Genomic DNA, 44,245 nt, shown 5'->3' with positions numbered 1-44,245 from the left:
TTATTCAGTTTTCAAGGTGCAAATGTATATGTGAAACGGGTTCATGGTGGAATCCGTAACAACCAATTCATCAGGTACTCAATCCGCTAGTTTTCGGACAGTCTGCCCCGACAATAGCAAATGGCGGCACATCCTTCGTAACTACGGCACCGGCTGCGATAACAGCACCATCGCCAATAGTTACTCCCGTAGTAATTACTACATTGGCTCCTATCCACACATCATTTCCAATAATTACTGGTGGATTATTCCTGATCTGAGATGTAAAAGTCCAGTTATTATGATATTTTCCATATTTTATTGCGTACTCGTTTATAGGTGGCATATCACCCACCCAAAAACGCGAATCGTCGACAATCTGATGAGTCGTGACACAATCAAGTGAATGATTCTCGTAGATTCGAGCCGATCCATTAATACTGCAATAATTACCTATCGATTTTGCTAAAGAGAACGGAAGATGATCTAACAATTCATAAAATCCATAGGTATGATGACCTATCCGGCAGCCCTTATAAATTACCTCGTCTTCATAAAATAATTGATTTTCGCCTTGGCTTAGTTCTAAATCATTAAAAAAGTAAATAAACTGATCTTTTTGGAACCCAAGCTTATGTAATCTTTCTGCCGTTTTCCCTTCATCATACTGAAATAAACTAATAATGATATAATCTGTGCATGGATTCAACTCTTCATATTTGTAAACTTGATAACCATTTACTCCATTCGGAAATTTCAGATAATTTTGATCAACAAATCCCTGTAAGCGAATGTTGTTCTCCTGAAATATCCCAAGAACTATATGTCCACCACATCCGGCTCCCAGAATAAAAGCGCGGCGATGAGAGCATATTCCCTTAATTATTGATAAAAAGTCCCTTGTGATAACTCTCGACTTGACATGTTCTGCATTCATACTTTATTATATCCACCATCCTTCCTGATAACCGATGCGATATTTTCAGCCTGCTCTACGCTCATTTCAGCAGAAAATGGGAGTACAAGTACTTCCCCGGCAATTCTTCTCGCAACTTCCAGGTGCATAAATTTATATTTATTCTTAAAGCAGGCTTGATCTGCCGTTAATGGGTAAAAATATTTTCTCCCAAATATATTATTCCTTTTCAATTTTTTTTTCTTATTATCTTCGGAATCACCAATTTATCCCTATCAACATTTACCGCAACCGACATATCAAGTCCCGACGGTTTTCTGTCATTTACGAGAATTCGTTCTCCATAAGGTACGTTGAATATGATCTCGTTATATCGAATATTGTTTATCCTGAGAAAATCAATAGTCAGTTCCCGATACTCATCTGTCCTTGATGTAAGAAAAATAATCATGTCGTCGGCAGGGATGGAATCGATAAATTCCCTTGCACCAGAAAGCATTGTATCTATACCATCAATTTTATAACCATTATGTTTGACGATCGTTCCATCCAGATCCAATATCCATGTTTTAGGAAGTGTTGACATGATCATTTCTTCTGCCATTGAAAATCCTCATCTACTATATATTCTTCAAATTCAGGTATATGATACATCTCAATCGCTTTCCACCGTGTATCAGAGTAAAAGTAATCCGGATACAAAGCAATCTTTCTGCATTTCGTATATCTTAATACATCACAGAGCCCGCTTCTGATGCCTATAAATGTTCCTGCTTTTTCTGCGGTTGCGGGGAGCTCGCCGATCGGGACACTCAAACGTATTGTTCCCGGCAGAGTTGCTTCATCCCCGACGGCATTTGTGTATAAGGTATATCCCTCCGACCTGAAGTTTTCAATAATATCTCTCCATATATGTCCTGGGAGTTCTTGTACAGATTTTGCATAAGGAGACAAAATAACACTATGTACTTTTATCTCCGCAGATGCAGGAACAAAATAATACGGCTGCCACGGTTTACATTTATTAGACAATCCAAAAACGCCTTCCCGGTATATTTGTTCGAGCGGTATGCATTTCACATATAAGGCTCTGTGAAGGTTTACAAAATATGGTCTGTCCTGATGCGCAATGAACACATTTTTATCCCGTGTATAAACTGCCGCCTGGATGATTTCATCCATGTCATTTTGTGAAATGATTTCCGCACCTGTTCTATTGTACATTTTGACAACTTCTCCGCAGGCTTTTCCAATCACACATACCCTGTAACCGGTCATCGGATAAATCGTGTTATGCTTATCAGCTATGCCTTTGTTGAACAGAAAGAATGGGAGATATGACATTACAAAGGTAATATCTCCAAGCGCAGAGAAAGGACATAATATCAACAAATCGCCCTTGTATTTTCTATGCAGCTTCATCAGCTTTGTTTCGCCGCGTTTTTCCCTCTCTGACATCCGTTGTACTGTACGATCTGATAATGAATAATCCGCGAAACTGTTATAATTCACCATCTTGTGAATTGAACCATCGTAACCGAGCCGCCGAAGCTGCCTGACCATAGATTCATAAGCTCTGGCCGCAATAAGGACGGTTGATTGACTGTCATTTTTGCCGGTTTCTTTTATAAATTGATTCGGTGATATGATCGGTACATTTCTGTAATCAAGTCCGTATTTTTGATTGTTGTTATCCATGATTCCGCATACATGGCAACCGTCATTCACAAGGAGATCAATGAGCTTTTCTGTTGCCTCGCAATGCCCGAAAACATAGATTTTCATGGATCCGTCCAATGAACCCTTTACGGCTTCATATTCTTTTTTCATTTCATTGTAATGCAATGTATCCATGAAAACATCTCCCGCCATTAGCTCATCAGCAAGCAATCTGCTCCTTATGAAGTAATGTATCCATAAAAAACAGCATCTACCATTTGCTCATAGGTCAGAAGCCCGCCGGTGTAATAATTCATGAGTCCAGAAAATTGAGTCCGTTCTGACAATACGATGATTCTATCCGTAAACTCATATAAATAATAAGTTAAGAGAAGCGCTTCCATCCGGTCATCGGATATCAGCCTTACTTCCGATATTCCATCTACACTTTTACCTGCCTCTTCATCACAGGTGATCACAAGTATGGCGGGGGCGCGCTTGCCCTCCTGCTCGCTTTTACCATCGTGTTCATTTGTTATCCGATGGATGCCCTTCTGACAGAACAGTTGATAAAACGATTTCACGCTTTCCGTTCTTGTATCAAATATTACGATAAGGTCATTTTTATCGAGGTCATACTTAAGCTGTTCAATGAGGTTCATGCCCTATCCTTTTTATATTCAATGATATTTATGTATTATCCATTTCACGAAGCGTCTTTCCTATTGCGCCACCGGGATGGTTTGGCTTAAAGTCATGTTCGAGATCCAGGTGGAGTCGCCTTGACAATTCAATGGCAAGTTCCTGAAGCACAATCAGATTAAGGGTTGTCGAATTATTCGGAACAATATTCCAAAGGTCACCCTCATGTTCAAGGTGTATGACAAGCTTGTTCTGAATAATACGCGTCAGTGTACTTTCATTATGGAAGGTAAGTAACCACAGATTAACATTTCTATTCTGAAGCAATTGTGCCAAGTAAATAGATTCCTGTGTTTCTCCACTTTTGGTGAGAATGATAACAAGGTCTCCGGGATGGATCATTCCCATGTCACCATGGACCGCCGAATTGGTGTGAAGAAATCCCGCATTTAATCCGAGCGACCACATGGTCCCCACGAATTTATCGCAGATAGGAACGTTCTTTCCCAATCCAGAAGCAATGATTTTATGCCCTTCGTTTAACGTTCTCTCACAGTCGGACACAAGCTCATCCATTTGGGATTTGTCAATCGATTTCAGCGCATCGGTCATTATCTTCATATTCTTATCGAAATACTGTTCAAACGCACTTTCCATCACAGTACCTCCTCGAGATAATACAGACCATTGTAAAACGCACCACAGACGGAATCGTAATCCTGCCATACATACGTCGTCAGTGACAGCCATATTACTGCATGCAGGAGTTTAATCTCCCATGGGTCCGCTCCGGTAAATTCAAAGAACTCTTTTTCAACATCTTCCCAGTGATTGGAGGCAATCTGCAGATTCACTTCATCTTCTCCAAGACCCTCTATCTTTTTCCATTTAATGTTGTTATAAGCGGCAGCGGAGTCGGGGATGTTATGTACCAGTGAAACTTTTTGCTGTTCTTTACCGCCAATCGTTAATTTGAAGTCCTTCAGATTAAACCTGTCGTAGTTTCCAATGATTGAATAATATAATTTGGCCCAGTCATAATTTGGATCACCGTAAAGCTCTGTGAATCCGAAATAGCCTCTCGGATCAATGAATACCGGCTTTCCGTCATTTCTGAGCATCAGATTTGAAAAGGTACAGTCACCGTGAATAAAGGAAAAATGATCGCACTTTATTTTTTCAAGAGTTTTCTCGAGCTCTCTTTGATGGAAAAATACGTTGCGGCATTTTCGTCCGTTTACGGTAATATATCTGTCGCGGGCAAAGGGTACCAGATCCTCTATACCGGATAGCCTTTTTATTGTTTTGTTGTAATAAGCTTCCCGCATGCTGAAATAATCGGTTGGAACGCTTCCCTTTGCATGCAGGCTTTGAAGGGCGTCTGTCATTTGCTTCAGCACTTTTACCTTGTTCTCATGAGTGAGATTACATTCATAGATATTCTTCCCATTTATTTTTTCCATTCTCAAAGGATTTGTAGAATAAATATGCGGAAGAGCAGAGATGTGGTAATCTTTCGCCTTCTCGTACCAGGCAATTTCCCTGACGGCAAGCCTTTTTCCCTGCTCATCCACAGGCTCCTTCGTCAACACATCACCATCAACGGTGATGCGATTGAAGGGCCTAGTTTTCTCTGCGCCAAGCTTATTATATTCACTGAGCAGTCCAAACTCTTTGGTACCGGCGAGAGACCACTCGTCAAATATCATGGATTTCTGCTGCATCCATCGAACAAGTTCGCCGGATTCCGGGACGTCACAAAGGGATGATCGGTTATGGAATAAGAAGAACCCTGCGACCCCCTGTTCTGTAGATCTTTCCTCAGAAAATTTTCCATCTTTATACATCCACCTGCATGGGAAGGTTTTGGATATCCCTATGTAATCCCTAGTAGGGCAGTTTTTATCCTGATAATCGGATGGAAGTGCAAAGTCAGATTCAGATGGAAGAATAAGATCGGACCAGATGAGCATAAAAGGTACGTTGTCAGGTATCAGATCAACTGCCTGCTTTACTCCACCGACTGTACCGATACCAACCGCATCAATAACAATGTATTTAACATCGGCAAAGGAAGCCAGATATCTTCGAAGCACATCCTTATGATAGTCTGAAATAATGATGAAACGCTTGTCGGGGAATTTTCTGAAAAGGTGAAAGAGCATTGGGAGATTGTAAACAGGAACTATTGCTTTTGGTTTATTCTCTGTTAGGTATCCCAGCCGGGTGCCTTTTCCACCCGCCTGAACTATAATATAGTCCATCTGTATTCCTCCTAGATTTTTTCGTTGCCTTTATATGTTAATATCGGGTTTAGTTAAATCCAATATTGATTATGTACCATAATCTTTACATATTCCTCTTTTTTATCTTTCATAATGAGCAGACCCTTCTGAAGATCCCGCATTCGAAATCTCTGGGTAACGAGGGTTTCCGGTTGTATCACCCCTCTGCGGGCAAGCTTCAAAACGCAATGCCAGTCATCCCTGGAATCTCCAATAAATGAGGAATTCCAGGTGCCGGTAACCGTCAACTGGTTCCTCAGAATCTTCCAGTATACATCTCTCGGAATCCGCATATCTGAATAGGGATTGCCGACCAGTACAACTCGTCCCAGCGGAGCCGCTGCGTTTACGGCCTGTACGGCTGTCTCATTCCTGCCGACGCACTCGAAGACGATATCTGCCCCGATCCCCTCCGTACCGTCAAGAATACGACCCACCGTCTCAGCATCCGGATACAAAATATTCTCTGAAGGGATTCCCATCCTATGCGCAGTCTCTCTCTGAAATTGCTTTTTCCCTACAGCCAGAATCTGTCGGTATCCCACGCCGTAGAGAAGCTCTGTCAGTAGCAGACCGATCGTGCCGAGGCCGATAACGACGATCCGAAGCGTCGGATCCGGTGTAAAACCTTCTGTTCCGAAATCGGGAACTGCACGGCGAATCGCATGCATCGCCACGCTCATCGGTTCCATCATCGCGGCCGCCTCCATGGATACCGAATCCGGAATTTCCATCAGATTGGAAGCCGGTACGCGCACCAATTCCGCAAACCCTCCGTCACAGCGGGATCCCAGATAATTATAATGCCGGCAAAGCTCATAATTCTTCTGCCGGCATGGCCCGCAGACTCCGCATGGAATCAGCGGGAACACCCCGACGCGCTTCCCCAACCATTTTGTATCGACGTCTGCGCCTGTCTTCTCCACAACACCGGAAAATTCATGTCCCGGGATCAGCGGCATCACATGCGCGCCACCCTGGTATATTCGCGGAATGTCCGAACCGCAGATACCGGCGCAGGAGACTCGGACAAGAACCTCTCCTTTGCGCGGTTCGGGATCCGGAACCTCCGTATAGCGGATATCTCCAATAGCGTACAAGACATTTGCTTTCATCTCATCCCCCTGTGATATCTGGTATCACGTTCTGCCCAACCGGTCACTTGCCTGCCGGATCTTCCATTATGATCTGCCTTACCCGGTCCATATCCTCTGCAATCGTCACCTTGAAATTGCCGGGTTCTCCGGGAAGAATTGCCATATCCATGCCCGCCATCAACGCAGGCTCCGTAGACCCGTTGATTTCACGAATCCGATCCGGCAGCAGTTCCTCATTTGCTTCCAGATAAGGTCCGAACCGGAACGCCTCCGGAGCTTGTCCGGCGTAGATCTGCCCCCGCGGGATACAGCCGTCCAGCGTTCTCCCGTCCATACTCTGATACATTGTATCCGTTACCGGAAGAACCGGAATCGCCCCATCATGCCCTTCCGCCGCATCCAGCGTTCTGTTCAGCAGTTCTCCTGACATAAACGGCCGCGCAGCATCATGTATCAGAACATAGTCGTTTCGCGAAAGATTTCCCCGAAGGTCCAGCAACGCATGATAGACCGAAAGCTGGCGGTTTTCTCCCGGATCAGAAAATCCGTATCTCACGGTCCGTCTCTTTGCAGAAAGCCGCGTCATCTCCTCACTTATGCGGTCCCGCCACTCGTCTGCCGCCACGATCTGCACGCGGGAGATCCTCTCACACGAGAGAATGGTCTGCATGGAGTAGGAGATGATCATCCGTCCGTTAACCTCGATATACTGTTTCGGTATTTTCAGTCCGGCGCGCGTCCCCGTGCCGCCGGACAACAGAATTGCAGCCGTCATATCTTCTCACTTTCCGGTTTCGTCCAGTTTCCGGATATCAGCCAGAATATCCCGGTAGGGTCTGCCCTTTCCGAACAAAAGCGTCGTGCCGAGGACAAATCCCCTCACGCCGATCGGCGCGTACTCCCGGATCTTATCGCTTCCGCAGGCGCCGTCCCAGTATACCCCGAACCCCATCTGATCGCGGTATTGAAGCAGACGCTTGATCTTCTCTCCCACATACGGCAGATACATCTGCCCCGCATTCCCGGGGTTCACCGACATCACCAGGACCTTGTCTACGATCCGGAGCATCTCATATACGGTTTCAATGCTGGTTCCGGGGTTGATCGCAATTCCCGGGTGCATCCCTGCGTCTATAATCTTCTGCAGCGTCGTCGACGGATGATACTCCGCCTCCGGATGGATGTAAACCGTGTCGCCTCTGCGCAGCCTTTTGAGAAACAATTCAATATTGTTATTCGGATGCTCAATCATCAGATGGACATCCATCGGCCGGTCCGTGGCAGATGCGATGTACGAAAGGTCATTTAAGGACATAGCAAAGTTCGGTACAAAACGGCCGTCCATGATATCGATATGAAACGAATCGATCCCGCCCTCTTCCAGCTCGCGGACTTCTCTTTCCAGGCAGCTATAGTCCGCACACATCATAGAGGCGCAGTATTCTACATGATGTTTTTCCATCTTTTCTACGCCTTCCGTCCTTCCAATACCTGAATCAGCTCCGACAACTCTTCCTCCGTCTGCTCTGGAACATATCCGTACAGAAGCTTCTGATCCCAGTATTCTTCGTCAATTCCGGGCTCCTCGTCGTGATAGAATTCCATAAAGTTGCGTTTCATCTGTTCCGACTGCAGCACCGTAAAATCTGCGTAAAGCGGCCCGGGAATGTTCGCGTAAAACCGCATATCCTTCCACAGAACTGACTTCTTGTCCGAGAAGTCCTCGACATGATACCAGGGAATATAGATCAGCCTGTCCGTATATTTCCAGAGAATCCTTGTATAGAATCGGATATCCACACTTCTGGTATAATTATACTCATCGCACCCGCTCTGTACAATCATAACCTCCGGATGCCGCAACGCATATGAATAATTCTCTGCCGGCATTGCCGAGGCCTCCTCCGGCATTTCAGCCAGATCCGAATATTTTTCCTCCTCGAAAGAGGTATCCGCCTTCTTCCGGCAATAGTCGGGAACCACCACGAACACTCTCGTGTCCGGCCGGTCCTTGTACACACGCCACAGTGGCTCGACTGCCGGCCAGTGACGGGCCCGGTCGACGACGAAGACGATCTCCTTTGTACGCAGGTAATTGCGGACAGCATCGTTTACCTCGCGCCAGGATTGATGAACGGCCCCGATATCCTCTTCGCTTATCTCCCCGGAGGCCATTCCCTCATACAGATGATAGAGAGCATCGCAGTATCCCTGCAGAACCGCAAAGGCTGGATCGCTCTCCGGAAGACGGGATTCCATCAGCGAGGCGACATTGCCTGTTGTCTTCTGCATATCCGACAGCAGCGTCACCATCTGGACAGGATCCGCGCAGACCGACTCCATCGAGAGGAGATCATCAAATCGGTTCAGCACATCCCGAAACAGAGAGAGCTGCTTTTTCGGATTCTCACGACGCTCCGGGAGGTTCGGACACAGATCAGCCCGCAGGTGAAAATTGTACACGTCCCGGTCTGTATATGCCAGAATTTTTTTCTCCATCCCCTTGAAGAAAGGATATTCGTGCAATGCAGTACCTTTATAGATCACATGATAATTTCCGTAAATATTCGTCAGAAGCTCATCATAGCCTGCGGGAATCGGAAGCTCCACGTTTTCAAACGGAACATACTTCGTCTCGGCGAACCATTCCTTCCGAAAGCCCGGAAGCTTTCGCTGAAGGTGCTCCGGATACACCCGGAAATACTCTCCTTCCTCCGGCGTGAAGTAGGCAATCAGTCCGGTATAGAGCAGATCCACCTGCCCGAGCAGCGGCTGCTCCGCATCGATCGGATGATTTGTCAGCGTCCGGAGCTGTTCCAGTGCAAGGAAGATTTCGTCTGCGCTCTGATATTTCCCGCGATATCCCTCAATCTGTCGAATAGTAAGTTCCTTAGATTTGCAGCTGATTTCCTGTTCCTCCAGCTTCTTACCCAGATTTTTCAGGTATACCATGAGGTTGATGCACGCCTGAACCCCGAGATCCCGCCAGTGTTCATCCTCTTCCTTTGAGGAAGTCGCGTCCAGGACAAAGGTATCCAAGCCCGCGCAGTACTGACAGCCCTCGTTCCTGTCCAGAAATTCCTGATCGAAGCATATCCTTTTCATGTGATTGGAGAGTACCGGAATCATCTCGCTGTACTCTCCGTTTCGCGTCTCCTGGACATAAAAGGCAGGCTGATCCTCTCCGCAGTTCAGCAGCTGATAGAGCCGGTTGAAATCTTCCCGCATCATCCAGATGTCGCAGTCATCGTCCCACGGTACAAATCCGCCGTGCCGCACCGCTCCCAGAAGAGACCCGTACGCCAGGAACCAGCGAAGTTCGTGAGCCCGGCAGAACCTGTCGAATTCGTAGAGCATCCGGATCTCCGAGGCCCACACCCGTTTCATCATGCCGGAGACGAAAAAACCGTCCCTTACTTCATCTTCATCATAATCCGCAGGAAGCTTCATCTATTCCTGGCTCCTTTCTCATCCAAACCGCTTCACCAAATGCTTTCTTCCGAACAAAAATGCCTTCCGGGTACAGACCCGGAAGGCACAAAATACAGTCATTGCAGTCAGGCCACAAATCGAATCTTCACAATTAGCGAAGAAGTGACAGAACACCCTGCGGGGTCTGGTTTGCCTGTGCAAGCATGGACTGCGCAGCCTGCTGAAGAACGTTGTTCTTGGAGTACTCCGCAATCTCCTTAGCCATGTCGGTATCGCGGATACGGGACTCAGCCGCTGTAACATTCTCATTGGTAACCTTGAGGTTGTTGATGGTATGCTCCAGACGATTCTGCTTTGCGCCGAGCTTAGCGCGGTATCTGGATACGGTGTTGATGGCCTTCTTGATCTTCGTGATTGCAGAATTTGCCGCGTTAACATTGGACATATTAAGCATATTTACACTTAATGCGCTGGCAGTCATAAGCTGGCCGCTGATCGTTACAATCTCCCCGGATGTCGGTCCGATCTGAAGCTGAATCGTGGAGTTATTATTAAGCGGCTCCAGTCCATTGTACTTGGTGTTCTGGGCAATTCTCGTGATCTCGTCCCGAAGCTCGTTGATCTCATTCTGGATGTTGGATCTTGCGATCTGTCCCTCTGATTTTGTGGAATAGGTTCCGTTAGCAGCCTGTGTCGCCAGAGTTGTCATACGCTGCAGCATGCTGTGAGTCTCGGTCAGTGCGCCTTCCTCTGTCTGAATGAGGCCGATCGCATCGTTTGCGTTTGCCTCTGCCTGTGTCAGTCCATTGATCTTGGAGCGCATGGACTCGGAAATAGCAAGTCCGGCAGCGTCGTCTGCCGCGCGGTTGATACGATAACCGGAGGACAGCTTCTCAAGGTTCTTGTTCAGGTTGCTCTGGTTTGTGCTTAAGTTTCTGTAAGAGTTTGTAGCTGCGATATTGTGCTGAATAACCATAGTATATTCTCCTTTTGTCTGCTTCGCGGGGACTTCCCTGTCCCTGCTATTATTCTTCTTCAGCGGATCCGTACCTCGGAAGAACAAATGCATGATTGATATGTGATCCGGAAGCCTCATCAGCTCCCTTATGATTAATACTTCGGCTTGCTTTTCCGTCTTATAAGTGAAAATCAGTTTTTTTCAAAAATTCTTTTGAAAATACCTTTGAGATATTATCCTATGGTAATATCCGATTATTCTGCGGGTTCATCCGAGCCCCGATGGATATCCTCCCGCTGTTTGTGGAAGACAAATCCTCTGACATCAGCTTCTGCTCCCGGTGAGATATGGGCAAATCTGCAGCCGTAAAAGAAGGCTTTCTCTTTCTTCTCTTCCTGCGTTTCGTCATGCTCATCGCGCTGGTACAGGACCTTCAGTGTGAATGGCAGAATGCGTTTTCGGAAAGCGTACTGAAAGGCTACGCATTCTCCAGTCTCGAGCGATATGGGACATCTGATCAGGGCCCCTCCGGCGCTGATATTCACGATCATACCGTCAAACGGACCTGTTCTCTCACTCCGGAATTTCATCGGAAGACGGATATCCGCACGCACATCCTGATGGCGCTGCTTCGTCTCAAGCACCCTCCTGATGTCGCAGGTGCCAAGCCATTTCTCGGTTCTGTCTTCCGGATCCGCTCTTTCGAGTACCCGGATCCCGCACTCTGTCCTGACGACGCCCAGGAAACCATCGTAGAAGTCAACCCTGACACCGTTTTCCTCTCCCGTTCCGTCATATTCCACAAGATACAGCAGTATCTGTCTCTCTGTCAGCCTGACGCGGGCAGTCAGCTTCTGCCCGCCGGGCATATAGATTTCCGCTTTTTTGCAATCTTTCAGGATCGTTTTCATAACTCTGACCTCTTGATCCCATCCTGCCGGACCGTGTCCGGAATTCCCTGCAGCTTCAGATTGATATTCCGCTGCCGTCGTCCGAATATAATCCGCCGATCGACGATGCATTATCCATGAGCGTACGGATCCTGAGCATCTGGATCAGGCTGTCGAAGGTTTCCCGATCCAGAGTCACCGTGTCGCTCTCCGCGCCGGATTCGCTTCCCGCCAGGCCGGCAGGCGCATCCTCCTGTTCTGTGGTTTTCGGTGCGCTTACGATAGGTTCTTCTCCGTTCATGGACTCCATTATGCTTTTGACGTAGCTCTGTGTCTCCGAAAACGGAGGAATCCCGCCGTATTTCGCGACATTCCCTTCGCCTGCGCTGTAGGCTGCAAGAGCAAGACTGAGGCTGCCGTCATATTCCTTCAGAAGCCTGGCCAGAAGCCTTGCCCCGCCCATGATATTCTGTTCCGCGTCGTAAGGATCGGTCACACCCATGGCAGCTGCCGTTCCCGGCATGAGCTGCATGACTCCCATGGCCCCCGCATAGGAGGTCGCCGACGGGTTGAACCCAGACTCATGCTTTGCCACAGCCTTCAGAAGCTTCGAAGAAACTCCGTATGCCGCTGACGCGCGCTGAAAGATCTCCTCAAGCGATCCGGCTTCTCCCGGATCTTCTGTCATGCCGCTCTCCGAAGATATCTTCTGCCCGGATTCTGTGCTCTCCGCGGTACTTCCGGATACCATCCCGTCCGCCGCGGCTCTTCCGGATACTGTCCCGCTCTCCGCGGCACTTCTCTTCGAGGATATTCTCTCTCCCCTGTCCCGGTTATTTTCTGCTGAAGACGACACCCTTTCAAGAGCGGCTTTCCGCAGATAATTATCGAAGACAGCGTTTCCGGTCACACCGGAGGTTCCGGAAAGTCCCGTCCGAAGGATCAGACTGTTCAGGTACGCATCTGTGATTTCACTGGTTCTGCTCATTTATGTCTCCTCTCTCTGCTGCGATAGCCGGATGAGGACATGCGCTCCGGCGGCTGCGCCCGCCGCACTGACGGTTCTCTCTCCTGTGCGGTTCTGCGCGCCTCCTTATCTGTCTTTTTCACGGATGAAGCCGGCGGCTGCTGTACGTTTTTCTTCTGTGGCTCCTCCGCCTCTCTCTTTCCGTCGGCCGTGAACCCCAGAAAATATACATAAATCTCTACGATTGACCGATAGAGTTCTTCCGGAATCTCCGTTCCCAGCTTCAGTTGGGTCAGCAGAGATGCCAGAGACGTATCCTCATATACCGGAACCCCTGCCTTCATCGCAGTTTCTGTGATCTTCTCCGCGATATATCCCATGCCGGATGCCACCACCACAGGAGCGTCATGGTTCTCCGGATCATATCGGAGGGCGGCTGCCTTCTGTTTCATAATATCCTTATACCGAGACATTGACGCTCCTTTCTGAATCGCGGATTTCCGGGAAAACCTCCTGCACTCCGATATCCCGGATTCTGGGCGAAACCGTAATGTCAGCCGTCAGATCGTTTCTCCGGAAGATTCCGGTTATGGCGTTTTCTATCCTCCTGGGGCTTTCCTTTACGGTGTCCGGAACAAAGAGCTGCAGATCCGTCTTTCTGCCTTTCATGACCGCGACCATATCAAAGCTTCCCAACCCGTCGATCCGGAATTTGAGGAGCAGTCTGACCTGATGTTCCTCTTCTCCGCGTGTCCGGTTCTTCTCCTTTTGTGCGTCGGGATCCACCCACATCTCGCTCATGACGTTCTTATTGTGGTATCGAAAGGGGATCAGCATATGAAGAATCGGCATGTACGCGCTCTCATTCATCAGCAGACTGTTCAGAACCTGATAGTAACGGTCAATGCTTTCATTCCCGGTTTTCCCCTCCGTTCCTTTCAGAAGCAGACGTGAAAATGCTTCCGGAAAGCTGCCGTTTACATCCTGCTGTCTCTGCTCCGTCAGCTTCTGAACGAGACTGCTTTCAGGATTGTCTTCAAACATCAGCCGGAAGTCGCCGTTCCGGTTCAGTCTGCGGAAGGCCTTTACCAGTTCCCCCTCATCCCCTTCTTCGTATTTGATCGTGTATAGTGAGAATAGTACCGCCGTTTTGCGGATATCTCCATAATCGTGCGTTTTCGATATATATCTCGAGAGAAACGGTATGATCCGGTCATTCAGAAGACGGGTATTTGCCTCCCTGTCTCCGTTTTCCGCATTCCAATCCATCTGAGACAGCGCTTCCTCAAAATCTCCCCGGTATGCCTTTAGCATCTGGCCGGCCGCATTCTGTCCAAGGGTCCGGAGCTGATGAAGCAGATGAGAACCCGATGTATAGCTGTCATAGCTTCGAATGAACCGCATGACGGCCTCCTGATCGCCCTCGAACAGATTCTCCCTCACAACGTTTCGTATGCCGTCGAAAAAGCTTCCGGAGAATTTCGTCTGACCGCTTGTCTGTGACTGCAGATACTTCAGAAGCTCATCCGGGTTCTCCATCTCGATATCCGCGAACAGGTCTCTGAGCAGAGCGGAAATCTCCGGATCCCCCGTCTTCAGCAGAGCCTCTCCGTCGCGGAACAGAAGCTCATTCATCTGCTCCGTGATTTCCCCGCTGCTCTGCAGTCTCCGGAGGAAAGCCGCATAGTTGCTGTTGAAATCAACAGCTCTTCCGGCTGCCTCTTCCGGGTTCCCGGAAACCTGTGTCCGGTCCGCGTCCGGTCTTATGCCTCCGACCGTTCCAGAATCCCCGATCCGGCCCGCGCCCGGGTTTGTTCCTGTCCGGATCGCCTGCCCGGAATCAATATTCATGTCCGGAGATGTTACCTGTAAAATGTTCGCCATACCTTCTCCAATACTGACGCCGGAGAGATCTCCGGGCCGCAAAAGTTCTTATCTTTTTATCGGCTTTCTTTTTATCCGTATAAGACCATATCATATTTCGCACTAATATAGAAGGAAAACCTTCTTTTATCTTTGATCTTTTTCACTTTTACGGTTATAATGCCTGTATAAAAGACGATAAATAATGTGATGACAGGTATGCGTCTGTTATATTCCAGTGATGTCATCAGTTTTTCCAGAATCTGTGTCCCGTCAGCCCGGCCCCGGAGCCGGACAGAAACGGAGGTTTATATGGCAATACATTTTAACATCAACAGCAGCATTGATCCGGTCGGCAGTTATTCCCGCAGCAATAATCTGCGCCAGTCCGCCGACACAACGAATGTGCAGGAGACTCCCTCCGCAGACCGCGACAAGCTGTCTCTCCACTCGAAGGACTCTGTACCGGACGATGAGAGCTTTGCAGCACTGCTCGCAAGGAAAACAGCCGAATCCGTCCGGCAGGGTGTCAGTACGGAGAGGACAGCCGAGCTTCACGATCTGGTACAGACCGGCAGATATCGTGTCGACGCGGAACGGGCTGCGGCACATATTCTCGGATATTTCTGAGCTGTCTCTGCCGATATTGACAGAAGATAGGAAATTTCCGGATATCCCCGGGCTGCACCTGCGGATATAGAAAGATAGAAAGCGAGATAAAACACGCTACGCGAGTTTTATCTCGCTATCGCGACGCTCGCCGCACACGAATACTTCGCATTCGGCTGCGGCTCACTGTTCGCGTAAACCAGAGCGCGGACCACGGAGAGTCCGCAGCTTATCCGTATGCTGCGCCCCGCCTGCGAGGCAGGGGCGTTTTCATTTTTTCAGGAGTATGATATGAGTTATCCGCCACAGGATCTTCGTTCTTATATTGATATTATGAGTGCTCTGTCTGCCTGCGTGTCTGATCTGACACGCGCGGAGAATCAGATGACAGATGCCGCTTCCCGGAATATGCCGCAGGAGCTCGACGAAATGGTTCGCGCCATACAGCCCGATCTTCTCCGGTTCCGCGGTCTCGAACAGAAACGGGAAAAGATCGAACGGCAGCTCGGAATCTCCGGTCTGACAATTCGTGAGATCCTGAACACACTCTCTGATGACGAACGGCTCCGGGCAGAGCCTGTGCTCACGGAGCTCTCCGCGCAGCTTCGGCTGTTTGCCGAGGCCAGAGATAATGCGGACCGCATCATGCGCGTCCGGCTTATGGAGGTTCAGTCCGTCCTGAAGGACGCTCCGGAGCCGGATTTGTTTCATTCTACGCTTGCATAACACTTTGACTTTGGAGGCTATTTAATGATTCGAGCAACTTTCGCCGGCTTCAATACCGCGCTTTCTTCTCTTCGTGCAAACCAGAAAAAGCTGGATGTCACAGGCCAGAATCTGGCCAATATGACAACCGAGGGCTATACACGTCAGGAGCTCAAGACCTCCGGCGTCAATTATGAGAATCCGACATCCTTCTACATGAATGAAAATGATGTAAATGTAGGCTTCGGTGTCTCCATGGACAGTATGACGCAGATGCGCGATCAGTTCCTTGACATTCAGTACCGCGACAGCAATTCCGGTATGAGCTATAACAAAACCCTTTCTTCATCCATGAACTCCATGTCACAGTTTCTGGACGAATCAAAGCTCGACGGACTGAGAGCCTCTTTCGACAGCATACAGACAGCTCTTACCAATATGCAGGACCCTTCCAAGGTAAATGATCCGGTCTATGAGGGCGAGCTTCGCTCCCGCATGGAGGCAACGGCCACACTTTTCAATAATACTTCATCTTCTATCCAGGCCGCGATGAAGAATGAATATCAGAACATTGACGGAAGCGGAAGCTCCGAGAACGGCTACACAGACCGGATCAATCAGCTCCTCGCCGATATCGGCGGTCTGAATGTCTCGATCAAGAAGAATCAGCTGCTCGGCAATCCTGCGCTTGAGCTTCAGGATACCCGCAATCAGAAGATCGACGAGCTTTCCTCTTATATTCCCATCCAGGTCACCTATTTTACCGAGAAATATACTGTCACCAATGCGGACGGAACCACATCCGTCCGTGACCGCGGTCTGAACTACGATTCCTTCGGCAACGCGACCGGAAAGTCCGCTTTCCCGGAGGATCTGAAAATTGAGCTTGTTTACACACACACGGACGAAGACGGCAAGAATCCGGCCGAGAACTTCGTGACACTTGTAAACGGCTCGGACGTCAGCGGCGGAAAGAAAAACTACGGAAAGGCCGATATCCTGATTGACGGGAAAAGGGTTTACGATGATTCCGGGAACCGCAATACCTCCGTCCCCACCTATGACGGAAAAGCAGACCCGGACACCGGCGCGATTCAGAATGTTCAGCTCACCTTTCAAAAGGCGGAAAGCTACACAATTTCAAACGGAAAGGATTCAAACGGCAATTCCGTTTCTGCTTCTCAGAAAGAGTCGATGACTACAAACAATCACGTTACGACAGATGCATCCGGAAATGTTACCAACAGCTCGACCGACCGTCTGAAGAGCGGCTCTGTTCAGGCAAGTCTTGATATGCTCGCGGACAGCAAGAGCAGCCTGAACAACGGCAGCATCTACAGGAGCTATGACTACTATATGAAGCGGCTCGATACTCTTGCCTCCGCGTTTGCGCTTGAGATGAACCGGTACAACTACATGGGAACCAATGACGTGTATAAGAATACCGCGAATTTTAATCTCAGCGCGGAAGATCTGACTAAAAAGAATGCGGACAAAGATACCCGTCCTTTCCTGCTTCTGGTGAATTCCGGCATCGATAAGGCAGGCGATTCCCAGACAGCAAACCGGATCACCGCCTCCTCCATCAGCATCTCAAAGAACTGGGTTAACGGTACCGTACACATCGGCACCTTCGGAGATCCGGCACAGGGCAACAGCGCGACTGACACAGCTCTGCATATGCTGCAGTCTCTCTCCACGACACACCGGGAGATCGGCGATCGCTCCTACGCGGATGAGATGAACAGCATCTCCACCTACCTGGCGAACGATCTTCACAATAACGAGAATACCCTGAAAACCAATCAGGCAATTCTGAAAAGCATCGCCACCTCCAAGGACCAGATATCCGGTGTCAGTCTGGATGAGGAGGCTGCAAATATGATGACCTATGTATCCTCCTACAATGCGGCGGCGAAGCTGATGTCTTCCCTGGATCAGACCCTGCAGACGCTGATCGGAATGGTCGGCTGATTTTAATTCATCAGATCGGAGCAGATTATGAGAGTTACAAGTTCTACCTATTACAAAGATTACGCAAAGACCGTACAGGATCTGCACAGCGAGCTGAACAAGTCCATGCAGCAGGTCTCCTCCGGAGAGAAGTACAGCTCCGCGAGCGAGGATCCTCTCGCGTACTACAGCGGCAAGAAGATCGACAATCAGTACACAGATGTCATCGCCAAGAATACGGTTATTTCGGATGTCAACAACCGGCTTTATCAGCAGGAGCAGGGCGCACTGTCCATCCAGGCGGAGATGAGAACCATCAACAAGAATATTCTGGCGCTGCGAAATGACAGCGGCAACGGAGAGGTAACGACGATCGAGACCTACAACTCCGATTTCGAACAGCGCATGCAGACAATGGCAAATCTTCTGAATACTACGTATGAGAACTTCTATGTATTCGGCGGAAATGACATGACCACGGTTCCGTTTACGCTGACCGAGGATACGCAGAACCATTCCTTTACCTTGAGCTTCGCCCACAAGTTCCCCGGTGAATCCGACACGACAACTACCATGTCGATGACCTACCATCTGAACGATGACGGCAGTCTCCAGCTCGACTACTCCGGAAAACGGAAGACTGCTCAGGATGACGGCACCACGGTCACCTCCGATCTTTCTGCCGGCGATACGAAGAGTTACATTCTGAAGGCCATGGAAGAGGAAGGGCGTATGAGTCTCGGCTACGGAAGCCTTGAGAACCGCTCCACCCTCCCGGACACCTTTACGGGCGGTCTGAACATGCTGACCGGCCTTTCCGCCGACGGCCTCAAGGCTCTTGAAAAATCCTCCGGCAAAGATCGCGCTCTCTCCGAGATTGATGAACAGCTGAAGCAGACGCCGATCGCCCTGACGGCAAAGACCATCCTGACCACCGCCGCCTATATTGATGCGAAAAAGGGCACGGACCGTACCGCGGAAGCAAAGGCGCACGACAATTTCTCCCGCGATCTGGGAGATGTGATCGGAAAATGGGATGACAGCGAGCAGCGGATCAGCAGCACCTACCGCGAACTCGGCCTGAAGCAGTCGATTCTCTCCGACACGCAGGAACGCCTGAATACTGTGAAGGATACCCTGGAGAAGCAGTATAAGGACAAGCTCGGCATTGACCCCTATGATGCCATTGTCAAGATGTATTCCCAGCAGTATGCGTATCAGGCAGCCATGAAGGTAGGCTCCAATATCATGCAGTCCTCTCTCTTTGACTACGTGAGATAACCTGAGCCCTGTTCAAAATCTGATGATAATATCTTATTTAAAATCTGATTCTAATATTCTGTGAGGTATTTGATATATGCTGACTTTAAAAACAGAGGAGTACGGAACTCTGGAATACGAAAGCGACTGCTGCATTAATTTTCCGGATGGTCTGTTCGGTTTTCCGAACCTCCACGAGTACCTTCCGCTCTGCCTTAACGACGAAGAGGACAGCACTCTTCTGGTTCTCCAGTCCACAGAGGATTCTCATATCGGCTTTGTGGTAATCAATCCGTTCGCTCTTGTCGAAGAATATCAGCCGGAGCTCACACCCGAAGAATTGAGCTACCTCCACGCGGATTCTGCGGACAGCCTGACCTTCTATGTCATCTGTGTTCTGAAGAACAACTATCTCGACAATACCGTTAATCTGAAATGTCCGATTGTGGTCAATCCCGACACCAGGACGGGAATGCAGGTCATCCTCAACCATTCCGGTTACAGCTTCCGACATAAGCTGATTGAATTTTTACACCAAAACCCGAACAACACGGACGGAGAAATTACCCATGCTGATACTGAGACGAAAGAAAAATGAAAGCATTCTGATCGGAGAAAATATCCGGATTACGGTCGTTGACTGTGCCCCTGACGGGGTACGCCTGGCAATAGACGCGCCGAGACAGATGTCTATTCTCCGCGAGGAGCTCTCTCAGGCAGAAGCGGAAAATAAAAGCTCACTGGCACCCGGTTACCGCGCGATCCTGGATCTTCAGGATTCTCTGCTCGATGGGCTTTCATCCGGCAGAAGGCCACAGAATCCGGCCGATACACCTGTGCAGAATCCGGCCGATCCGGCCAGCAGCAGCGAGAAAAAATAAGTATGGAGCGGTGTCCCACACCGCTCCATACTTATCTGCATTACCTGTCTGTCAGCGGAAGGAAAAGGGCATTTCCTCCGTCTTCCAGTTCTCAAACCGTTCGAAAAGGTTGACATTCTGTCCACCCGGATCATTAACCGGCGTGATCGACGCAATGATAGATTCCCGGTTCTGATCGAGCATATCATACAGCTCCAGATCCTCTCTTTCCGGAATCGCACGGTCGAAGACAACCGTCACATGACCGTCATACTCATTGTCTGCATCCATGTGAAAGAGCTTGCCCAGATAATATCCGTTCTCTTCTCTGGACACCATTGAGGCGTTGAGACCGTCATCATAGACCTGAAAGGTAAGGAAAGGAATCCTGTCACCCCTCTGAGACCGGATCATCAGCTTTACCCGATAGGTGTACGGGTTTCTCTCCTCCGGCTGCAGATCGGAATTGCTGAAATCCTCCTTCGTCTGCTCCAACCGGACTGCCCAGTGATTTTTCCACAGATTCGGCAGTGTGAGGTCAAAATACGGCGTACCCACAAGAATACCAAAATCGACCTCGTCAACCGTCACCCTGCCGCTGATATACTTCTGTTCTCCGTTCTCTCCCGCCGAAGCCTTCTGCTCGGGATGCAACAGGCTTCGCAGAAAGCCGATTCGCTGTGCGGTTCCGACTCGCTGTGCTTCTCGTCTCTTTCTCTTCTCCCGTTCCTTTTCCTGCTTCTGCTGGTATTTCTGAATCTGCAGACAGATCTGGCCAACCTGATGAATCTCATGCTCAGGCCTTGCAAGACCGTTGGACAGAATCTGCCTCTCTATCTCGTCATATAACTCGAGTCCGTCCTTCGGCGCGTTAACCAGATCATCATCCCGGCTGCCGAACCACATCGCCGCGATATGCAGCAGTGCCTCCGCGATCTCGTCAATTCCCAATTTATGAAGCCACTCGTGTACAAGCGCCGCATCCATGTCTTCCTGATACCCTCTGAACATCAGATATGTGTCCAGAAGCCGCCTGAGTGTCAGCAGCTTTCTGCAGTACTGATATACGGTACTTGTGATGCAGTAGATAAATCCATATTCCATTGACAGTCCGCGGATATGAAAAAAATGCGGATCCGGATAGGACCCCTCCATCAGTTTTTTCATGCCGCTCTGCAGCCCCTCTGTTTCGAAGGGAATCTTCCGGAAGATGTCCACCCGGAAATCTGCGGCATTCGCCATATGCTCGCCATATCCCGGACAGCCCTCTGTCGTCTCATAACCGTTGTCGATCAGGTAATCTCTCGCCTTGTCATAATTATTCTCATCAAAAAAAAGCTGGAGCGGGGAATTCCCGGCAGCTTCGGGTATCTCATAGAATTCTCTCACGGACGAACTTGCCAGTACAATACACGGAACCTGATTTGCGTCGAGCATTCCCAGTACCCCTGATTCCGCCTTTTCGTAGATGTCTTTGTATGCGAGGGCCTGCTGATATCTGCGGAAGAAACGGTTCTTCCACTCCTCTTCCATCTCCTCAGAAGCCCCGAGCAGCCCCAGATAGACGATATTCGCCACCTTATGATAATCTGCCATCCGGTAGATCCGTTCCCAGTGAACCTTGCGGGAGTGAACCGGATACAGATGATCCTGCCGGATGATTCCCCCGACCATATTTACCAGAAATCTTCCTTCAAATAAACTATGACTCATTCCTTCCCCTTAAGACCTTTTTGCGTCCGTGACTGTCACAGATGGTGCTCTGCAGCGTAGTAAGCCGACTTCTCTCTGGCGTTGCGCAGACTGATCATCCGGTCCTCCGCCCGGGTCTCCGCAATCAGTCTGCGGACTCCCCGGCGGATATCCACGATTTTCTCTTCCAGAGGATCCACGGCCCTCACGTTTTCAGGATCCGGACGCAGAAGGCGCCGCACCAGATCCGCGCCTTCCCTGCTTTCCTCCCCGATCATCAGAAGAGCCTCCCAGTTCTGTTCACAGAGGCTGAACTGATCGGATCTCATTTTGAGGACAAGACCGGCGGACACATCGTCGCTGCGGGAAAAGGCGTCATCCAGATCATCGGTCAGCCGTTTGATCTCATGCATAATATTATATCGTCTTTGCAGCAGAATGGCCATTTTTTCCTTCAGATTTTCTTCAGACAATGACTTTTTTCTCCTCAATCACGTGAGATACCGTCGTCTTCCTGGCGGCTCCGTCAAAACCGTCTCTCAGATTCGTCATAATTGTAATCATCTCGGGAATCTCATTCGCCATGCGTTTGCGCGCCGCTACCACACGCCCTGCGTCATACTGGAGATACATATACAGTCTCCTGAGATCACGGCTGATTCTCTGCTCCATGTCAAGGGTATTGTTCAGATACCGTATGATTTTCTGAAAGTAGCTCATATCCTCTTCAAATTTGTCATACTGCTCGTCTTCAAGGGATAAAGAAGCGCGCTTCAGGTCCTTGATTGACTCGTCCAGCAGCAGCACCAGCAATTCGCCCTTGCTCATGGATTCCACGCTTTGATTTCTGTATTTCTGATAAGGATTCATTTTACGATCTCTCCTGTCTGTTCATCAAAAAGGTATAGCACGTTCTCATCCGGTAATACCGCTGAGATAAGAGTACTGCGAATTCAGTTCACTGATAGATGACTCCATCGATGAAAACTGGGTAATGTAACGGTCCTGCTCCGTCTTTAACAGCGACTTAAGGGATGTGATCTTCTCGTTCATCTCCTTTATGCTTCGGTAAATATTATTGTCCTCTTTCGTCAGGATCAGTTTTGAAGATCCGGCTTCTTCAACGAGTTTGCCGTAGGAATTGCCGTTTCTGGTGGCAAAGCGGGTTGCGTACGGCGTCAGCAGATTTTCGATAACCTGAGCCATGCCCTTGCCGGACCCGTTTCCGCCCATGATCTCCTGAACGGTTTCATTGTCGTTCTCGAGAGCGGCCTTGAACTTGCTCTCATCGAAACTGATTTTGCCGCCGTCACTGTAGTCGTCCGACATACTGATTCCGATTTTCTCCATATCGGTATAGCTGTGGCCCTGTTCCATCATCTTTGTGAAAAACGACTGAAGTGTGTCACTGAAATCCCGGATTACCGTAGAGCTGTACAGAATGCCTTCCTTGGCTTTCTTCTCCCATTCCGTGATCTCCTTTTCCGTCATTTCCTTTTCCTGATCTTCGGTAAGGGGATCATAGCCCGACGACGGTTTGTTCCGGATCTGATCATTGACCGCCGTTACGATCTCATTATAGGAATCGATGAATTTTTTTACTTTTTCCGTCACCTTGTCGGCATCTGTCTTTGATGAGAAACGAACCGCTTTTCCGGCGTCAACCGTCTCTGTGCCGTCGGCGTTTTTCACCATTCCGAAGGTTCCGCTTACCGTTATGGAAAGGCCGTCAATGCTGAACGTGTTTGTACCGCTGTGAACCCTCTGATTGATTCCGTTTCCGTAGTTATAGATCATCTCGGCATCCTGTCCGTCCTGACTGACGCCGGTGATTCCTCCATCTGCTGCCTGTGTGCCGAAAATGGTGCTTTCCGCCCCTTCTCCCAGCGTGATTGTCCTTCCGGATCCGGATTTTCCGGCAATCAGCACGAACTGATTGCTGCCTGACATGTAAGTTGCCTTCACTCCCGCGCCGCTGCTGTTGATACGGTAGAGCATATCTCTCAGTGTTGAAGACGCGGTAATTCCAGATACCTTGCTTCCGTTTATTGTGAAATCAGACAGCTGCTGGTTCAGTTCCTCTTCGGAAATCGCGGAAGCAAACCCGAGGCGCTCACGATTCTCCCAGATTGAGCTGTCCAGATTCAGTTTTGTCGAAGCATGATTGGTGATTCCCAGATTAGACAGGAGCTCACTGTCGCTGCTGCTGATGCTGAGCTGCTCACTGCTGTCCGCCGGCGCGAAGGAAATGGAACCCGCGGTGGAATCAAAGCTCACCTGGATTTTTCCGGATCCGAACGCGCTGTCCAGCTTTTTCTGATACAGCCCGGCGATCGCCTCCACCCTTTCCCCCGCATCCGCGGCAGATGATATGCCGCTCATATCCCCGGAATCAAGGGCAATGTCCGCTGAAGAGCCGCTGTATGAAAAGCTGAGCTTTCTGCCCGACAGATAATCAGACAGCGTCTCCGTCTTCTGAATGGAGCTGCTGAATTTATTCGTATTTGTACTGCTGGCGATATTGCTGTTGTACTCCTGGATCGAGATCCCCTTTGTGCTGTACTCCTTTGTAGCGTCCGCCTTCTTCAGCGCATCTACATCAATTCCCATGGCACGAAGTGCCTCGTCTCCTGCCTTGACCTGATATGTGGAGGAGGCTGTTACGTCCTTTGTCTCGGATCCGCTCTTCTGCACCACCTGCATGGAAACCTTGTCAGCCTTGCTGTCATAACGGAACCTGAGGCTCAGATCATCCCCCATACTCACCGGGTTCTGATCCAAAGCTTTATTGATCTCATCCACGAGCGCGGATTTATCCTTCATGGTGTAATCTATAGATTTGCTGACTTCTTTTCCATTTTCTGTATCCTTGTAAACCGTCGGGAATACGAATACCGATTTCGGAATAAACTTGCTGTTGGTACTGTCATAGGTGCCGAAGGTAATGGATGTCGATCCCGGACGGATCGCCGCTGTCGTTACATCACCTCTGAGATCTCCGGTAGTGACAGGACCTCCGGATCCCTTTGTGCCGGACACAATGGTTGCGGAACTCGCAAGCCGGGTAACCGCGCTTACCGCAATATTTTCCGTCAGATCAGACAGTCCCTCCGCCTTGATATACTTTGCGGAATCAGAATCTCCCTCTGCGGTCAGAAGCTTTTTCGCATAGGTATCCGGATCCTTTAATGCGCTTTCAGATGAAAATGTAAGATATTCGTCCTCCAGACTGATTACCTTATCCGAGATGTTCTGATAAGCTTCCTGCTTCCACTGTTCTTTTGTAATTGCCTGCTTCTGTTTGGTGATCTTCGAGCTCGTACCCAGGGTCAGCTGCTCGATCAGTGAATCCCTGTCGATACCGGAAACCATACCTCCGAATCCCTTCAGGCTTGTATTGCCCAGACTTGACGTTGACGAAGAACTGTCTGAAGATACTTTCATATATATTCACTCCCTGACTTTATGCAATCCTTGTTCTCTGCGCTGCGCTCTATGTGTTTCTCTGCGTTGATCTCTCGTTGATCTCTCGTTGATCTCTGTATCATATATCGTCAGAATCTGCTTTCTTCATAAGCCCTGATCTCTATGAGCTTCAGAATTTAAAGAGCCGGAAGAAATGGATCGCCCACTTCTTCCGGCTGTATGCCTGCTGTGCTGCTCAATTATTTCCGCTATCCCCGCATTATCCCGGAGAAGATCGTTTTCTCTCGCTATCGCGACGCTCGCCGCACACGAATACTTCGCATTCGGCTGCGGCTCACTGTTCGCGTAAATCATAATTCTGCGGGACTGACCTCAGCGGTTGTGCCGCGGATGATCCCTTACAGTCACGCATGCCTTCAGTATTGCGTCCCTTATCTCGCTTCTGTGTTTCTTCTCGAAGTAACTGATCTGCGGCGATGTGGAATGCCTGTACATGACACAGTATTTCGCGGGCAGGCTGGACAGCGTCAGCGCGAGAACATCCGCCTGACACCTTTCGCATGTACATACTCCGACGCTTCGCATCATTTCCAGAACATGTTCCCGCCTTAGAATTTCCGAATAAACATTTACAATGTGAAAGCCGTCCGAAATATCCGGATTGTCGGCCTGATCCCCGAAAACACTGGATTCCAGACGTTTCTCCAGATTGTCCCGGATAACATCCGATATCTGGTCCGCGACAGAGGTTTCCTCGACGACAGTAACTCTTGGCCCGGAAGTCCCTCCGACCCTGAATGCATGCGGGCCTTTTGAGGACCTCCTGTTCATATCTGTTCCGCCCTCCGACGTCATACGGTTTTCCGGGGATACCTCTATTCTGGTGTCAAATGCTTTTCTTACGGTATCCGCGATTCCATCTTCTTCATTTCTGTCAATCTCGTCTGCCATATCAACTGCCTCTTTATTCCCGTGTAATATCATTCCGGCATCGCGCCATACCTGATTATGTTTCCTGTTCTCGCCAATATCTCAGGTAAGCCCGCACCCATCATCACAGTTGCCCTGTTATCTCTGTTCGCCGGCAATCCATCATCACGGCTGCCTTATGGTCAGACCTCAGCTCTGAAAACCTTCTTTTCTGTTTTCGCGAAACCGACGGACAAGTTCATCCAGAACCTGGACCAGATGACCAATCTCCGGCTTGGAGAGCTGTTCGTCTGCGCCGACTTCCTTTCCCTTCAAAAACATCTGCTCGTTGATAAGAGAAGAGAAAATAACAACCGGAATATTTCTCAGCTGTTTGTCCGATTTGATCAGCCGCGTCAGACGATGTCCATCCATCATAGGCATCTCAAGATCCGTGATTACTACATTTACTCTGTCATACAGATCAGCGTTCCCTTTGATTCCATTCAGATAATTCCAGCACTCCTGACCATTGTTGAACATCGTAATCTCTGTGTACCCTGCCTTCTCCAGTGCGGACCGCACCATTTGCTGAAGCAGGACCGAATCTTCCGCAATCACAATCGGAGCCGAATCATTCTCACGGGGTCCCAGCTCCTCCACTTCAGAAATTTTGATTGATGTCTCAGGAGCTATTTCCGCAACAATCTTCTCGAAATCAAGGATTGTAACCAGCTCATCCTCGCATTGGGCGATACCGGTTGCAACGCTGTCGTCTCCGTTCTCGAGTGTTTTATCCGGTTTGCTGATATTTCTCCACGAGATCCGGCTGATCCCCTCAATGCTGTCCACGCGGAAGGCTACCATCATCTTGTTAAAATTCGTGATGATGAACAGATCTCTTGAATTCTCCAAATGATCCGGTTCTCTTCCTGTCAGATACTTTGCCAGATTAATTACCGTGATCAGGGATTCCCTCGGTTTAAAAAATCCCTCAACAGCAGGATGTGCATGCGGCATCGGCTTCACATGCTCACTCATCATGATTTCCTTAACCTTTGCGACATTAATTCCGTAAAGCTCTCCTGCTACCCGGAATTTCATGATTTCAATCTCATTTGTACCTGTTTCCAGAAGAATTCCTTCTTTTTCGTTCTTCTTCGCCATTCCGGCACCTCCTATAGATGTATCTGTTCTCTTCCGGCAGCCCTGACGCTGACGTCTCCATTTCTGAGATCCAGGCTCATTGTACGCGCGGATACACCCCCGACGTCTTCTGCCGCAATCCAAAGGCCCTCCCTGGCCAATGTCTGTCTCGCACTGTACACGTTGCGATCACCAATCATGCCGAGAGATAAATTTCCATCATCACCGAACATCTTCGCTCCACCTGCCATTTTGACAATGGCTCTGTTTTTGCAGAAGCCTTTCCTGGTCAGTTCCTGCAATGTCTCGTGAATTCCGCTGTCCGCATACTTCATCGGATTCACATCCCGATTTTCTCCCTTAGCCGGGAGGAGTACATGGAGGAGAGCACCAAGTTTAAGAAGGGGATCATAAAAACTGATTCCCACACAGGACCCCAGCGCATAGGTTATCAATATCTGATTTCCCTGGCCGACCTTCATATCTCCGATTTGAACCAAAACTGTATCTTCCATCAATTTCTTTATGCCACTTCTACTTTGTACGGATTCCTCTTTGTGCCGATTCTTCTTTCTTCCGGCTTTTCTTTACATATCTGTAAACGCCGATGATACCCGGCGGCCGTCAGAATCTTCAGTTATGAAGTCCGTTTATTGTTGTCATGATCTCATCAGATGCAGCAACCATGCGCAGATTATAGGAAAAGGCCCGCTGTGCCTCAATTACATTCGTCATCTCCCGGGCCATGTCTGTGCCGGAAGACTCGAGCGCTCCCTGAACCATTTGCCCGTCCTCATAAACGCTTACGGGATTGTTGCGGTCTCCCTCTCTGACACTGTAATTATTCTCTCCTGTATTCTGCAGCCGCGACGGGAACGGCACGGTAAATATACCGATTTTCCGCTCCCCCGCTATCGTTCCCTCCACAGCATCGCTGAGGTAGACCGGCTGATTCTGCATATCGAGCACCTGCTGATTCGAATCCGTCAGAAGAGCCTGTCTCCCGTCCGCCATTACTCCGGCATGGAAATGCCCGTTCCGCGTCAGGAACATCTCTCCTGTCGCCTGATCTCTGACCCGGAAAAAAGTATTATTCTCCGTAAGTGCGAAATCCAGTTTTCTGTCAGTGGAATGCAGTGCTCCGCCTCGGAAGTTTGTCGGTGCGGAGCTGAGTGCCGCCCCGGATGATGTCGCCAGATCGGTATTCTCGTTCTCCGGAGCATTCAGGTTATATTTCACCAGTTCCGTAAACGACGCATTCTTCGGTTTAAAACCGTTTGTGTTAACATTCGCCAGGTTATTCGATACTATATCCAGTTTTTTTTGTGCCGCTGACGCGCCAACCGCGCCCGTCCAAAATGACATATCCATTTTACGATCGTATCCTTCCTTCGTTATCGAAGACCAGCTGTCACAGATCAATTTTCTGCTGTCCGGTTATCGCAGACTTCCGACATCTCCCGATGCCTTCTGCAGCACAGTATCATACAGCCTGAGCATCTGTGCCGCGCTCTGCAGGGCTCTCTCTGACGACATCATTGCGGTCATCTGTCCGACCATATCGGCATTGGACTGCTCAAGATATCCGTTCATCACCTTTGTGCGGCCGCTGAGATCCCTGCCGCCCTGTCCGGAGTACATTCCGTTGTCCTCCTTGCGAAGCGCGTCCGTGTCAGGAAATCCGACAATTCGGATCTGTCCGAGCAGACGCCCGTCTGATGACCGGATCCTGCCGTAGTCATCCGCCGTAAAATTCTCATTATCAATCCGGATCGGCTGCCCGTCCGTTCCGAGAACGTCTCCGATGTTCTCAAGCCGCAGAACGCCTCCGTCCGATACGGAAAAAGAGCCGTTTCTGGTATAACGGACGCCGGACGGAGTTCTCACCGCGAAGAACCCGTTGCCGGAAATTGCGAAGTCATACCTTCCTTCTGTCTCCTTTAACGCTCCCTGAGAAAAATCCGTATACGTCCGGTCTGCCTTTACAATCGGTGTGGCAGTGTGAAGATCCGTGCTCGTCTTCCGGTCTGTTCTTCCCGTCCGCACCACCATTTCTTCCCGAAACGTAGACATCGTCATCGTATCCTTCTTAAATCCGGCGGTTTCTACATTTGCCATATTATTGCTGATTGTATTCAGATTTCTCTGCTGCGTCAGTATTCCGGATGTCAACTCATAAAATCCCTGATACATGATTACCTCCCCGTTATTGTATCAATTCTCTGCAAGCATGAATTTTCTCAGTTTTTTCACTGCCTGCGCGTGCAGCTGGGAGACTCTCGGCTGGCTGATTTCCATAACATGCGCAATCTGGCTCATATTTAAATTATCGACATAATATAACGAAATTATCATCTTTTCTTTCTCTTGAAGAGAATTAATCGCATCCGCAAGCATTCTCACGGTCTCGCCCTTCAGATAGCTCTTCTCGGGCTGTGCGCTGATATCCTCCTCCGGTACCTGCAGCACTGCTGAATCATTGTCTTCATAGGTCATATCCAGAGACAGGACATTGACCATCGTCTCCATACTCCTGATCTTCCGCAGTCTGCGGATATCGATCCCCGTAGATCCGGCTAATTCTTCATCTGTCGGGGCCCTTCCGTTCATTTCTGACAGCGAACGGTACGCGTCTTCTATTGACTTCTGATCCCTGTGAAAATTCCTCGGCATCCAGTCATTTTTTCTCATAAGATCAATCACCATGCCGCGGATGCGGCGCGATATAAACGTCTCGAATTTGATATTGCTGTCGGGCTCATAGCGTTCAATCCCCTTCATTATTTCCAGTACGCCCTCATTGATGATATCCTCCGGCTGCGTAAAACTGGCGAACATGTCTCTCATCTGAAATGCGATGGCCTTTACGATATAGAGATAACGGAGAGTGATTTCCTGTTTCAGTGCCCGCTTTTCCGTTTCATCACTTTCCCGGAAATAGAGGGCAAAGAGTTCTTCATTTGATTTGCCTTTCCATTCTTCTTTATTCACCACTCATATCCCCCCTCTGTTGGTCTGCTGTTCCTCAGGATACCTGCTTCTGATCCGATTCAAGCTTCAGACTTCCGATAGCCTGAATCTGTACATTATCCGCGACTTCATTAAAGGAAAGCACCCGTACATTCGGATAAAACTGTCCGATCATCCGCTGGAAATGAGCTCTCATAACCTGTGAAGTAAGGATCACCGGTGCCTGACCAAAGCTGCTGAATTTCTTTACCCCTTCCTGAACCTGCCGGATTACACTCTGCAGAATATCGGGCGACAGTGCCAGATAATAGCCGTTTTCGCCCTTCGCAAGAGAATCCACCATTGCCTTCTCCAGATCCGCGTCCAAAGTAAGCACGCGCATGTTGCCGTCTTCACAATACATCCTCGTGATCGTGCGTTTCAGAGCTATACGCACCTGTTCCGTTATCGAATCAATATCCCTGGCCTGCATACCGCCGTCTGAAACCGCACCTGCCATTGTCTCGACAATGGTTTCCATATCCTTGATCGCGACACCTTCCCGGAGAAGCTGAACCAATACCTTCTGCAGCATATTGTATGTAACCGTACTCCCGATCACATCGTTCACAAGCTCCGGGGCTGTTTTCTTCAGATTTTCCACAAGCCGCACCACTTCCTGCCTGGTAATGAGTTCGTAAGAGTGAAGCCGGATAACCTCTGACAGGTGGTTGACCATAACAGACATCGGGTCGATTACAGTGTAGCCATAGAGCTCTGCCCGTTCCCGGTTCTCCGGCCGGATCCATTTGCTCGGGATTCCGTATGCCGGCTCAATCGTATCTATGCCGTCTATTTCCTTTTCAACGCTGTCAGACTGAAGCGCTAGAAAATAATCCACAAGAATCTCGCCCCGGGCGACCTCTTCTCCCTTTATTTTTATGACATATTCATTCGTCCCGAGTGTTGAAGAATCTCTGAGCCGGATCGAAGGAACCACAAAGCCCATGTCCTGCGCGTATTGACGCCGGAAGATGACAATTCGGCTGATCAGTCTTCCCCCGATCGATTCGTCCGCGAGCGGTATGAGGCTGTAGCCGAAGTCGAGTTCAATCGGTTCTACCGTAAGAAGCTTGTAGATATTATTAACATCCTTGAAATAATCTTCCTCAGATACCGTCTTTTCCTCGGGTTCAGACGCCTTTGCCGCAGCAGGCGTGCCTCCTGCGGATGCCTTCACATTTCCTTCTGAAGAAGCCTTCCCCATGCCTTCCTCCGGACCCTTTCCGAACCCCTCCATGGCTCTTCCGATCCGCGGCTGCTCCCCCATTTTCTTCTCCAGTCTGTAGCCGGCAAGGATCAGCAGACCTCCTACGAGAAGCACATACGGAACAGGCATGCCCGGCACGACCACAAGCGCGCACATTACGAGACCGGAAATCAGAAATGCCCGCGGCTGCATGAGGAATTCCCGTGAGATATCCTCATTCAGAGAACCTTCCGCGACCGCACGCGTCACAATCATTCCGGTTGCCGTCGAAATCAGCAGGGACGGGATCTGTCCTACCAGACCGTCTCCGACTGTCGCGATGGAATAGGTGGACGCGACCGTTGCGAGATCACCTCCGCCCTGTACCATTCCGATGATTATTCCTCCGACAAGGTTGATCGCCGTTGTAATCAGAGACATTGTTGCGTCTCCCTTTACAATCTTGGTCGCGCCGTCCATGGATCCATAGAAGTCCGCCTCCCTCTGCACCTTAAGCCGGCGGCGGGCAGCCTCCTGCTCATCGATCAGACCTGTCCCCATATCTGAATCGATCGCCATCTGCTTTCCCGGCATCGCGTCCAGATTAAACCGGGCCGCTACCTCGGCCACACGCTCGGCGCCCTTGTTGATTACAAGGAAATTCATCAGCACAATGATGATATAAATGACAAGCCCGACAACAATGTTGCCCTGAAGCACAAAGTCTCCGAAGGCCTTGATTACCTTTCCGGAAGAACCTCCGTGTGCCAGTATGTTCCGCGTTGTTGAAACATTAATGCCAAGACGGAAAAGCGTCGTAATCAGAAGAAGGGTCGGAAAAATGGAAAATTCAAGCGGTTCATGAATAGACATGGTGATTACGATAATCATCATGGAAATCGCCATATTCAGCAAAATAAACACGTCAATCAATCCCGCCGGGATCGGAATGATCATCATCAGCACGATGACCAGCACCATGAGCGTAACGGAATTTGATAACAGTTTTTTGACCAATCTCTGCATGTGTCCGACTTCCTGTTCACATTTGCAAACTACGGGTTACACTATCTCAGCTGTTAAAGATGTCCTCTCTTTTTTCCTGCCGGTAAATATATACCAGGAGCTCCGCGACAGCGCTGTAATACTCGGCAGGAATCTCCTGATTCACTTCACATGAAGCATAGAGCCCCCGGGCAAGCACTTTGTTCTCGATCCAGGGAACCTTGTGCTGTTCCCCTGTACGGACGATTCGCAGCGCCAGATAGTCCAGTCCCTTTGCGACAACAACCGGCGCCCCGGATATGTTCGGGTCATATTTCAATGCTACCGCCACGTGTGTCGGGTTACGCACGATTACATCCGCCTCGGGAACCTGCTGCATCATTCTGCGCTGTGAAATCTCCCTCTGCTTTCTCTTGATTCTTCCCTTGATTTCCGGATTTCCTTCCTCCTGCTTGTATTCATCCTTGACCTCCTGTTTCGTCATCATCAGATCTTTTCTGTGCTGACGCTTCTGGAAAGCCCAGTCAACCGCGGCAATCACGGCAAATGCCGCGGTGATCCGGAGCATGAGTCCGAATATCATACGAAACAGCATCTTCTCCGATTCGGCAGTCGGAATATCGATCATCTGAGCGATAGCGTACGAATCGCTCCGCAGCGTCATCCAGACAAAAACCGTCAGGATGATCACCTTAGCCAGATTTTTCAAAAGCTCCATGATTCCCCTGAGCGAAAACAGCCTGCGGAAACCATTGATCGGGTTCATGCGGCTGAATTTTGGCCGCAATGCCTTTTTTGCGAAATTAAATCTCGTCTGAATCCCCGCCGAGACGATCTCGATCACCGCGACGGCCAGTGCAATCGGAAGTGCCGAAACAGCTGCTGCCCGCAGCAGAGAAATCGCGAGATGACTGGAAAGGACCGTCGACGGGTCCTGCTTCATATCCTGCAGGATCTCCATAAGGAAAGCCCGCAGTGCCGTCCTGATTCCGCCTATTCTGCCGCGCAGGACCAGCGTTGCGGCCAGCAGGACCGCAACCGTTACAATATCACGGCTCTGGAATATATTTCCCTCTTCCCGGGCTTCCCGCATTCGTTTTGGGGTAGGCTGTTCGGTTTTATCGTCATTTGCCAAAATCGATCACTTCCTTCATCCCGGATATTATACGCAGTCATGGTGTCATAAGAGATACCATTTCATGCATTCTGTCAAAAAGAGTATTCCATACCGTATCGATAACCGACGACATCGGCACAAACAGAACAAACAGCATAATCAGCCCGACAATCAGCTTTATCTGGAAGCTTACAGCAAAAATGTTGATCTGCGGAATAAAGCGCATCAGAATTCCCACCGCTGTCTCCGTCAATAATTCAATCACAACGATCGGCATTGCGAACTGCATGCCGAGTACAATGCATTCGCAAAAATATTTCAGCATGAATTCCGGCAGTGCCATCGTAACAGTCACCTGCCCGAAAGGTATCGAATAGGCCGTCTCAAAAAGTATCTGCAGGAACCGTATATGTCCGCCGTTAACCATGAAGACAAGCATCATCAGTGCATAATAGAGCTGAGATGACACGGTCATCTGTGCGTTGCTGGCCGGATCGTAGACCTGCGCCATAGATAATCCCAGCATGTAATCAATGACAGCTGTGCCGAAACGTATCACCATGACAGCCAGCTGCATGCCAAACCCCAGAACAAACCCCAGAAGCAGTTCCTTCAGGGACGCTGCCGTGAATTCCAGAACCGTCTGCGGCATGTGATCCATCCTGCCTCCGACCCATACATACAGCATCAGAGAACAGGCAAAAGTAAATGCGCCCCGCACTGCCGGCGGAATCTCATTTCTCCCGAAAAACGGATTGAAAACAAAAGCCCCGGACATCCTCATAATAATAAGTCCGAATAAGACAATCATCCTCACCCTCCCGCAATCATGCGCATGATATTCCGGAAGAATTCCTGCATTGTTGCCAGCATTGAGCTTCCCAGTATAAACAGCAATGCCACGATACCTACCAGCTTGAGGATGAACATCAGTGTCTGCTCATTAATCTGTGTTGCCGCCTGAAAAATTGCAAGAACAATTCCGATCAGCATGCTGACGATAAGAAAGGGGAGCGCAATTCTGAGTGCGGTCAGCAGTGTCTGCCGTACCACATCAATCACTTCTGCGTTTGTCACCTTCTATCAACCACCTTTCTGTCTGAATATCCGTCACCGGAAGCTTGATATCACCGTGGAAAACAGTAACTGCCACCCGTTTACCGATACAAAGAGCAGAAGCTTGAACGGCATTGACACCATCGTCGGCGGCATCATGGCCATTCCCATCGACATCAGCGTTGTCGCCACCACGATATCAATCAGCAGGAACGGAAGATAGATGAGAAAGCCTGCCATAAAGCCTCTCTTCAGCTCACTCGTCATAAAAGCCGGCGTGATCACCGTCAGCGGATAATCCTTTGGATCCTCCACCTTTTCTGTCTTTGACATCTCGATAAACTTGTCGAGTGTCTTCTGTTCGGTATTCTTCAGCATAAATTCCTTCATGGGAACCTGCATGCGCTCGATGGCCGCTTCCTGCGTAATCTCCCCCCTCTGATATGGCTGATATGCCGTCTCGTTCACTTTTTTGATCGTCGGGCTCATGATGAACAGTGTCAGAAACAGAGAGATTCCCACAAGGACGATATTGGGAGGCGTCTGTTGAACACCCAGAGCGTTTCGTGTGAAAGACAGGATGATAATAATCCGGACAAAGGATGTCATCATAATGACAATCGACGGGAGCAGCGCTACCAGCGTCAGGGTGTAAATCATGTTGAGTGCCGGTGTATTGCCGCCGTTCAGACCATTCAGAAGTTCTGTCGTTGTCTGAATTCCCTCCATTTTCAGTGTTCCTTCTTTCCACCGGAAACTCCGGTATATTTTTTCAGATTATACAGAAAAGCATCCTTGAAATTCACAGATCCGTCCGATGGGTCATCGCCCTCTCCGCTGCTTTCCGACAGCTTCTCAAAGTCCTCATCCAGTTCCGTGAGCATACTGATCTGACCGTTTGCCGATCCCAGAAGCAGATACCGTTTCTGAACACGGACAATCAGAAGGGCACGGTCCGATCCAAGCGCTGTCTGATCGATTACCTCCATGTATTTTCCGCGCTGACGGCGGCTCATTGTCTTCCCAAGCACACGGCTGCACACCCAGGCGAGCACCAGAATCAGCGCACAGATCAATATAACAGTTACTGCCTCAATCATTTCACCGTCTCCCTGGTAATATCTTTGTTCAATATCTCCGTGATACGGATTCCGAAATTATCCTCTACCACAACAATATCCCCTCTTGCGATGCATTCTCCATTAACATAGAGATCAGCCTGCTCCCCGGCCATTTTATCCAGTACCACGAGAGATCCCTGTGTGAGGTCAAGGATGTCCTTGACCGGCTTACGCGTTCTTCCAACCTCTACGGAGATTTCCAGAGGAACCCTCATCAGCATCTCGCGGTTTTCTTCCTGTTCGACTCCATCCTTCGCAAGATCAGAGAATTCCGGTGAATTCAGTGACCGGATCCTGTCTTTGTGAACGCCGGACCTCTCTGCGCCGCCATTCCGTCCGTCTGATCCGGCAGACTCTTTTGCTTCATACTCCTTCCGTCGGAACGCCTCCGCAGCCTTGTTCTCCTCATGCATCTCGCGGATCAGCTCCATCATGGCCGTCTGCGACTGCTGCATAGATGCCAGAATCGAAGCAAGCACAGGGTCCGAAGCGGATGCCTGTGGCTGTGTCTGTACCTGTGGCTGTGCCTGGACCTGTGGCTGTGCCTGGACCTGTGACTGCGCCGGGGCCTGTACTCCGGCATCTGCTCCGGTCTGTACCTGAACCTGTGGCTGTGCCGGGGCCTGCTCCTGCGGCTGCGTATTTCGGGCGTTTTCTGCCTCTGACGCCCTTCCGCCGCCAGATCGAAGCTTTGTTTCCGCAGCTTCGTCTGCCCTTTGCCCCTCTCCGGAAATCTTTTTCATCAGCTCGTCCATCTCAGACTGACTCAGGGTGCGATTGCCGCTATTGCTGCTCCGAATCTTCCGGTACTGCTCCTCAACATCCGCATCGTCCGGTTCCTGCTCCGAATCTTTTGTATCGGCAGATTCATTCATATCTCCCTTCAGCCGCGCAAGCAGTGCATCCGTGGCCGCCTGATCCAGAGGCTTTCCGCCGGAATCCGCAGAGGACGGCTCAGTATCTGCCGCCATATCATCCGCGTGCGCTCCATCATCTCCGTTCTTAGAGACGCCTTCTTCGCCGCTCTCCTCTTTGCCTTCTTCCTCGACAGCTTCCTCGCCCTCATCCACAGCAGCCGAACCGAGGCTCGAAGCATACGGCTCCAGCAGCTTTTTCGCCAGTGAAACCGACATGATATTCAGGAACTCCGTGCTGAGCTTGTCCCCGATTTCCAGCTTAAAACGGACCACAACCTGCTTCACGCCACTTGGAAAGTATTTTTCCTTGAATGTCTTTTCATCAGGTATTTCGAAGGACACAGGTGTCGAAATATTCACCGGATAGCCGAGGAATTCGGAAAGCGCGGTCGCTGAGGAGCCCATCATCTGGTTCATTACCTCTCGGATCGCGCTTGCGTTCATCTCATCCATCACAAAGTCTTCCGGGGGAATTTCCATTCCCATCATCATTCCGACAATGACGCGTACATCATCCCGGCTGAACATCATAATATTCCGTCCGTTCAGTCCCTCGACATAGGAAATTTCGACTCCGACTGCAGGTTCCAGATCGTGGAACTCAAACTGAGAGCGTGTCTCGACACTGACAACCGGCGTCGTGATGTTTGTTGCCGTCCCGAGCATCGTAGACACCGCCGTTGCGGAGGCTCCGATGCTTATGTTCATAATTTCGCCGATCGCGTCAATTTCCATGTCATTAAAAACGGTTGCAGCCATTTATTACCCCTCTCCTTCACTTTCTCCGGATATAACCAAAATCCTCATCGACGTCAGCGTCCGATTTCCTCTGCCTTGGCGATCATCTGCTTCATAGCGTTCAGAACCGTTACATTTGCCTCATAGGAACGAGTCGCCGACATGGAATCAACCGTTTCCTTCAGCACATCCACGTTCGGCTTACGCACATAGCCTTCTGCGTCCGCATCGGGATTTTCAGGATCATACACTCTCTTAAAGGAACGTGTATCCTCCACTATTTCGCTGACTCTGACTCCCCTCTTACCGGATGCCGTCACCGCATTTCCGGTTCTCGCCTGGCGCAGAACATTCGCGAACGACTGATTATCTCCGTAGCTTTCCAGAACTACGTCCTTTCTCCGGTACGGGCCGCCTGCCTCCGTTCTTGTTGTATCAACATTTGCTATATTCTCTGCCGCAACATCAAGCCGGATTCTCTGTGCGCTCATTCCCGATGCGCTGATATCAAACGAATCCAGAAAAGACATATCTTCCTCCTTCCCGATCCTGCCTGTCAGCCCAGGATTCCTTTCACAGTCGAGCAAATTCTCTCGTTATTAAAAGGCTTTACAACGAAATCCTTCGCGCCGTTCTTAATTGCCTCAACAACCATGCTCTCCTGCCCCATTGCCGTGCACATCACTACCTTCGCCGACGGATCCGCCTCCCGGATTTTCTTCAGAGCCTGTAATCCGTCCATATTTGGCATCGTGATATCCATGATCACCAGATCCGGTTTTTCGTCCGCGTATTTCTGCACGCCATCCATTCCATCCACTGCCTCAATGAATGTACAATCTCCGAATCCTCCCTTGGTCAGTGAATTCTTGACCATCATCCGCATAAATGCCGCATCGTCCACCAGTAATATTTTTGCCATTTCATTTCTCCTTTATCCTGTATCTTCTGTATGGGGCCGTCCCCCGGTCCGTTTTGCATAAATATCAGCTATTTTCCCTCAGGTTCCTCTTTCACATTCCGGAATACATCCGGCGGATCGTTCCCTGCTTTTTCCATTTCGCTGCGGGGAATCCGCTCTGTAATCCGAATCGCTATATTCTTGCGGTGCACTCCCATAGTGCCGCGGAACCATGGCTGATCTCCCACATACACCGTGAGCGGGCTGCCCTTCGACTTGTTCATGTCAATGATATCGCCGGGCTGAAGATTATATAAATCCTCGAGACTCAGCCGTATTGTACCCAGTTTCGCTGTCATCGGATATTTTGTATCCACAATATGATCCATGATCACCCTGGAATGATTGGAATACGTGAATCCTCTTGCGAGATGCTTCCGGTTGTCAATAATGCGGAACATCTGCTCCAGCAGAGTACCCGGTATGCATATCCGGATTTTCTCCGCGGAGATACCTGTGACATCCACATTCAGAAGGATCAGAACGACAGTCTCATCCAGCCCCACCTCCTGCACCATCGAAGGATTCTCCTCGATACGAATCGGCCGGAAATCCGCTGTGATGTAATTGGAGAATCCATCCTTCATTGCCTTCGTGATGTACTCTACAATCCTGCGGTACAGAGACATCTCAACATCCGTATAACGGTAATCGTCCGGGGCTGTAAGTACCTGATCTCCGCCTCCTAGCATATGGCTCATCAAAGTCAGAATCAGCCCGGGCGATACATATATCATCATCGGCACATTCGATTTTCCTTTTTCGGATATCTCCGTCTCGATAATCGTCATGCACGCATTCTCATGAAAAGAATTCACGAATTCATAATACCTGCTCTCACGCAGCTCCATGACAGTAATATCCGTCATGGTGCGAAAGATGCCGTTTACCTGTGAGGTCAGAATCCGCGCGTAATTTTCGAAGATACTCTGCAGGATCTTCAGTTTTTCTTTTGTGAATTTACGAGGGCTGTAAAAATCATATTTGTTGTACTCTTCTTCCGGATTCAGCTTTGATGATGCGTCTGCCGCGCCATCTCCGGATCCGTTCTGCATAGATTTAAGCAGCTCATCGATCTGACTTTGTGTTAATACATCTGCCATTCCTGTTTCCTTTATTTTCTTCCGTCAGACATGATGCAATCAGGACGGATTGACAGTCGACGCTACTGCCGATTTTCCGAACTGAACATCCGTATCCGGATTTCCATCGGTAACAGCGGTTTTGTCAGCGTTATTACCCGATTGAACATCTGCCATATATTCATCGGGATTTCTAGCCTCCGCGTCCTTGTCAATCAGCAGAATCTCTACTCTGCGGTTGGCGGCTCTTCCCTGCTCCGTGCTGTTGTCTGCAATCGGACGGAATTCCCCATACTCCATGCTGACAAGCTTCTGCGCCTCAATTACATTCTTTTCCTGAATATAAATACAGACCTCTGCCGCACGCATGGATGCAAGCATCCGGTCGCCGCGGGGTGTATTCAGCTCGGTCTGTACCGCTTCCGCCGTATGGCCCATGATATCAACCTGAGATATCTGGTCCTTCTCCGGCGCAAGTACCTGACAGAACACGTCCAGGGCATTCTTGCCCTGACTTGTAAGCACGGAAGAATCACCGTCGAAAAACGCCCGATCCTTAAATTCAACAAATGTATAATCTTCACCGCGTGTGACGGAAACATCACTGATACCGCTCTTGTCCATCGTCTCCGCAAGAGTGATGTATAATTTGTTGATATCGGTACTGCCCGGAATCTTCGTATCCGGATAAGTCGAACTTCCCATTACAATGGTGTCTTCGGAGCTTGAAGTCGCATCCACCTTTCCGTTGATGTTCAGATTCTGAACTGCCTCTCCCTTTTTATCCTCAAGGCCCGGATAGATGCTCTTAACAAAAAGCTCCCATTTACTCTGATCCAGACTTGACATGGAATACAGGAGTACAAAGAAGGTCATCAGAAGCGTTACCAGATCTCCATAGGTGTCCATCCAGTTTCCGCCTTCATCGCCGCCTCCGCCGCCTCTGCGCTTTCTGGACATCAGGATTCACCTCCATCCGACTCATTGTGCTCCGGCTCCTTGGCCAGAAGCTTCTGCTGTTCGCCGGTCTTCAGTGACGCCAGAAGATTTTCCCGAATGTATTTTGGATTTTCTCCCGCCTGAATTGCCAGAACCCCTTCTATTACGGTCGATCCGTATAACTCCTCTTCATTTTCGCGCACCGCAAGCTTTTGCGCGATCGGGTGAAAGAATACATTTGAGAGCAGACTTCCGTAGAATGTCGTAATCAGTGCGACAGACATATCCTGACCCAGAGTGCTCGCGCCGCCGGAGCCCGACAGATTCATACCCTTCAGCATGTTGATCAGCCCGACAAGCGTTCCGATCATTCCGAATGCGGGCGCAAGCGCAGATCCCTTCAGATACAGCCCTCTCGCTTCTTCATGTCTGGCCGCCATTTCATCCAGTCGGTTTTCAAGTGTACTCCTGACCTTGTCCGGATCATTGGCATCGATAATCATCAGGACAGCAGAATGAAAAAAGGGCTCTTTGATTTCCTCTGCCTTTTCTTCCAGAGCCAGCAGTCCGTTCTGTCTGGCGACCATTGCGAGGTCGACTATGGTTTCTACCGTCTTTGGTATATTATACCCTTTTCCCCTGAAGCACACCTTGATATGCTTCGGGATGTCTTTCAGAATATTCAGCGGATAGCAGGCGATCAATGCCGCCACCGTTCCGCCGAATACAATCAGAATACTCGGGACATCATAGAAATTTCCCAGTTTCGGAAGGGTAATGCCATTGACGATCAGGAAAATGGCTAGACCCCATCCGATAATAGTTGTTAAATCCATGTGACCGGCAACCTCCTTTTGCCTTGTTGCAGACACCGGTGTCAGAATGTCTCTGACTTACCGGATCTGTTGCGTTTCCTTCGCTCTGTCACTGAATGAAAAACAGGACCCGATAAATTCTCTTACCTGCGCAAGGATTGATTCCACGCTGTCTTTTACAATATAAAAATCTCCATTCGCCAGTTTCACCTTTGTCTCCGGAATATTCTCCAGATACACTATCTGAAAAAAGTTCAGATACAGCACTTCGCCGTTAAGCCTGGTAAGTTTTATCATGGAATCCCCTTTCTGTCCCTCTGTTATCTCTTCATGTTCACCAGTTCCTGAAGCACCTCATCACTGACCGTGATAAGCTTCGCGTTTGCCTGGAATCCACGTTCTGTGGTTATCATCTCGGAAAATTCCTTCGCAAGATCTACGTTTGAGGCCTCCAGATATCCGCTCATCAGCGACGGCGTCGAACCGCCGGGCTGTGAAGCCGTCACAAGACCCGTGTTGTCCCCGACCGATGCATTGAACGTATTGTTTCCGGCCTTCATCAGGCCTTCCTGGTTCTGAAACGAGGCAATCGCTGTCTTTCCGATTACAATGCTGACTGCTTCTCCATTCTCGTTCGTTACCGTACCCTTAATTACGCCGTCATTATCAATTTCAACACTCTTCAGCTGCATCGCCTGTCCCTTGAAGGCTCCCGAAAGATCCGTAGAATTAGCCGGGATGGATGATGGCGCACGGAGCGCTGTCAGCTTTTTTGTATTATAGGCGGTCGGGTTCTGAAGGCTTCCCTGCGGCTGGTACCCGTATACAAAATTTTTGTTTGCGTCCACCATATACCCGTTTGCGTCAATCGAAAACTGCCCCACACGTGTATAGGAAAATTTCGCCGCTTTAATTATTTCGCTGTCCGCTTCGATATCGTCTGTATTGTTCGTGGATTTCAGGCCTGTGATTTCATCGTTGGAAGACTTTGTGATGAAGAATCCCGCCCCGTTGATATTTGCGTTGAATCCGCCTACATAAGTAGGTGTCGACGAGGACATGTCCGTCGTTATCGCTCCGGTCATGGAGCCGAATCCATACTGGGACGGATTTGCTCCGCCGATTGTCGCTTTCCCGGTATTGTCGGCTTCTCCTCCGGATGAAGCGGAGGACGTCTCATACATCGCATCCTTGAACGTATAGTTCTGTGACTTAAATCCATTTGTGTTTACATTTGCGATATTGTTTCCAATTACATCAAGCTTGTTCTGATGCGCCCGCAGTCCCGCGACTGCAGAATCCATTGCTCTTAACATTTTTCTTCCTCCATATACGCTAAGTATTGCCACCGATTGCCGATACCGGGTAACAGCTTCCGCATTCGATGTATTTTATATGTATTTTGTTTATCTTTCAAGCTGTATTTTCATATCTCTGTTAGTCTCTCAGGCGCCATTCTCATATTTCCCGCCTGCAGCTTACGGTTCCGGGTTTCTGTCAGCATCCTTCTTTTCTTCCGTCTCCGTGACCTCCTCCGGTGAAGCGTTTTCTCTCCGCTCATTCTCCCCGCCTCTGACCTGCAGAACAGCGCTCATCTCATATTCATTCGGGTCTCCCTTGATATGAAAGGTCGGTTCGTCGCCGCTGAAATTCACCGAGTCGATGATACCGGTCCGTCTTCCATCCGGAACCGTGCTATCTCCGTTCTGATAGCCTTTCCCGCTGTAATCCACTTCTCTTCCCACCATTCCGGCCGCATAGCTCTGCTTTGTCAGAGTCCCCGATGTCTTCAGCGATTCTGTCATTGCTGTCAGGGACTGTACCATTGCCATCTGTGACATCTGGTTCATCATGTCACTGGTGCTCATCGGATTCGTCATATCCTGATTTGCAAGCTGTGCGGCAAGCAGTTTAAAGTAACTGGTGATCGATAATGTATTTCTTTCGTCTGGTACCGCCGCATAGGTATTCGTCTTGTATGGATTATCCGTACTGTTTATCTTAAGATCTGCCAAATCTCTTCTCCTCCCTTCAGACCATTCCCAGTCTCACCATATTCAGGAAGGTATCTGACCTGCTTTCCTTCTTGCGGCTGTCCCGCTGATTTTCGTCTGCTTCCCGCTTGTTCTGTGAATGTGCTTCTGTATCTGTTGTCTCTTGCGCGTTGTCCTGGCGTTCTCTGCCATATGACGCGTCTGTCCTGACAATCGTTTCCGTGCCTGTATTATCCCTCAGGATATCACCCAGTCGTTCTGCCTGGTCCGTGAGCAGCTTCAGGGTCCGGGGATTTTCCGCGCGTATTGCAAGCGTTGCTATTCCCCTCCTGTAGTTGAGCTCAATTGTGATTTTGCCCAGGCTCTCCGGCTGCAGCGTGATATGAAATGTCCTGTTCTTTCCGGTCATAAGCTTTGGCAGGAATTTCCCGAGATCCCGCGTCATTTCCTCCCTGCCTGTCCTCAGCACATGATTCTCCTCTGTGTGCGGACTCCCGGGCAAAATATTGTCATGCGGCTGAATTTCGGCTTTCTGACCGGACAGCACCACCGCCGGACCGATCTGGTTTCGGCTCTCACCGGCGGCCTGTATCCTCTCATCGTCTGCATTCGTTCCGGAGGATGTTTTTCCATTCCCCATATGCGCCGAAAGCGGCCGGGAGGCAGGATTCAGTCCCGCGCCTCCTGCGGCATCTGTGTTCATTTTCCAAACCTCTGACGCGGCTGAAGCTTCCTCGTCGGCTGAAAAATGTTTCGCATGATCCGGGCTGGCCCCGGGATTTCCGGAAACCGGTGCGGACTTTTCATCCTTCAGCGCGGTCAAAGTGGCATTTTCCCATGTGTTCTGTTCCTGTCCGGTATCCGCCTCTCTCCCTTGAACCTCATACTTCCCCGCAGCGGCGATGCCCTCCTCTTTCCCCGCATGGGCAGCTGAAAAATGTTCCGCATGATCCGGGCTGGCCCCGGGATTTCCGGAAACCGGTGCGGACTTTTCATCCTTCAGCGCGGTCAAAGTGGCATTTTCCCATGTGTTCTGTTCCTGTCCGGTATCCGC

46 protein-coding genes and 2 pseudogenes are annotated in these 44,245 nt (G+C 49.6%); 6 read left to right on the top strand and 42 right to left on the bottom strand.

What is annotated here, in order from left to right:
• Nucleotides 1-70 precede the first annotated feature (70 nt).
• The 16 genes and pseudogenes from ACTQ1O_RS13370 to ACTQ1O_RS13295 form a co-directional block, all read right to left on the bottom strand.
• A pseudogene (locus ACTQ1O_RS13370) lies at nucleotides 71-235 on the bottom strand (DapH/DapD/GlmU-related protein); the annotation flags it as partial.
• Between the two features lie 677 nt (nucleotides 236-912).
• Entirely contained in the window at nucleotides 913-1,128 is a 216-nt protein-coding gene (locus ACTQ1O_RS13365; RefSeq protein WP_441487691.1) for a DegT/DnrJ/EryC1/StrS family aminotransferase, read from the bottom strand.
• A complete protein-coding gene (locus tag ACTQ1O_RS13360; protein WP_441487690.1) occupies nucleotides 1,125-1,499 on the bottom strand; it encodes a hypothetical protein in 375 nt (124 codons plus the stop codon). Before ACTQ1O_RS13360 ends, ACTQ1O_RS13365 begins: the two co-directional genes overlap by 4 nt.
• Complete coding sequence (locus ACTQ1O_RS13355; RefSeq protein WP_441487689.1) at nucleotides 1,484-2,785, bottom strand: hypothetical protein; 1,302 nt, start codon at nucleotides 2,783-2,785, stop codon at nucleotides 1,484-1,486. Before ACTQ1O_RS13355 ends, ACTQ1O_RS13360 begins: the two co-directional genes overlap by 16 nt.
• An 8-nt stretch (nucleotides 2,786-2,793) precedes the next feature.
• Complete coding sequence (locus ACTQ1O_RS13350; RefSeq protein ID WP_441487688.1) at nucleotides 2,794-3,216, bottom strand: hypothetical protein; 423 nt, start codon at nucleotides 3,214-3,216, stop codon at nucleotides 2,794-2,796.
• Nucleotides 3,217-3,244: 28 nt separating this feature from the next.
• The gene (locus ACTQ1O_RS13345; RefSeq protein ID WP_441487687.1) at nucleotides 3,245-3,853 is read right to left on the bottom strand and encodes an SIS domain-containing protein; all 609 of its coding nucleotides are present in this window, start codon (nucleotides 3,851-3,853) and stop codon (nucleotides 3,245-3,247) included.
• A complete protein-coding gene (locus ACTQ1O_RS13340; RefSeq protein WP_441487686.1) occupies nucleotides 3,853-5,460 on the bottom strand; it encodes a sugar phosphate nucleotidyltransferase in 1,608 nt (535 codons plus the stop codon). Before ACTQ1O_RS13340 ends, ACTQ1O_RS13345 begins: the two co-directional genes overlap by 1 nt.
• Nucleotides 5,461-5,513: 53 nt before the next feature.
• Nucleotides 5,514-6,596, bottom strand: a complete 1,083-nt coding sequence (locus ACTQ1O_RS13335) for a galactitol-1-phosphate 5-dehydrogenase (protein WP_441487685.1) — start codon at nucleotides 6,594-6,596, stop codon at nucleotides 5,514-5,516.
• Between the two features lie 43 nt (nucleotides 6,597-6,639).
• The gene (locus tag ACTQ1O_RS13330; RefSeq protein WP_441487684.1) at nucleotides 6,640-7,353 is read right to left on the bottom strand and encodes an IspD/TarI family cytidylyltransferase; all 714 of its coding nucleotides are present in this window, start codon (nucleotides 7,351-7,353) and stop codon (nucleotides 6,640-6,642) included.
• A gap of 6 nt (nucleotides 7,354-7,359) precedes the next feature.
• The gene (locus ACTQ1O_RS13325) at nucleotides 7,360-8,040 is read right to left on the bottom strand and encodes a ribulose-phosphate 3-epimerase (protein ID WP_441487683.1); all 681 of its coding nucleotides are present in this window, start codon (nucleotides 8,038-8,040) and stop codon (nucleotides 7,360-7,362) included.
• A gap of 5 nt (nucleotides 8,041-8,045) precedes the next feature.
• A complete protein-coding gene (locus ACTQ1O_RS13320) occupies nucleotides 8,046-10,028 on the bottom strand; it encodes a LicD family protein (protein WP_441487682.1) in 1,983 nt (660 codons plus the stop codon).
• Nucleotides 10,029-10,161: 133 nt separating this feature from the next.
• The gene (locus ACTQ1O_RS13315; protein ID WP_441487681.1) at nucleotides 10,162-10,986 is read right to left on the bottom strand and encodes a flagellin N-terminal helical domain-containing protein; all 825 of its coding nucleotides are present in this window, start codon (nucleotides 10,984-10,986) and stop codon (nucleotides 10,162-10,164) included.
• Between the two features lie 236 nt (nucleotides 10,987-11,222).
• Nucleotides 11,223-11,879 carry a PilZ domain-containing protein gene (locus ACTQ1O_RS13310; protein ID WP_441487680.1) on the bottom strand — a complete coding sequence of 219 codons (657 nt, stop codon included), beginning with the start codon at nucleotides 11,877-11,879 and terminating at the stop codon, nucleotides 11,223-11,225.
• A gap of 55 nt (nucleotides 11,880-11,934) precedes the next feature.
• Complete coding sequence (locus ACTQ1O_RS13305) at nucleotides 11,935-12,846, bottom strand: lytic transglycosylase domain-containing protein (protein ID WP_441487679.1); 912 nt, start codon at nucleotides 12,844-12,846, stop codon at nucleotides 11,935-11,937.
• Between the two features lie 155 nt (nucleotides 12,847-13,001).
• Nucleotides 13,002-13,298, bottom strand: a pseudogene (locus ACTQ1O_RS13300) (EscU/YscU/HrcU family type III secretion system export apparatus switch protein); the annotation flags it as partial.
• Entirely contained in the window at nucleotides 13,285-14,709 is a 1,425-nt protein-coding gene (locus ACTQ1O_RS13295; RefSeq protein WP_441487678.1) for a hypothetical protein, read from the bottom strand. The gene ACTQ1O_RS13295 and the pseudogene ACTQ1O_RS13300, both read right to left, overlap by 14 nt.
• Nucleotides 14,710-15,000: 291 nt before the next feature.
• Here ACTQ1O_RS13295 and ACTQ1O_RS13290 point away from each other — a divergent pair, with 291 nt between their 5' ends.
• The 6 genes from ACTQ1O_RS13290 (at nucleotide 15,001) to ACTQ1O_RS13265 (ending at nucleotide 20,096) form a co-directional block, all read left to right on the top strand.
• Nucleotides 15,001-15,318 (top strand): flagellar biosynthesis anti-sigma factor FlgM, encoded by a 318-nt coding sequence (locus tag ACTQ1O_RS13290; protein WP_441487677.1) that lies wholly within the window; start codon nucleotides 15,001-15,003, stop codon nucleotides 15,316-15,318.
• Nucleotides 15,319-15,588: 270 nt separating this feature from the next.
• Nucleotides 15,589-16,023 (top strand): hypothetical protein, encoded by a 435-nt coding sequence (locus tag ACTQ1O_RS13285; RefSeq protein WP_441487676.1) that lies wholly within the window; start codon nucleotides 15,589-15,591, stop codon nucleotides 16,021-16,023.
• Nucleotides 16,024-16,047: 24 nt separating this feature from the next.
• On the top strand, nucleotides 16,048-17,976 hold the full coding sequence (locus ACTQ1O_RS13280) for a flagellar hook-associated protein FlgK (RefSeq protein ID WP_441487675.1): 1,929 nt from the start codon (nucleotides 16,048-16,050) through the stop codon (nucleotides 17,974-17,976).
• Nucleotides 17,977-18,003: 27 nt separating this feature from the next.
• Nucleotides 18,004-19,236, top strand: coding sequence for a flagellin N-terminal helical domain-containing protein (locus ACTQ1O_RS13275; protein ID WP_441487674.1), 1,233 nt, complete (start codon nucleotides 18,004-18,006; stop codon nucleotides 19,234-19,236).
• Between the two features lie 76 nt (nucleotides 19,237-19,312).
• A complete protein-coding gene (gene fliW / locus ACTQ1O_RS13270; RefSeq protein WP_441487673.1) occupies nucleotides 19,313-19,813 on the top strand; it encodes a flagellar assembly protein FliW in 501 nt (166 codons plus the stop codon).
• The gene (locus ACTQ1O_RS13265; protein WP_441487672.1) at nucleotides 19,785-20,096 is read left to right on the top strand and encodes a carbon storage regulator; all 312 of its coding nucleotides are present in this window, start codon (nucleotides 19,785-19,787) and stop codon (nucleotides 20,094-20,096) included. Before fliW ends, ACTQ1O_RS13265 begins: the two co-directional genes overlap by 29 nt.
• A 51-nt stretch (nucleotides 20,097-20,147) precedes the next feature.
• Here ACTQ1O_RS13265 and ACTQ1O_RS13260 read toward each other — a convergent pair whose 3' ends face one another.
• From ACTQ1O_RS13260 to ACTQ1O_RS13135, 26 genes are all read right to left on the bottom strand, one after another.
• Entirely contained in the window at nucleotides 20,148-21,788 is a 1,641-nt protein-coding gene (locus ACTQ1O_RS13260; RefSeq protein WP_441487671.1) for a nucleotidyltransferase family protein, read from the bottom strand.
• A 35-nt stretch (nucleotides 21,789-21,823) separates the two neighbouring features.
• Nucleotides 21,824-22,240 carry a hypothetical protein gene (locus ACTQ1O_RS13255; RefSeq protein WP_441487670.1) on the bottom strand — a complete coding sequence of 139 codons (417 nt, stop codon included), beginning with the start codon at nucleotides 22,238-22,240 and terminating at the stop codon, nucleotides 21,824-21,826.
• Nucleotides 22,233-22,637, bottom strand: coding sequence for a flagellar export chaperone FliS (locus ACTQ1O_RS13250; RefSeq protein WP_441487669.1), 405 nt, complete (start codon nucleotides 22,635-22,637; stop codon nucleotides 22,233-22,235). The genes ACTQ1O_RS13255 and ACTQ1O_RS13250 overlap by 8 nt, the downstream gene beginning before the upstream one ends.
• Nucleotides 22,638-22,682: 45 nt before the next feature.
• Nucleotides 22,683-25,211, bottom strand: a complete 2,529-nt coding sequence (gene fliD / locus ACTQ1O_RS13245; RefSeq protein ID WP_441487668.1) for a flagellar filament capping protein FliD — start codon at nucleotides 25,209-25,211, stop codon at nucleotides 22,683-22,685.
• 354 nt (nucleotides 25,212-25,565) lie between these two features.
• On the bottom strand, nucleotides 25,566-26,144 hold the full coding sequence (locus ACTQ1O_RS13240; RefSeq protein WP_441487667.1) for a late competence development ComFB family protein: 579 nt from the start codon (nucleotides 26,142-26,144) through the stop codon (nucleotides 25,566-25,568).
• A gap of 168 nt (nucleotides 26,145-26,312) precedes the next feature.
• A complete protein-coding gene (locus tag ACTQ1O_RS13235; protein ID WP_441487666.1) occupies nucleotides 26,313-27,269 on the bottom strand; it encodes a chemotaxis protein in 957 nt (318 codons plus the stop codon).
• A gap of 11 nt (nucleotides 27,270-27,280) precedes the next feature.
• The gene (locus tag ACTQ1O_RS13230) at nucleotides 27,281-27,748 is read right to left on the bottom strand and encodes a chemotaxis protein CheD (RefSeq protein WP_441487665.1); all 468 of its coding nucleotides are present in this window, start codon (nucleotides 27,746-27,748) and stop codon (nucleotides 27,281-27,283) included.
• Between the two features lie 133 nt (nucleotides 27,749-27,881).
• On the bottom strand, nucleotides 27,882-28,619 hold the full coding sequence (locus ACTQ1O_RS13225; RefSeq protein WP_441487664.1) for a flagellar hook-basal body protein: 738 nt from the start codon (nucleotides 28,617-28,619) through the stop codon (nucleotides 27,882-27,884).
• A 66-nt stretch (nucleotides 28,620-28,685) separates the two neighbouring features.
• Nucleotides 28,686-29,441, bottom strand: coding sequence for a flagellar hook-basal body protein (locus ACTQ1O_RS13220; protein ID WP_441487663.1), 756 nt, complete (start codon nucleotides 29,439-29,441; stop codon nucleotides 28,686-28,688).
• Nucleotides 29,442-29,462: 21 nt separating this feature from the next.
• Nucleotides 29,463-30,242, bottom strand: coding sequence for a sigma-70 family RNA polymerase sigma factor (locus ACTQ1O_RS13215; RefSeq protein WP_441487662.1), 780 nt, complete (start codon nucleotides 30,240-30,242; stop codon nucleotides 29,463-29,465).
• Between the two features lie 31 nt (nucleotides 30,243-30,273).
• The gene (gene flhA, locus ACTQ1O_RS13210; RefSeq protein ID WP_441487661.1) at nucleotides 30,274-32,472 is read right to left on the bottom strand and encodes a flagellar biosynthesis protein FlhA; all 2,199 of its coding nucleotides are present in this window, start codon (nucleotides 32,470-32,472) and stop codon (nucleotides 30,274-30,276) included.
• 46 nt (nucleotides 32,473-32,518) lie between these two features.
• Nucleotides 32,519-33,586 carry a flagellar biosynthesis protein FlhB gene (flhB, locus tag ACTQ1O_RS13205; RefSeq protein ID WP_441487660.1) on the bottom strand — a complete coding sequence of 356 codons (1,068 nt, stop codon included), beginning with the start codon at nucleotides 33,584-33,586 and terminating at the stop codon, nucleotides 32,519-32,521.
• A 37-nt stretch (nucleotides 33,587-33,623) separates the two neighbouring features.
• A complete protein-coding gene (locus tag ACTQ1O_RS13200; RefSeq protein WP_441487659.1) occupies nucleotides 33,624-34,379 on the bottom strand; it encodes a flagellar biosynthetic protein FliR in 756 nt (251 codons plus the stop codon).
• A gap of 2 nt (nucleotides 34,380-34,381) precedes the next feature.
• The gene (locus ACTQ1O_RS13195; RefSeq protein WP_441487658.1) at nucleotides 34,382-34,645 is read right to left on the bottom strand and encodes a flagellar biosynthetic protein FliQ; all 264 of its coding nucleotides are present in this window, start codon (nucleotides 34,643-34,645) and stop codon (nucleotides 34,382-34,384) included.
• Nucleotides 34,646-34,678: 33 nt separating this feature from the next.
• Entirely contained in the window at nucleotides 34,679-35,353 is a 675-nt protein-coding gene (gene fliP, locus ACTQ1O_RS13190; RefSeq protein ID WP_441487657.1) for a flagellar type III secretion system pore protein FliP, read from the bottom strand.
• A 2-nt stretch (nucleotides 35,354-35,355) separates the two neighbouring features.
• Nucleotides 35,356-35,724, bottom strand: a complete 369-nt coding sequence (gene fliO, locus ACTQ1O_RS13185) for a flagellar biosynthetic protein FliO (RefSeq protein ID WP_441487656.1) — start codon at nucleotides 35,722-35,724, stop codon at nucleotides 35,356-35,358.
• Nucleotides 35,721-37,421 (bottom strand): flagellar motor switch protein FliN, encoded by a 1,701-nt coding sequence (fliN, locus tag ACTQ1O_RS13180; RefSeq protein ID WP_441487655.1) that lies wholly within the window; start codon nucleotides 37,419-37,421, stop codon nucleotides 35,721-35,723. Before fliN ends, fliO begins: the two co-directional genes overlap by 4 nt.
• A gap of 53 nt (nucleotides 37,422-37,474) precedes the next feature.
• Nucleotides 37,475-37,930: a flagellar basal body rod protein FlgC gene (gene flgC / locus ACTQ1O_RS13175; protein WP_441487654.1), complete on the bottom strand. Its 456-nt coding sequence runs from the start codon at nucleotides 37,928-37,930 to the stop codon at nucleotides 37,475-37,477.
• A gap of 26 nt (nucleotides 37,931-37,956) precedes the next feature.
• Nucleotides 37,957-38,322, bottom strand: coding sequence for a response regulator (locus ACTQ1O_RS13170; RefSeq protein ID WP_441487653.1), 366 nt, complete (start codon nucleotides 38,320-38,322; stop codon nucleotides 37,957-37,959).
• Nucleotides 38,323-38,390: 68 nt separating this feature from the next.
• Nucleotides 38,391-39,464, bottom strand: coding sequence for a flagellar motor switch protein FliM (locus ACTQ1O_RS13165; RefSeq protein ID WP_441487652.1), 1,074 nt, complete (start codon nucleotides 39,462-39,464; stop codon nucleotides 38,391-38,393).
• Between the two features lie 39 nt (nucleotides 39,465-39,503).
• Nucleotides 39,504-40,403, bottom strand: a complete 900-nt coding sequence (locus ACTQ1O_RS13160) for an OmpA/MotB family protein (protein WP_441487651.1) — start codon at nucleotides 40,401-40,403, stop codon at nucleotides 39,504-39,506.
• Nucleotides 40,403-41,218 carry a motility protein A gene (locus tag ACTQ1O_RS13155; protein ID WP_441487650.1) on the bottom strand — a complete coding sequence of 272 codons (816 nt, stop codon included), beginning with the start codon at nucleotides 41,216-41,218 and terminating at the stop codon, nucleotides 40,403-40,405. Before ACTQ1O_RS13155 ends, ACTQ1O_RS13160 begins: the two co-directional genes overlap by 1 nt.
• Nucleotides 41,219-41,275: 57 nt before the next feature.
• Entirely contained in the window at nucleotides 41,276-41,494 is a 219-nt protein-coding gene (locus tag ACTQ1O_RS13150; RefSeq protein ID WP_441487649.1) for a flagellar FlbD family protein, read from the bottom strand.
• A 23-nt stretch (nucleotides 41,495-41,517) separates the two neighbouring features.
• Nucleotides 41,518-42,513, bottom strand: coding sequence for a flagellar hook-basal body complex protein (locus ACTQ1O_RS13145; protein ID WP_441487648.1), 996 nt, complete (start codon nucleotides 42,511-42,513; stop codon nucleotides 41,518-41,520).
• A gap of 162 nt (nucleotides 42,514-42,675) precedes the next feature.
• The gene (locus tag ACTQ1O_RS13140) at nucleotides 42,676-43,212 is read right to left on the bottom strand and encodes a flagellar hook assembly protein FlgD (protein ID WP_441487647.1); all 537 of its coding nucleotides are present in this window, start codon (nucleotides 43,210-43,212) and stop codon (nucleotides 42,676-42,678) included.
• Between the two features lie 16 nt (nucleotides 43,213-43,228).
• Nucleotides 43,229-44,245, bottom strand: a 1,017-nt coding sequence (locus tag ACTQ1O_RS13135; protein ID WP_441487646.1) for a flagellar hook-length control protein FliK, incomplete at its 5' end; no start/stop codon positions are given.

Origin of the sequence: Bilifractor sp. LCP21S3_A7 (genome assembly GCF_052118825.1) — a bacterium.
Taxonomy (GTDB): domain Bacteria; phylum Bacillota; class Clostridia; order Lachnospirales; family Lachnospiraceae; genus Bilifractor.
Note: the sequence above shows the minus strand (reverse complement) of the source record. Positions and strands in the feature narration are given on the sequence as shown.

Coding starts and splice junctions, on each gene's coding strand:
- ACTQ1O_RS13360 (WP_441487690.1), bottom strand. CDS start 1,499: ATGGCAGAAGAAATGATCATGTCAACACTTCCTAAAACATGGATATTG.
- ACTQ1O_RS13350 (WP_441487688.1), bottom strand. CDS start 3,216: ATGAACCTCATTGAACAGCTTAAGTATGACCTCGATAAAAATGACCTT.
- ACTQ1O_RS13345 (WP_441487687.1), bottom strand. CDS start 3,853: ATGGAAAGTGCGTTTGAACAGTATTTCGATAAGAATATGAAGATAATG.
- ACTQ1O_RS13340 (WP_441487686.1), bottom strand. CDS start 5,460: ATGGACTATATTATAGTTCAGGCGGGTGGAAAAGGCACCCGGCTGGGA.
- ACTQ1O_RS13335 (WP_441487685.1), bottom strand. CDS start 6,596: ATGAAAGCAAATGTCTTGTACGCTATTGGAGATATCCGCTATACGGAG.
- ACTQ1O_RS13330 (WP_441487684.1), bottom strand. CDS start 7,353: ATGACGGCTGCAATTCTGTTGTCCGGCGGCACGGGGACGCGCGCCGGA.
- ACTQ1O_RS13325 (WP_441487683.1), bottom strand. CDS start 8,040: ATGGAAAAACATCATGTAGAATACTGCGCCTCTATGATGTGTGCGGAC.
- ACTQ1O_RS13320 (WP_441487682.1), bottom strand. CDS start 10,028: ATGAAGCTTCCTGCGGATTATGATGAAGATGAAGTAAGGGACGGTTTT.
- ACTQ1O_RS13315 (WP_441487681.1), bottom strand. CDS start 10,986: ATGGTTATTCAGCACAATATCGCAGCTACAAACTCTTACAGAAACTTA.
- ACTQ1O_RS13310 (WP_441487680.1), bottom strand. CDS start 11,879: ATGAAAACGATCCTGAAAGATTGCAAAAAAGCGGAAATCTATATGCCC.
- ACTQ1O_RS13305 (WP_441487679.1), bottom strand. CDS start 12,846: ATGAGCAGAACCAGTGAAATCACAGATGCGTACCTGAACAGTCTGATC.
- ACTQ1O_RS13295 (WP_441487678.1), bottom strand. CDS start 14,709: ATGGCGAACATTTTACAGGTAACATCTCCGGACATGAATATTGATTCC.
- ACTQ1O_RS13290 (WP_441487677.1), top strand. CDS start 15,001: ATGGCAATACATTTTAACATCAACAGCAGCATTGATCCGGTCGGCAGT.
- ACTQ1O_RS13285 (WP_441487676.1), top strand. CDS start 15,589: ATGAGTTATCCGCCACAGGATCTTCGTTCTTATATTGATATTATGAGT.
- ACTQ1O_RS13280 (WP_441487675.1), top strand. CDS start 16,048: ATGATTCGAGCAACTTTCGCCGGCTTCAATACCGCGCTTTCTTCTCTT.
- ACTQ1O_RS13275 (WP_441487674.1), top strand. CDS start 18,004: ATGAGAGTTACAAGTTCTACCTATTACAAAGATTACGCAAAGACCGTA.
- fliW (WP_441487673.1), top strand. CDS start 19,313: ATGCTGACTTTAAAAACAGAGGAGTACGGAACTCTGGAATACGAAAGC.
- ACTQ1O_RS13265 (WP_441487672.1), top strand. CDS start 19,785: ATGCTGATACTGAGACGAAAGAAAAATGAAAGCATTCTGATCGGAGAA.
- ACTQ1O_RS13260 (WP_441487671.1), bottom strand. CDS start 21,788: ATGAGTCATAGTTTATTTGAAGGAAGATTTCTGGTAAATATGGTCGGG.
- ACTQ1O_RS13250 (WP_441487669.1), bottom strand. CDS start 22,637: ATGAATCCTTATCAGAAATACAGAAATCAAAGCGTGGAATCCATGAGC.
- fliD (WP_441487668.1), bottom strand. CDS start 25,211: ATGAAAGTATCTTCAGACAGTTCTTCGTCAACGTCAAGTCTGGGCAAT.
- ACTQ1O_RS13240 (WP_441487667.1), bottom strand. CDS start 26,144: ATGGCAGACGAGATTGACAGAAATGAAGAAGATGGAATCGCGGATACC.
- ACTQ1O_RS13235 (WP_441487666.1), bottom strand. CDS start 27,269: ATGGCGAAGAAGAACGAAAAAGAAGGAATTCTTCTGGAAACAGGTACA.
- ACTQ1O_RS13225 (WP_441487664.1), bottom strand. CDS start 28,619: ATGGATATGTCATTTTGGACGGGCGCGGTTGGCGCGTCAGCGGCACAA.
- ACTQ1O_RS13220 (WP_441487663.1), bottom strand. CDS start 29,441: ATGTATCAGGGATTTTATGAGTTGACATCCGGAATACTGACGCAGCAG.
- flhA (WP_441487661.1), bottom strand. CDS start 32,472: ATGCAGAGATTGGTCAAAAAACTGTTATCAAATTCCGTTACGCTCATG.
- ACTQ1O_RS13200 (WP_441487659.1), bottom strand. CDS start 34,379: ATGATTGTCTTATTCGGACTTATTATTATGAGGATGTCCGGGGCTTTT.
- fliP (WP_441487657.1), bottom strand. CDS start 35,353: ATGGAGGGAATTCAGACAACGACAGAACTTCTGAATGGTCTGAACGGC.
- fliO (WP_441487656.1), bottom strand. CDS start 35,724: ATGATTGAGGCAGTAACTGTTATATTGATCTGTGCGCTGATTCTGGTG.
- fliN (WP_441487655.1), bottom strand. CDS start 37,421: ATGGCTGCAACCGTTTTTAATGACATGGAAATTGACGCGATCGGCGAA.
- flgC (WP_441487654.1), bottom strand. CDS start 37,930: ATGTCTTTTCTGGATTCGTTTGATATCAGCGCATCGGGAATGAGCGCA.
- ACTQ1O_RS13170 (WP_441487653.1), bottom strand. CDS start 38,322: ATGGCAAAAATATTACTGGTGGACGATGCGGCATTTATGCGGATGATG.
- ACTQ1O_RS13165 (WP_441487652.1), bottom strand. CDS start 39,464: ATGGCAGATGTATTAACACAAAGTCAGATCGATGAGCTGCTTAAATCT.
- ACTQ1O_RS13160 (WP_441487651.1), bottom strand. CDS start 40,403: ATGTCCAGAAAGCGCAGAGGCGGCGGAGGCGGCGATGAAGGCGGAAAC.
- ACTQ1O_RS13155 (WP_441487650.1), bottom strand. CDS start 41,218: ATGGATTTAACAACTATTATCGGATGGGGTCTAGCCATTTTCCTGATC.
- ACTQ1O_RS13150 (WP_441487649.1), bottom strand. CDS start 41,494: ATGATAAAACTTACCAGGCTTAACGGCGAAGTGCTGTATCTGAACTTT.
- ACTQ1O_RS13145 (WP_441487648.1), bottom strand. CDS start 42,513: ATGTTAAGAGCAATGGATTCTGCAGTCGCGGGACTGCGGGCGCATCAG.